Consider the following 57671-nt stretch of genomic DNA (forward strand, 5'->3'; position numbering starts at 1 on the left):
CTGATCCGCTTGATTGAGCCGCAGGCTAGACGCGAAAGAGTCATTGTCAAGCGGAATATCAATGGAGGTGGACCAGGAGAGGTGTGAAAATCACACTCACGAGCTTTCCAGTCCAACATGTTCGCCGCTCTTTCGCACCCTCTACTCTAGCGGTCTGCGTGGCTCGCGTCATCGTGGAACTTCCCTTGTAGAAATGTCTGTGGAGGCTGCACATTTTACGGTAGTAATTTCCGGGAGGGCAGAGAGCGCAATTGATGGTATACTATGGAATCTGAAGAGGTTCCATCAACAAGGAAGGAGATGTTGTCTCATGAAGAACAAATTTCTGATGAAGGAACCGTTGCGCTGGTTTCTCCTGCTCTGGGTAGCAACGGCAGTGATCGGATCGCTTCTGGGCAGTAATGTGCAGGATAGCCCGACTAACAGCCATTTTATTGGCGATGGTGTGCCGCAGACGATCCGTAGCGGCGTGTACTTTGTGGCGCTTTCTCCCCTTCCCGCAGATTCCCTGAACTCGTCTTCTCTTCCTAAATTGCAAAAATTGCAAAGCGGTGTTGTCGTCGCGTCCACACTGCCCCTCTCATCCGTCCTCCTCTTCCTGCTGCTTGTGGCGCTTTATAGCTTCTTGCTCTGGAGAGGACTTTCTGGTCGGGTGCAGCCCCGGTTCCTCTGGCTGTATTTCTTGTTCCAGGGTCTGTTCGTTGTAGCAATGCAGTGGGTGGTGGAGCAGCCAAATCTGGCGCTGAATTGCTACCTGGTGCTGACGCTGTGTGCAGTAGCTATGTTCAAACGCGCTGTCCCGGCGCTCCTGATTGGCACGAGCTACCTGCTGCTGTTTTTTGTCTCGCTCAGCATCCCCCCCTCTTACGACGTTCCCCTTGGGATGAACCTGGCAGCTCTCTGGCTCAGTTTCTGGAGCTTCTCCGATTTGACGACGATTGTCTTTTTCGTGCTTGGATACCTGATGTTATATCTACAGCAATCAAGCGCTCAAAGAGAACTCGAACAGGCTCATCTGGAATTACAAGGAGCGTATAGCAGGCTTGCTGTCTCGTCCAGACAAATCGAAACACTGACCTTGCTGACCGAACGCCAGCGTATAGCACGCGAACTGCATGATACCCTGGCCCAGGGAATAGCCGGGATGATTATGCAATTGGAGGTCACCTCTGCTCAGATGCATCGCAAGAACTATCAGCAGGCACAACAGGTACTCAGCCAAGCGCTCTTCTACGCGCGTACAACCCTGCAGGATGCGCGTCATGCCATTACGGATCTGCGTTCCAAAACCCCTCGTGTGGATCAGTTTGTCGAGTCCGTTCAGGGAGAGATCGCACATTTTTTCCAGATGACTGGCATCGTGTGTCATGCCCACCTGGATGATTTGATCCATACACCTACTCACGCTTGCGAACATATCCTGCGCGTCATCGGCGAAGGGTTAAGCAATGTGGCACGCCATGCTCAGGCCCGGCAGGTGAGCGTAGAAGTAAGGGTCGTGGAAAGATGGCTCTCGATCCTGGTGCACGACGATGGTCAGGGCTTTGATCCTGCCAACCAGGCTCTCTACACCGGTCATTATGGATTGCTGGGACTGCAAGAGCGAGCCAACCTGGTAGAGGGGACCTTGTCGGTGAGCAGTTCAGATGGAAAAGGAACGACACTTGAGTTCCGTAACCCTCTTGCCGCATCAGGTGATCCAGTCCCATCTCGCACAGAGGCGAGTCAAACCTCTCCGAGTACCCAGGAGCATACGTATGCCTGAGAAGATCCGCGTGGTCATCGCCGACGATCATCCGATTGTTCGCACTGGCCTGCGCTTGATGCTTGGCATGGAAGAAGGGATTGAGTTGGTAGGCGAAGCCGCTGATGGAAGCGCTGCGATTCAGTTGATCAGCTCGCTGCAACCCGATGTGGTCTTGATGGATTTGCGCATGCCTGTTATGGATGGGTTAGAAGCCATTGAGCGGATACGTGCTCAATGGCCACAGATCGCCATCATCGTGCTGACCACCTACGATGAAGACGATCTGATGTTGCGTAGCCTTCGGGCGGGCGCACGTGGCTACTTGCTTAAAGAAAGCAGTCTTGAGACGGTCTTGCAAGCGATTGAGAGCGCAGCTCATGGGAATATGCTGCTGCAGCCGGAACTGATGAAACGCCTCCTGGACCATGCAACGCAGAAGAGATCAGCTCCATCAGCTGCACACGAGAACAGCGACTTCCAACTGACGGCACGGGAGCGGGAGGTATTGGCCGGGATCGCTTCTGGCGAGCGGAGTAAAGAGGTTGGTGCTCGCCTGGGGATTACACGTCGCACGGTCGAGTCCTATTTGAATAGCATCTACACCAAACTGAATGTCGATTCGCGGGCAGCGGCGGTCGCCATTGCTATCGAGCACGGTCTGCTTCCCAGGCGAAGGGAAGAGACCTGATCTATGATTGGCGATGTATGCATCAGGCTACTGCACGGCTTTATCATTACAAACGCCACCTTGCTTCCCACCCTCACTTACAACTGTAGTACTAGCAGATGGTCGAATTATTTTATTCATGGTCACGCAGTCGCCTGTTGCCGCTCCTCAGAGCAAACAAGCGCTGACGAGTTTGACAGCGTTGTACATCGAGTGCTAGCATGACCGCGGTGTTTGAAGTTCCTTGTAAGTTTATAAGCACATCCTGGCAAGAAAGGATTTAATAGATGCAAACGCATCAATTTGGCAAGACAGGCATGCAGATCACGCGAATTGGCCTGGGAACCTGGGCTATTGGTGGCGGTCAATGGGAATTTGCTTGGGGACCACAGGATGACCGGGAGTCCATAGATACGATCCACCGTGCGCTGGATCTGGGCATCAACTGGATCGATACCGCCGCTGTGTATGGACTGGGCCACTCCGAACAGATCGTTGGTCAGGCTATTAAAGGTCGTGAGAGGCCATATATCTTTACTAAGTGCTCCATGATCTGGGATGAGAACAGAAAAATAAGCCATAGTCTCAAAGCTGACTCGATTCGCCGAGAAGCCGAAAACAGCTTGAAACGTCTCGACATCGACGTTATCGATCTCTATCAAATCCACTGGCCCGACCCTGAGACTGATATTGAGGAGGGCTGGAGCACACTCGCCGCGCTGAAGAAGGAGGGCAAAGTACGCCACATTGGCGTCTCGAACTTCAATGTTGAGCAGATGCGTCGTGCTGAGAAGATCGCGCCCGTTGAGACACTTCAGCCACCCTACTCGCTGATTGATCGAGGTATTGAGGAGGGAATCCTGCCCTATTGTCAGCAGAATAACATCGGCGTCATTGTCTACTCACCAATGGCCTCTGGCCTGCTAACTGGTCGTATGACGCCTGAACGCATTGCGCATCTGCCTGATGATGACTGGCGGAAAAGGAATCCGGAATATCAAGAACCGCGTCTGTCACGCAACCTGATGCTGGTAGAGCTGCTCGCAGACATTGGTAAGCAGCACAACATCACGACGGGCGTCGTCGCTATTGCCTGGACACTGCATAATCCAGCCGTCACGGCTGCTATTGTTGGTGCGCGCCGCCCCAGCCAGATTGAAGAACTGGCCCCAGCAGCGGATTTCCGCCTGAGTGATAGCGAGTTCGCACGGATCGAGAAGTTTCTGGCAGAGCATCCGTAATGTGTCAATTTTTAGATTCGATTCGGATGCTGGTTTCGAGGCAGTGGAAACCGAGGAGATGCGGCAGGAGCGTCTCTCTGCTTTCCCGGGAGCAGGTATCGTGTGTGCGAAGCTCAGCTCAAAGGAGAACAGGGCATGTCTCAATCGACATTGACATCGAAACCTGTGGAGCCTCTACCGGAGCGAACGCGGCGGCCCTTGTCTCCCGGACCATCGTGGCATAAGGCACTGCGGAATTCCGTCTGATCTGTTCCAGCAGATGAGTGGTCTGACCTTGAGCATTGTAGGCAAGGCGCTCTTTGGCGCTGACATGCTCGCGTACAAGAAGCGTACCTTCCGGGTTCTAAAGCAGCTTTTATCAATACACGAGAGAAAGAGAGCGCTTAAAAGCGAGCCTCTATGGGATGCTTTCATTGTTACTGCTGTTCACCGCTGCTATTGTCAGTAACATTGAAAGCGCCCAGCAGACGCTCAACCTTGTTTTAATGAGAAGGATTACGTGTGCGCATTACTTCACCAAAAACCTTCCTTTTTCCTCTCTGTCGTTGACTCTCCTCACGTGGATACGTCTGAGTGGAAAGCAAAGGAGACACAAATGGTGGCGCTGAGAGAAGCGCCACCGTCTTTGATAGTGCACTCGATACCGCCGACGACATGCTGAAAACTCACTTCTGTTATCGCCTGATCCCCTGTGACGCATCATCGTGCTGCTCAAGGCACTAGCGGGCCTGTTGACTCAGTTCCGACCAGGCTTTTGCCAGTTCGTCTCTCCTGGGTTTATATACCTCTTCATAAAAACGGCGCTGTGATGCTAACGTCGCTTTGTCCGTCTGCTCGATGATCTGTACAGCCTGTTGCCATGCCTCTGGAAACGCTTGGCCGAAGCGTTGTTCGACTTGCCAGCCAAAGTCATCTGGCTCCAGGATCTCTTCTCCCATCACATACCGTTTCTTTCCGTCAATCTCTACATAATAGGCGACTTCATTACCAAGGGTATCTTGCTGGATGGTTTTGTTGGTCTTCTTTACCGGGGTTTCCTTTAACCTCCGCGGTTCTCCCGGATGATTCTTGTCTTTTCCACCAGTAAACCCTCTTTTCGCGGCAGCGTAAAAGATCGCCCGGTTGAGGCCGAAGCTTTCCGCCTCGTCAAGTGGATACCCCAGGACTCTTGCCCGGGCCGCTTGTAAGAGTGCCATCACCTGAAATCTGCCGACCGTCATAACGCCTCCCAAGGAAATGTATCGCCGCTTCCCGCAATGGAACAGACAATCAAGCGTCACCGGGGCGAGGGGCAGCGCAGCCCGCTCCGTGCATACCTGGCAGTGATCCTCTCGCCAAGACGCATGCTGTACCTGGCTGGTTCTGTCAATTTCTCGATGGCAGCCCATATGCTTGGCATCAGCTAGTCTCCTCCCCTTTTTTCATGCTCATGTGCCTCGCCAGTTGACGCGCCTCTTGTAAGAACGAAAGGTGTTGCGATGTATCAGTCGACAAGCGTAAGGTGGCTTCAGCGCTTCCTCCGACGGGCTTTGCCGCGCCGTCAAGAATTTGGGCGACAAAACGCATTGGGCGCGATGCCTGAGGCACATTGAGCATTTTAAAAAAAGGTACATCGGCGATAAAAAGGGCAAGCGGCGGTTCAATGAGTTCAAAGGCCATGGCCAGACCGATTCCCCCATAATACCCAATGGTGTGAGGCCAATCGATCTCGACAGGGCCAATCCGGCTTGTCAATCCCCGATCTTCTTCGGACATAAACCATGCTCCTGAATGCAGGACCTTTCAACGGGTTTCGATCATCGCACTTCTTCTCTTTCCACTGCGTCCCGCTCTGGATTCCATGTGTACCCGCTGGCAGGCCATACCACTGGGTGGCACCCTCAATGTCGTGTGGCTTGATCGGGTATCTCGTTCTGACCAAGGCGCACCTCGTCGCTCCTTCTACCACACTACATCTGGCAAACAACGATAACGGAGTGCTTCGGCCCTGATCCAGCGCAAGAAGCGTTCGCTGAGCGGGTTTATTGGTGTGCGTGTTGGAACGTCGTGTTCGTCCATGAGTTCCTCCTATAGTGATTACGTAAGAGAACGCAGGGAAGTGTCTGCACTATACCCTCTTTTCCATCGCTCGACCGAGTATGTGGAAAGCGTGGGAGCATCAGATTGCCCACACTCGCCTTCAGTTGGAGTTGCTGAATATCATCAAAGATCAGATGGAGTCGGCACTGATCATCACTTCTTCCAGTACTGAGCCAAAGTTCTAACGACAACACATATTTATTGCTGGAGGTATCAATCCATCTCTCCTGTTGTCGGAGATCAAATCGATCAAGCCGATCAAAAGATGTTGGATTAAGAGAAATGAAGCTTCTTCTCGAAGAGAAGGACCGTAAGCCCATTGATGGTCTCTGTTTTCTCAAGTTGTGTGAAGCCATTTTTTCGGTAGAGACGTTGAGCAGCTATCTGGAGGGTCGTGGTATCTAGCTGAAGCGTTTGATAGCCTAACGCAACGGCGCGGGCCTCTAAATGCGATAGAATCATCTGCCCGAGTCCACGTTTTTGAAAGCCAGGATGTACCCTCATGCGCTTAATTTCGCTTCGTGTCTCCGATATTCTTCTGATTGCTCCCATGGCAACAATACGATCCTCGATCTCACCAACGAGAAATTCACCCTGGTTATCGAGATATACCTGCTCAATCTGAAAAAGATCAGCATCCCAATGGCCGTCTTCCAAATCGGCTCCAGTACCGTGTAGTGCTGCCTTGTGAAGGGCCCAGACTGCATCCTGGTCAATCTGCTGATATTGTCGAATGTTCACGAACGCTCCTCCCTACGCTATGAAAAAAGACGGCTAGTCCCTTTAGCTTATATGGATCTGTTTGTTTTGGCAAGTCTGTGCTCATCGATGATACCTGCGTTATTTTGTTGCTCATCGGGAGATTAGCCCTTGCGCTTGTTATGGTGCTTACTGTCATCAAAACGCAAGGCTGCTCATTTCGAGCAGCCTTGCACTGGTAAGCGATAGTTTGTTCTGTGTTGTTTTAGATTACGGTGTAACGGTCAGCGTTGTTGACCCGCTGATCATGTCCGACGTACAGGTGATAGTGACGGTTCCTGCCTGGTGAGCCGTTACTTTACCACTATTGCTGTCAATGCTGGCAATGTGTGGATCCGAGCTGGTCCAGTAGTGTGAGGCTGGATCGCTAATCGGCAACTGGAGCGGTGCCAGGTCGTCGCCATTTGGTTCGGTACCTAGCGCGGTCAGCTGCAGTGTTGTTCCCTTTGCGAGCGTTGACGATGGGGCCGTCACGTCGATCTTGTTGAGCAGAGGCATGACAGAAAACTGCACATGACCATCAGGCAAGACGTGGAAGAGTACATAGTTGTAGAAGCCACCCTGGTCCGCTGGCGCATAGGCTGGTACGCCAACGTCGGCAATAACGAAATTGGGTAGACCATGAACGTCATCGTTTCCATACTGGTCGAGCAAGTTCTCAGAGAAGCCACGAGCATGGCCGAGGAGCATGATGACGTGGACGTTCGGATGAGAATTCTGATAGCGTTCAGCTAACAATTCGTACATCTGAGCCTCGTAGCTGTCCGAAAACTGGCTGGTCTTGACCGGGTGTGGATCGTATGCCGGAACGTGTGTTGTGATGAAAACTACCGACGATGTATTGGCGTTCAACTGGTTGATCAGCCACTGATATTGTTCCTCATTTGGTACCTGGAAGTTATTTGAGGCCAGAATTCCAATGTGTGCACTATCCAGGACCATAAAGTTAGCTTGTCCGGCGGTATAAGCGTAGTGTGTTGGTCCAAATACCGACGTGTAGTTTTTCGTTTCGGGATCGGCTCCCTGCGTGATTTCGTGGTTTCCGACCGCCTCGTGGTACGGAACCCCAAAGCCGTCCAGCATGGATTTGAGGTATTGGAGATTCGGTGTCGTTCCTGCATCAACCATGTCACCCTGAGTTTGTATTGCCGAAGGCTGTGCTTGCGTTGGAAGGAGTTTGAACTGTTGTCCGACCTGTTTCAGTGCCACACTTCCCGTCGAATTAGGATCGTTGGCGTGGACGTGCGCATCGTCCAGGCTGGCAATAGTTGTCCCACCATTCTTAAAATCAGCCGGATTTTCGGTGTACTGTAGCCAGGATGGATTCGCAGGGATCGGCTGGTACACATATGGCTTGGGCGGACGTGGTGAGTAAAGCGCCTGGAAGTCGCTGACATAGATATCGCCAGTCATCGTTGTCGCCGGATTGATAATTACCAGTCCCAGGTAATTGAAGCGGAGTGGATATGATTGACCAGCCGGGAGCTGAGCGGTAACGAACTGCCAGCCATCGAAAGTCATCGCCGCCGGGTAGAATTTGATGGTCTGGTTATCGGATCCGAAGAGACCCAGCGTAAAGGTCAACGTTCCAGGATTCAGTGGTTTGCCGGAACCTTTGGCAAGGTCCGCATTTCCTTTGACCCACATACCAATCGAGGTTGGTGCTTGATTATTACTCAATGTGGGAACCTGAATTTCGTTGAGATCATTGGGATAGGCGTTAAAATCCAGAACGTGTTGTCCGCCAGCGAAGGTGTAATGGAGATCGAGCGAACCACTATCATCTGGCACATGTTTCTCTGTTGTGCTTAATGAGATGCTGCCCGTCGCGGTCGTTTGAGGTCCTGGGCTTGGTACGGTTCTGGGATAATTGCTCATGTACTTGTCGGTAACGCTCCAGTTGTTTACGTCGGTCAGAGGCGCAATATTTTTGGCTATCTGACCAACTGCGATGCTGGAAGAAGCGCTGACTCCACCAATAGTGGCTGTCACTTTACCCAGAGCAGTCGTTGTATCAGAAGCAGTGAAGAGGCCGGCCTGATCGATGCTGCCCATGGAAGATGGATCAACGCTCCACTGTACGGCATTGGTTGGAATGGGAACGTTTGCGCCGTTGGCGGCTGTGCCTGTGACCTGTAGCTGCTGGGTTTGCTTGTTGGCAAGATCGGCGCTATTCGGCGAAACGGTGAGCGACGCCAGGTGATCTACGATATCCAATGGTTCTGTAGAGTGGGCCTCGCCCGATTGGATCGTTAGAATGCCATGTCCTGTACCCTCTGCCGTGATGGTGCCATTGCTAACGCTGGCCAGTTTGGCGGGGGAAACGCTTACTTCGACGGGTGTGGAGGCCGGATTCCCCTGAGCATCGAGAGCGTAGCTTGATAATGGAATGGTCGTGTTGGTAAGCATCGTCAAGGGTTGGCCGTTATTCACGACCGCTTTTGTCGCAGGAGCAGGGGCACTTTCGGTGCTATAAACGAAAAGGCCATTAGCGACCGGGCGCTCGTGTCCATCGGATGGAGTATTCATGACCGAGACTTGCTGCTGGCCTGGAAGACGAGCGACCATGTCAGAAGAGCCACCGCTATCGAACATGATGGCCTGGTACGCGCCATGAGCGATCAGATAACCGGCCATTTCGGGCTGGGTGACGCCACGGCTTTTATAAGGTCCGGACTGATGACCATCGATAACAACCATGAAGGCATGATTACCATCTTTTGTAATACCAAGAGCAGTAACTGGGTTTTGAGCGTTCTTTTCGCCGGGCGCTATATTCTGAGGATCGTCGAAATATGCTCCATCTTTTACGAGGATTGTGCCTCCTCCGACAGCATTTACCAGATTATTATCGGGTGAGATCTGCTCAGAAAGGGTGATTTTATCACCAGTGTGAACGCTAGAAGAGAGCCAGCTGGCAGAGCTACCGCTAGCGACCAGGGCATCTTCGCCGCTAAGCGCAGGCAATGAATTGCTGTTCGTTTGTATTGATTGGACCGTATAGGTGTCATTGGTGCCATTAACTGCCTTAAGGAGAGCGACAGTATTTCCACTCAAGGTAAGCGAGCTCCCTAAGTCTGGTGTAAAGAAGGCCAGATGATCACCTTTGGTATCGCTATAGCGGTTGATTGAGCTCAGCGCATGACTGGAGCTACCGTCTGTGACTGCGCCGGAAAAGTTTTCATCAGCGATGTTAAGTTTACCAGAAGGTGTGATGCCCAGTACTGCGTATGAGGCGGGACTCTGGATGATACGATGATTGATCTCTACCATACCAACTGGATCACCTGTCCCATAGATCTCAAAGAAATCGGCATTGATGCCCGCTACTGCGTGGGTACGATTTGCCATCGAGCTTATCGGCTCGTCCTGGCTGAAAAGAGTATCGTGTGCCTGGACAACTCCAAGGCGCACATTGGGATTTGAGAGGTCGATATTGAGCTGGCTGGTCTGCTCCGGGCCACCGACCGTCTGCAACACATCGCCGGAAACGGTCACTCCGCTGGTTACCTGCTGTTGTTGGAGCGTGCTATGTTCATCTACAACAACAGGCCAGTTGGGAGGAGTTGAAGGCAGCCAGGATGTATCAGTGCTGTGTTGTGTTTGAGCCTGGTGCGAACTATGTACTGTGTGTGTTTGAGCATAAACAGAATTATTACTCAGAAGTGTGAAAAGAAGTAAAGTCAGAGCCACATTGATAATAATGTGTTTTTTCCAACCAGTTTGCCTTGATGCATTTTCAAGACGATGTCTTCCCTGAAACATACAAGATTTCCTTATTAGAAAAATACTACGAAATAAACGGTAAAAATAGATGCTCTTACCAGTGCATGCCTGATTGATAGGTGCGTGTCGATTGACCACTATTGTCTAGTATACATCTTTTTTATTAAGCAGAGGTTATCTATCCTTGAATCAAGTTAATAACAAATTATTGTTTTTGGCATAATCGACCATACCTGTTCAAGATCTGGAATATGTATTGTTGCATTCGGTCTTTGCGGAAAAATAAAGGATTTTGAACAGCTTCCAAAAATCTCGTCTGTAAACACCAAGGATTTCCGGGTTTGGGGTGTATAATAGATGCCTCGCCACCCATATTCCAACCCTCAAACGATATTTTCCGCTCATACGCTCAATGAAGCATCATTGTATACCTTTTACCTTTCTAATAGATGTTTTAGAAGCTTTTTGTGCCAAAATGGGTTTGGCTGGCGTGGCGCGCTCTTGTTTGTCTATTCGCTTCAAGGAGGAAAACCGTGCTGCCTACCATCCAACCAGTCACACTTGCTGCAACTGGAAACTTCAAGCGCCTTATCCAGACCTTTCGTCCCTACTGGGGGCGTGTGTTTCTGATCACTGTCATGATCCTGATAAACGCTATTCTTGGTACTGCAGTCGTTCCCGAAGTCACGAAGATGATCATTGATCAGGCGTTCCCACACAAAGATCTTGTTCTGCTGGCCTGGTTGGTGCTTGCGCTGATCGCTCTGCCGATAGTGACTGGCTTGGTCAGCATTGCTCTGGATTACGTGAGGGTCACCCTGGCTCAGTATGTCATGCACGACATGCGCACTGGCCTGTATACTCATCTTCAAGTCGTTGCTCTGCGTTTTTATACCATGGAGCGCACCGGTGAGATCATCTCGCGTCTGGCCAACGATGTTAATGGCGTGAGTGATGTGCTCAGCAATGCTCTGAGCGGGACGCTTTCCAACTCCATCGTTATGCTTACAACGCTAGTCGTGATGTTGAGCTTAAATGTGCCACTGACCCTTCTTTCCCTCGGTCTGACGCCGATCTTTGTCTTTCTTGCTCTGCGAGTTAGTAGGGTTGTGCGAGACGCGAGCAAAGAGACGCAGCAGATGTTGGCCGATGTCGTGTCTGTACTTGAGGAGACGCTCAATGTCAGTGGCGCACTCCTTGTGAAGAGCTTCGGCAGGCAACGAGCTGAAACGACCCGTTTTAGCGCGACAAGTGAACGGCTGGTGGCCGTACAGGTCCGCCAGACGATGATCGGGCGCTGGTTTCTCTTGAGCTTCCACATCTTTTTCAACATTGCCCCAGCCCTGGTCTACTATGTGGGAGGATTTCAGGTCATTGGTGGTCGCCTCAGCCTTGGTTCACTGGTTGCCTTTATCGCGCTGCAAAGCCAGTTCTTTCCAACGCTGCGCCATGTGCTCAGTATTCCTCTCGACATTCAATCAGCGCTCGCCCTCTTCGAGCGCCTTTTTGCATACCTTGATCTTCCCATCGAGATCGCCGACCGCGCTGATGCCAGGACGCTTGAGCATGTCAGCGGACATCTTCGCTTTCGTCATGTGCGCTTCCGTTATCAACCGGAGCGACCGACGCTGATGGATATAGATTTCGCGGTTCGACCAGGACAACTCGTTGCTCTGGTTGGTCCGAGTGGCGCAGGCAAAACCACGACGGCTTACCTGGTGCCCAGGTTCTACGATGTGGAGCAAGGAGCGGTAGAGATCGATGGTCATGATGTGCGCTCCGTGATGCAGGAGAGCCTGCTCCAGCATATCGGTATCGTGACACAGGAAACGTATTTGCTCAATGCTACGATGCGCGCGAATATTGCTTATGGACGGCCTGAGGCTTCTGACGAGGAGGTGATCGCTGCCGCGCAGGCCGCTCAGATCCATGAGCGCATTCTACAACTGCCCAATGGCTACGAGACAGTGGTTGGCCCACGCGGTTATCTGCTTTCAGGCGGCGAGAAGCAGCGCGTTGCCATCGCCCGTGTCTTGCTCAAAAATCCGCGCATCTTGATTTTGGACGAGGCGACCAGCGCCCTTGATACACGCTCCGAGCGTCTGATTCAAACAGCTCTGATGGAGCTTCAGAAAGGGCGCACGACGCTGGCGATTGCTCACCGCCTCTCGACGATCCTCGCCGCCGACCTGATTCTAGTAATGAACGCGGGACGCATCGTCGAGCGCGGAACACACGCTGAACTGCTCCAGCAAGGCGGTCTTTATTCCCAATTCTACGAGGAGCAGTTGAAATCGTGCTAAGATATACAGTCGGAGATTTTCCAGTAGTACGATCACTGCTCTTCTGGTCTCAATATGCTCATTTTGGTTTTACCCGTTTCTTACTCGGTGCTCAGGAGAGCTCTTACGATTTTTATACCAGTAATGGTTACGTTCCAGAACTCTATTTTACGGTAGAAATCAGCGTAGAGCCAGAGCGCTTTGAGGCATATTTGATCCAGGAATTACACCACTATCCACTGATCTGGAAGCAACATGATCAGTACGGTAGCCATGCCATTATCAAAACGCCGTTCCCTGATCTGGAACTTCTTCATCGCGTTGAGCGGACTCTGCCTACGTGTAAGGCACAATATCTCTTTTTCAAAGATGTATCGGTAAAAGGGGAGACGATGGAGGCGTCTCAGTCGTCGATCGCCTGGTAGGCTAACGTCCAGAAATAGACGTTCGGTGGGCTGGGGGACGTCCAGGCACACTGAGTCATGAGGATGATAACCATCTCCTCTCTAGGGTCGGAATACCAGGAGGTGCCCATGCCACCATCCCAACCGTACCGGCCAGGCACCGATGCGATGTCATCGCGTCTGGTGACCACAGAGACACCGAATCCCCAGCCGTGGCTATCAAAGAAGCCTGGAACCAGGCTGGATACCGCTTTCTGCTTGGGCGTTAACTGGTCGGTCGTCATGGTCTCGACCGAAAGCCTCGACAGGATGCGCTTGTTGCCGTATTTGCCCTGTGATAACATCATCTGACCGAAGGCCAGGTAGTCGTCGATGGTCGAAACCAGTCCTCCAGCCCCCGACGGGAAAGCAGGCGCGTGGCTCCATTGGCTATCGGCGGCCTCGTCATACACGACGAGCTTTCCACTTGCGGGATCAGGCCAGTAACTAGTCGCCAGCCGGTCGAGCGAGGCTGCCGACACGCTGAATCCGGTGTCCTTCATGCCCAACGGCTCGAAGATGCGTTCGCGCAAGAATGTTTCAAGCGGCTGACCCGAGGCACGCGCAATCAGCACGCCCAGCACGTCAGACCCTGTGTTGTACATCCACTGCTCACCTGGTTGATGCATAAGCGGGAGCCGCCCCAGGCGGCGCATCCACTCATCGGGAGCAGGCACCATCGATGGACTCGGCGGTCCCATGCCAATCTGCTGCTCGTTCGCAGCCTGCATAATCGGATAGGCGTCTGGCGATGCCATGATCTGTCCGAAGCCCATGCAGAAGGTGAGCAGGTCACGCACCGTGATCGATCGGTTCGCCGGGACCGTCTCGTCGAGCGGCCCATTGAGCCGCTTCAGCACCTTGCGCTCAGCCAGTTCGGGCAGCCACCGATCCACAGGCTCGTCCAGACGCACCTTGCATTCCTCCACCAGGATCATCGTTGCCGCAGCCGTGATGGGCTTGGTCATGGAGGAAACACGAAAGATGGTGTCGCGCCTCATCGGGGCGCTTGCGCCAAACGCCATCGTGCCGATCGCATCAACATGCACCTCTCCTCTCCGACTGACAAGCGTAATGAGACCAGATACTTCGCCGCGCTCGACATAGCCAGACATGAAATCGTGCATGCGAGCGAGCCGCGTCTTGGACAATCCTGCTGTGTTCATCACCTGTTCCCTCCGTGTGTCTGATTTGTATAGAAAATTCTGCCGAGGGCTCGATCTACCTCAAAAGAAAGTGTAGCACACCAATGGCTCATGGTCTTCTTCAATCTTGCTCTTTATAACTCTCCAATAACTTCCGTTTTTATGCACATGTTGTCATTCCCTTTCTCGTCCCCCTATTATTAGTAGGAGCCGCCCCTGTTTAACAAAAATGGCTATATAACCGCTTTCCTCTCTCGCCAGCAGAATGGTACTTTGTGGATGAAAGCTAGTCAGCAGATGCAAAGCACTATGTGCTGCTATCAATGCTACTGGATTTTCTCCCTATTGAGATGATATAGAGGAATACTTATGGATGAGGCAAATATGACTCTGCGCGTTGAAGCCAGGATGGTCGGGAAGCGCAAACCGCTGGGCGCTCCCTGGCAGGTGACGCTCCCTTCCAACTTGCTGCACCCCGACGAGGATGGCGGACAGGTTTTTCGGTTGCGCGACCTGATCGCTGAGTTGGTGCGTGTGGAAGTGCAGGCTTTTCGGCTTCGCCAGGAAGAACGCCGCGTGCTTAACATTTTAAGTGCTCAGGAGATTGACGACGCTGCCAGAACAGGCAAGGTTAGTATGGGAGGCGAAAAAGAGCTCGTGCCTGTTGAGGTTGATGAGTATGAGGCAGTTCAGGTTGCGCTACAAGGTTTTGTCGATGGCATCTACCTGGTCTTTCTTGATGGTCAGCCACAACGTGAGCTGGATGGCCCGGTCCAGTTGCATCAAGAAAGCTCCCTGCTCTTTATTCGTCTTGTGGCCCTGGTAGGAGGTTAAAAATAGGATGGTTTTTGCACGCGAAGATATTCAGGAGAAACTGAAATCAGAAGAGACAACGAATTGGCTGGAGCTCTCTTTAGCTGCCATTGAGAACGAGTTACCGGCTCCCTTGCGTCCCCCCGCCTATGCGTTGATCAACTGCGATGAACATGGGAAAGATCTGAACCAGATTGATGATTATACAGAGAGGCTGAGCCAGCTCAAAGAGTTGGAAAAGCAGATCGCTCGTCTGGCTGATCTGAGTTCCCGTGAGCGGCATGCGATTTTCACTGCGCTAGTGCCACGCCTGGCCACGCATCTGGAAGCGGCGTGGCAACTGATCGGACAACTACCATACCAGTTTGACTTCTACCGACGTGCCTTTCGCGCGCCTGCTCAGATCCAGGCGTACCGCGAGAAACGCCTGATCTGGCTCAAAAACATCATGCTGCACCTGGCGCGCTATCGTGAGAAAGATCTGGCCTGGTTTGCGGCCTGGGCGGCGTACCTTGTTCCGTATGATACACAGCCCTTTGGCATCCTCTTCGCAGCTGCCATTGACGCGGGCGGTCCTGAGGGTGAGGATGTTTTTCAGATACTGCTGACCTGTGCGCGCGGCGAACATGAGACCGGTAGGATGGGTCGGCATGTGACTACCGGCCTGCTCGTTGCTGGACGTCAGGAGGGCTGGGAGTGTATTGAACGCCTGCTGCTGGCGGCTCAACGTGAGGAAGGCCTGCGCCAGGTGATTCTGGAGACGGTGGACGAGGCTCATCCTCAGGCATTTCGACGCATGATTACACTGATCCTTGAGCATGACCTGCTGCGTTTTAGCGCGACGGTGCGCGCCGCTAACGTCTGGCTGGGTTTTGACAGGGATGTTTCGGATGTTGAGGACCTGCGCTGTGCTCTCAGCGCGCTTGTATCATTGCTTGATGAGCCAGACGTGCGCCAAAAAGCGCTCGATCAGGGCAATCCACAGGAGGTGTATCTGGCTCTGTGGGCGACCGCATTTATTGATACTGATAAGGCCATTGTGGCGGCCCTGCCTATTCTTACCGATGACATGCCCGAGCGTCGCCTGGCCGCCGTTCACCTGCTGGGCCTGCTGAAGTTGCCCGAGGCGTGGGAGAAGCTCTTCTACTGTCTCGCTGATCCCGATCTACGCGTCGCGCTCCATGCCTATGCCCATATGGACACATATACAATGGGGCAGCAGATCCGGAGCGAATGCTTTGAGCGCGTCCAGGCCTTACTGAAACGCATGGAGGGCAAAGACCAGTGCATCCAGAGCGGCATCTGGCCGTGGCTGATAATCCAGGTCAATGTTGCCAGCATGCTGAGCACCCTGCTTGACTGTCTGAGTGAGCGCGACCCCAGGTGCCTCATCCCCTACATGCCCGCAATGGACTCTCGTGATCGCATAAACCTGGCGAAGAGATTAGCGGCTTTACCCACCTGGGATGAGAAGGTGCGCGACGCGCTGTACCAGCTGCTCGGGGACCGCACACGTTGGGTGAGCTCTGAGATGCTAAAACTGATTGCAGGCCATCCACTAGATGAGGCTGATACACGGGTGATAGAGCAGTTGCTAACCCGCAAAAGCGTCGACCTGCGGCGTGGCCTGATTGAATTGCTGCTTAAAGGTGACGACGAAGCTGTAATAGCCAGTGCCAGCCGGCTGCTGGCGCAAACGCATGCCCTGCAGCGCCAGGCAGGGCTGGATCTGCTCAATGGTCTGGTGGCAGACAAACGCCAGATTGAGCGAGCAACAGCTATGGCCCGCGCTTACGCTGCGGAGCGCGCGAGCCTTACTCCTGTGGAGAGCGTACTTCTGGAAACCATCTTCGCGGCCAGTCGCACGGAAGAAACATACACGCGTGAGAATGTGCTGGGCCTGATCAAACCCGAGCAGCGTACGCCGATCATTCCACCACGCAAACTGAGCGTGACCATCGACACGCCAGCCGCGCGCGCCTGCCTGCGCGCCCTTGACGCGCTAATTGAGGAGCACAGCAAAACTCCTATCCAGGTGAAAACCTGGCGCGGCCACGAGGAAATGCTCTTAGGCAATATAAATCAATATTATTATCTGCCTCGACCTGATCTGAACCTGAATGCAGCTGATGACGAGAGTGAGCACCTCCCGCTGGCTGAGATCTGGCTCACATGGGAAAGAGAGCGGCCCGCCTCTATGCGCGATGAAGATGGCCTGGAGCTTGTTCGGGCCGCTCTTTTCCTACGTAGAACCCGGGCTGCTCCGACTCCGCGAATCATTGATGATAACGACAATCGCCGATCGCCGTATATGGGCCTTTTCTTGCGCCAGGAGTCCGCTTCTCTATTGGAGAAGAAGAGCGAGGCCGCTGAACTAGAACCTATCTTCCTGCGCTATCATCTGTTGATAAGCTGGCTATTCGGCTGGCTGCGCCGCCACTCGGGAATATCAAATCTGACCCTGAGCTTCTTGCTTGATACCGCAGAAACCGCGCTGGCCCACGTTGATGTTGCCAAATTGCAGAAGCAGGAAAAAGACCCCGAGTGGCAGAGACTTTATATCAGGCGTCAAGAATCTTTCGATGGAGGACTGACGCTTCTTCAGGAGTATTACACCTGGTATGGGCAAACATGGGAAGAGGAATATGTCAAGCGCTACTGGCAGCTCTTGCATTGGCTGGACGAGCCCGCGCCTGGTCTGGAGCGGAGCAGGCCTTCACTCGATACGTTGATGCATGCCTACGCCATCGGTGCGGCGAGCAAGGTCGATATTCTGGATCAGTTGGGGGGACCAAATAAGGATACGCATCATACCGATCTGCGCACCCTTTCGACGCGCACACCACCTGTACAGATAGAAAGATATCCGATTCTAAGCACCGCCGTCGCTGAGCTGCGTGCGCGGATTCTGGATGTCGAGTTGGGGCGCGGAGAGATGCCTACTCTGGCGACTGAACTGGCCCTCGCGCTGTGTTACAGTGGCGGGACGGCTCTCTTCGTGCGCCTGATAGCTCTGCTTGAGCCCACCGAGCTCGCGCGTGGCTATGGCAGTAGAAACGAGAGCAAAGGAGGTACATGGAGTCATCTGCTGCGGATTAGTGCGCCTGATCCCGAAGAAACCCTGGAGGAGTTTGCGCGCCAGGTGCGCGAGGCGAATCTAACAACCGAGCGCCTGATCGCGGTCTCACTCTATGCACCTCAATGGGCGTCACACGTTGAATATGTGTTCGGTTGGCCGAACTTTGCCGATGCTATCTGGTGGATCTATGCGCATACCAAAGGGAGCAACTGGAGTGTCGGTGACGACATTCGCAAGATGTGGCAAACCCAGGTTGCCGAACGCACAATGGTCAGTGCCGACGAACTGATCAACGGAGCGGTCGATGTCACCTGGTTCCAGACCAGCTATCATGGTCTCGGCGCGCAGCGCTGGGAACAAATCTACGCCGCCGCGAAATATGCTTCCGATGGCACTGGCCATGGGCGGGCGCGCCTCTACGCGGACACGATGGCTGGTAAAATAGATGCATCAACCCTGCGCCAGCGTGTGTTTGAGAAACGCTCGCAAGACGTGGTACGCGCGCTGGGGCTGGTGCCTCTGCCAGAGGACCGCGCGGAACGCGAGGCGGAAATCGCCGAGCGCTACCAGACTTTCCAGGAATTCAAACGCACGGGTCGGAAATTTGGCGCGCAGCGCAGGGCCAGTGAGGGAACCGCCATCCGTATCGGCATGGAAAATCTAGCGCGCACAGCTGGTTTTGCTGATCCCTTGCGCCTGCAATGGGCGATGGAGGCGCAGAGTATGACCGACCTGCGCAACGGAGCATTGAGCGTCACGGTTGAGGATGTCACGGTGACGTTGGAGCTTGATCCCATCTCGGCAGAACCAGCTTTAAGCGTGTTCGGGAAGAAAGGCAAGACGCTCAAGAGCCTGCCCGCGCGCTTGAAGAAGCACGAGGAGGTCGCGCATTTGCTTGATCGCAAACGCGAAATCGAACGGCAGATCTCACGTATGCGCGCCACGCTGGAAGCTTCGATGTGTCGCGGCGAGCACTTCAACGCATACGAAATCCTCGATCTGCTGGCTCATCCCGTGCTCTCACGCCTGCTGCAACAGCTCATCATTGTGCGCGACACGGACAGCACAGTCATGGGTTATCCGCTTCGTTCCGAAGGCGATCGCGGGCCGCAACTCAGCCTGCGCGATTATGCTGGCAGCGTCAGCGTGATCGAATCCGCCGCCACGGATCTGCGCCTGGCACATCCACACGACCTGTGGCTGGTAAAAACATGGCATGCATGGCAGCACGAGTGCTTCACTGTAGGGCGCACCCAGCCATTCAAGCAGGTTTTCCGCGAACTCTATGTCTGTACCAGCAACGAAACGCGACACGGCGATGATGCGCTTTCCCAGCGCTACCACGGCCACCAGGTTCAGCCGCGCCAGGCGCACGCTTTATTGGGACAGCGCGGCTGGATTGTTGACTATGAAGAGGGGGTCAGGCGCACCTTCCACGCTGAGAAGCTGACCGCCATTGTCTCTTTCATCCATGGTGTTTACACGCCCAGTGAAGTTGAAGGACTGACCGTCGGGGATGTCTTCTTTCACCAGCGCGACAGCTACAAACCCATCGCGCTGGCCAGTGTCCCGCCGCACGTTTTCAGTGAAACCATGCGCGACCTGGATCTGATGGTCAGCGTTGCCCACAGTGGGGGAGTGGATCCAGAGGCCAGCGCCTCAACCGTTGAAATGCGCAGTGCCCTGGCCAGCGAAACCTGCACGCTGCTTGGTATCGAGAACGTCACGTTCAAGGGTTCCCACGCCCTGATCGCTGGCGCGCTTGGCCATTACAGCGTCCACCTCGGCAGCGCTGTCGTCCATCGTCAGCCAGGCGGAGCGCTCTGCATCATCCCCGTGCATGCCCAACATCGCGGGCGCATCTTTCTCCCATTTGCCGACAACGATCCCAAAACAGCGGAAGTGATCACCAAAATCATCACCCTGGCCCGCGACCACGAAATCAAAGACCCCAGCATCCTGGAACAGATTTTGTGAGCGTAACATTCCTTATGGATGTAGCAACGGAGTCGAGCTCCGTTGCTACATGGCGAGTGAAGCGCTACTGGTTTAGCCACTTTTTTCATTTGTGAATGTCTTGCATTGATAGTGCAAGAATATTTATACTACTTTATTAGTGGATGTCTTGCCAGGCAAGACACTAAAGCGGCCCAGTCGATATAAAAGTGGATTACAAAGGCGTCAATCCACCGGTTGTGATTTCCGGTTGTGGGCCGCTTCTGTTATAAATGTTCCATGGGCAGTGTTACGGAGCCACTATACATCTATGCATCTTGTACGATATTCGCTCCACATGGAAGGAAGACCACATTACTTATGACTATTATTTCCGATTTTCACAACCATATCTCTTATACCTCTGCCCAGGCAATGGTGGAGTCCGCTCGACAAAGAGGGCTAAGAATATTTGGAATCTCTGAGCATATTTCTCAAACGCTGGAAGGTCGTCCTGTGCTGGCGCATATGCCTCAGGAAGGAGTCATCCTGCCGATGGAGGAGTATCGTCAGCAGGTACTGTATGCGGGCCAGGCCGAACATTTTGACGTTCGATTGGGACTTGAAGTTGACTTCTACCCGGGCAAGAATGAGGAGATACAGGCGGCATTGCGTGACTATGCATGGGATTTTCTCATTGGTTCCATCCATGATGTTGATGCATTGCATTTTGATCGGATGGAAGGGGATATCGGCCGTGAGCAGGGTGAAGCGCTCTGGCTGCGCTACTTCGAATTATTACGCGAAGCGGTGAACAGCGGATTCTTCCAGGTAGTGAGCCATCCAGTGCGGATGCGGACGACCAATCCTTATCTGCCACCTACTTTTGATGAAGAACTTGAGCGTCTGGCTGCTGAGGCAGCACATTGTAATGTTGCATTAGAACTCAACGGCTTTGATGTACTGACCTATCCCGATGCTGTCCAGCGTTTGATCCGGGCCTGTGCCCTTCAAGGCACTGCCATCAGCTGTGGCTCCGACGCTCATTATCCAGCAGAAGTAGCCCAGGCACACGCGAAGTTTGAGAGTATCCTACGTGAGGCGAATATACGGGGGATTCGTATCTGGAAGCGACAGCAACCAGAAGAATATGCTATCTAAAGCCTGCGCGCATAGTCCTTACTCTATCGTGATGGGATGCTGGTCCGTGAAGGTGCGGCAGTCTCTTCATGATCCTTTATCAATCAGTGAAAGAAGAGTTATGCCCATGAGAGACGTTGTATCGTATTTACAGGAACATTATGATATCAAGGTTTTGGGAGATATTACCTGGAGTCATGCAGTGAATAGCCAGCAGCGACTGCAAGATGTATTGAATGACCCGCAAGTAATGATGCTCGAAGTTGATGTAATTCTTTCTTCCAGCGGTGAGGTTGTTCTGGCTCATCCACCAGCTCAGGATAGTGATCTTCGTTTTGACACATTTATCAACATTATGATTGGCTCCAGGCAAGGTATTAAACTGGATATGAAAGATCCGGAAGTTCTCATTCCTTGCCTGACATTGCTGAGGGACAGCGGCTTACAGCAGCCGGTTTTGCTCAATGCAGGTGTTGTGCCAGGAAATGACGGATATCCTCCTAAATTTAGCACCAGGGGCTTTTTCGCAGCCTGTAAAAAGTTCTATCCTCGGGGTATTCTGTCCCCTGATTGGACCAATGAGTATACCCCACTGAGTGGAGAGAACATCGACGCGATGCTCGGTGCCTGTGAAGATTTTGAACAGGTGACGTTTCCTGTCAATGCAAGAATGCTGCCATTTTCCTGGCCCCATCTGACAAGGCTTTTGCAGCATGATGGATACTCATTAACTATTTGGGATGGCAAACCGGTGGATAAGTATTTACGTCTCTGGCTTCAGGAGAATACAGATCCGGCAAAGGTCTGTTACGATTGTGTGGATGAAAACGGTAAACCCCTAAGCTGGTGGAATAATGCGATCTAGCGACTAAATCCCTTTGTGGGTAGTTTGCATTAAAAGCGCAAGAACATTTATACTACTCTATTAGTGGATGTCTTGCCGGGCAAGACACTAGAGCGGCCCGGTCGAGTTGAAAGTGGATTACAAAGGCGTCTTCCGCCGGTAGAAAATTCCAGTCCAGGGCCGCTTCCTTATTCATACGCCATTTCAATCATAGAAGTGTTGGAGATTTCTCAAGAAGAGAAACCTCATCCCAGATCTGGGCTTCAATATAACGTTCTGGCCCTTTTTTTCCGTCTGCGTTCCAGTTCTGAGGAAAGTCGTACTGTTTGATTATCTCAAGGATTTCACTTAGTGTATATACCTGTCCACGATATGGCCTTCCATCCTGGTAGCGCATAGCAGGAAAAGAATCGCCATATGTGAAGCTGATAGAAAGAGGATGAAATGCATCAATTGCTATTTTGACTGCTCTGCCATCCCTGTACCATCCTTGTAGCCATGGGCATTCTCCAACAATCATGTATTGGGGCACTAAACGCTGCGGCATTCCTCCTTTTTCAAGAAAGAGCCTTCGTAGCTGCTGCTCAAGCTCACGGCGCGTCGTTAGATAATCAGCCTTTCGTTGGGCCGCAAATGTTTTGTTCTCCTGGCGAAGACGCGCCGATATTTTCTCAGCATCCTCTTGACTGAGATCTGAAAGGGTGCGAAACGGGCCTACAGAGGCTTCATAATAGTGGTAGAGGAAGAGCGATGATAGAGTTGTCTGCGCCAAATTCTTCTGCAAGATAAAGCTTCCTTCTGTTATGCGTCGCGTATTACTTAATATACGTAAAGAGCTATTGCTCCAGGTGTTCAGAGAGAAAGGCAAGCGTAGCCTTGATAATTTCTCGCGTGCGCGCATCATCATTGAAAATATCGAAGCCATGCTCGCCCTGGGGATGATTTATGAAGGTGATGGGAATATTTCGCTATTCTTTGACATGCTCGACAGACTTTGCTTGTGAACCCCCATGCACAAGGAGAACCGCTGGGCGAGAAGTATGAGATGGCATATCGAGCGGATAGTACACATCCATTTTCAAGCTTTCTTCGTTGACCGTCTTGTAGAGAATATCTTTGCGAACTGAAACCTGCTCCATGTGAGGATGCTGATAGACGACTCGCATCCGATTGATTTCGTTGAGGTCTCGCATATGTTTGCTGGCCCTTCCTTAATAAATAAATACTCTGGATGAAGAACAATGTCTTTCCTAACGCCGAGTATACTGGATTATACATTGAAAAACATCAGTCTTTGGGGCGATGCGTATTGCTTGACAGAAGGTGTATAATAGGCGCAATCTTCATAACCTCCCTTTGCAAACCAATATCAGCGAACTTTTCAACCCACTGTCTGTCATACCTTTCCCCATCACCATACGTGTTGATGGCAGGGGGTATGTCTCTTACACAACAGACCGTATAAAGGTTTTATGCAGCACAGAAGTGGGGTGCTTTATGATTACAGGACGTGACATAACAAAAGGAATCACTATTGAGGTTGAGGGAGAGCCTTATACAGTTGTCGATTGGCGGAACGTCACCAGGGCACAAGTTGATCCAACCGTCAGGGCAAAGTTGCGCCACATACGTACCCATGATCTGGTTGAACGAACCCTGGAAGCCCATTTCAAATATAAAGTCATTCCGATCGAGCGCCTTGCGGTCGTCTTCACCTATTGGGATGGTGAATTGTATCACTTCGTGGATATCGGCTCCGATAATCCCGACGATCCCGATGAATTTATGCTCCCCCTGGAAATGCTGGGTAAAGCTGGCAAATTTATTGTCGATGACTTGAATCTCGACATGCTTGTGCTTAACAGCGAACCGGTTGGTGTTGATTTACCGCCATCAATCATCATGCGCGTAAAGAGCATTGAGATGGTTGGGCACTACTGGCGCGCCATAATGGAGGGACCCGCGAGACTTGAAACTGGCCTGGTCGTAATGGTCCCCACCATTGTCTCCCCGAGTGACCTCATCCGCGTCAACACTGATGGCGGAGAATATATAGAACGCGTCTAAGCAGGCTTACTTTTACTTCACTCCAGGGTTCAGGCGACCTGACCAGGTTGCTCGAACCCTTTTTTGCAGACATGAATCCCTGTATAACGCAATGTGCAAATTCTTTAGAGAGTTGTTTAGGTTTTTTTCTGAGAACACCTCATGAACTTTTTCTTTGGCAAGGAAACTTGCACATGACGTTAGCTGGCCAGTATCTCCCCTGTCAAAATGATTGTTCTTCTGTTACAGAATATGGTATGATCTTAGGGATTTTCTGAAAAGAAGCTTCTAAAAGTGCAGCAGGAAGTGCTCTCTCTGGCTTGTTTATATTCGTAGGAGAGAAGGAACAGTGCAGCCTGATTTCTGGAAATTTTGGATCGGCCAGACTATTTCTAACTTTGGGAGTTCCTTTACTGCTTTTGCCTGGCCGTTACTGGTCTATAAGCTTACTGGTTCAGCGCTCAATCTTGCGTTTTCTAGCGTCTCAACGACTCTTCCCTGGCTCCTCTTTGGCTTTTTCCTTGGTGCTTATGTCGATCGTAGCAACCGCAAGCAACTTATGACCCTGACAGATTTTGCTAATGCCCTGGTTATTGCTTCTATTCCACTATTGGCATGGCTCCATCAGTTGGTAATCTGGCAGATCTATCTTGTTGGCTTCCTTGGTTCAACCCTGTCTATCTGTTTTCTGCTGGCACAATCTGCTGCCCTTCCCAGTTTGGTGACGCGTGAGCAGCTTGCAACCGCAAATGGACGCATACAGGCTGCGACCTCCGCGGCTCGGGTGTTAGGGCCACTTATTGCAGGAGCCATTGTGGCAATCATGCCTCTTTCTGCGCTTCTGTTCTTCGATGCTCTTTCCTTTCTCCTTTCCGCTGGATTGTTGCTGCTGATTAGAACAAGTTTCAATAGCACCACGCAACGAAAAGCCACGAGTTTTCGTTCAGATATGCGTGAAGGTCTTAGCTACGTGCTTCAACAACCAGTCATTCGCTCGATTGCAATCATTGCTGCACTATTTAATCTAGTCGGGATCACTCTCGGAGCTCAGTTAGTTGTCTTTGCCAGGCAACATCTTCTAGCGAGCGATACACAGATTGGATTCCTTTTCTCGGCAGGAAGCCTCGGCGTGATTGTCTGCTCGTTGCTCGCGGGTACTATGCGCAAATATTGGTCATTCGGAGCTATCGCGTTGGGGACAACCATGATCAATGGCTTGCTCATTCTGGTACTAGCCATGATTCCCTGGTATTGGCTAGCTTTACCACTCTGGGCACTCAGTTCGGGAATGATCATCCTTTTCAATATTACCGTTGTAAGCTTGAGACAAGCACTTGTCCCCAACCATCTTCTTGGTCGAGTTGCTGGCGTCATCAATGTGATAGGGCAGGCAATCAGCCCACTGGGAACGGTACTGGGTGGATGGCTTATTGTGCTCACTAATCAAGTAGCCTGGGTTTATGGCGCTATCGGTGTTATTATCTGTGGTATTGCTGTGGGCTTTTCATTTACCGCACTTGCTCATGCTGAGCGGTATCTTCCTTCCGAAGAATGAGCGAGTATATGTTGAATCTTGAGGTTGACCCAAAGGTGCCAGCATTAGATGAATTGCGCATACGCGTTTGATTCACCATCCAGAAAATTGCCTGCCACTATATCCAATTATGACATAAGGATGTCGCCATTCTCTTGCTATACTCTTCTGGTGTATAGCCCTCATGTGAGAGCAGCAAGGGTGGCAACTTTGCTACCTCAATCAAAAGGAAAGAATATAAAGAGGTTTGTATGCATAAGAGTGGGTTTTCACAGGAACGTTTGGGTCGTCTGAGCAGGGTCTTGCATGGTTATGTTGAGCGCGGAGAGATGGCGGGGATCGTCGCCATTATTCACCGGCACGGGGAGGAGGCCCACGTCGAGACCATTGGCTGGCAGGATAAAGAGGCGCAGATTCCCATCAAGCGTGATACGATCTTTCGTATCGCTTCGATGACCAAACCGATTGTCGCTGCTGCCGTCTTAACGCTGGTTGAAGAGGGCAAGATTCGTCTCTACGATCCTGTGGATGCCTGGCTTCCGGAACTGGCGAATCGGATGGTGATGCGCGATCCACAAGGCTCACCCGACGACGTCTATCCCTCGCCGCGTGCAATTACCCTGCACGATCTGCTGACGTATCGTCTCGGCATCGGGTGGGGAGCATCCAGCCTGAGACCGCGCATCTTTGCCCTGACTGCTGCACCCATAGCGGATGTGCTTCAGATACCGAATAGAGAGCGCCTGGCCCCTGATGCATGGATGGCTCGTCTTGGCGAATTTCCTTTGCTCTATGAGCCAGGAACGCGCTGGCTGTACCAGGTGGCCTCTGATATCCTGGGGGTGCTGATTACCAGGATCACGGGCAAGCCGTTGGAAACATTTTTGCGCGAGTATCTCTTCGAGCCGCTGGGGATGGTGGATACGAGCTTTGTGGTGCCAGCAGAAAAGCGCAGCAGGCTGGCGACGTTCTATGTATCAGCACCTGGAAGAGAACTCGAGATGCGAGATCATCCGCGCAACACTGGCTGGGCTGAGCCTCCGCTTTTCCAGGCGGGAGCAGGCGGTCTCGTTTCCACCGTTGACGATTTTCAACGTTTCGGGCGCATGTTGCTGAACAAAGGGGAACTGGATGGCGTCCGTATTCTCTCGCGTAAGACGGTAGAGGCGATGACGACCGACTATCTCACACCTGAGCAGCACACCCATCCCTTTTCGAATTTTGATCGCTATGATATGGATCCATCGGCTGGGATGTGGGACAACTGGGGTTTTGGCTATGGCGTCGCAGTCAGGACCAGGCGTATCGGACTAGGGCCGGGTGTTGGCTCCTTTTTCTGGCCGGGAGCGTTTGGAACGACATGGATCGCAGATCCGCAAGAGCAGTTGATGGCAACCCTCATGCCTCAAGTCCTGGGTACAAACCCGTTCTACACCCAGCTCAGCGAAGATTTTCTGGCAATGACCTATCAAGCGATCTCTGATTGATGCACGTTCATTATTATAAATTACCTGAAAGAAAAGAATGCTGTAGCAGAGAAGCAAGCGATCACAGCGTTGGTTGCTGGCCGTTTTGCTTCCCTATTTCGCCTTTCCTTCAAGATCTTGTCACAACGTTGCGACGAGATCTTGAAGGGACATGAATGAGCGTTTAAACCCCTGGCAATTTAGGGGCGTTGGGCAAGCGGTGATCTTCATAATGGTCAATGACGTCGATACGCAGCCAGAGCTGAATGCGCTCGTTCTCAAACGCTGTGTCTGGTAGCTCTTTGAGGAAGCGTTCAAAGGTAGTTAGAGTGTCCGCAAATTTCGCCTCAATGGCTTCACCGGTCCATTGTTGGTATTGTTCTACCACCTCTGCATTAAATGCATCCATGTCATCGGTACGCGGAACAGCATGACCGCTGATGATCTGGAACGACCTCTGCATAGACCGCTCCCACCATGCCACGACATGCGCTAACACATCTTGAACACGAGTAAATCCTTGTTTCTGTGCATAGAGAACCTGTTCATCTTCTGATAGCTCATGTAAGTGTGTAAGGTAATGCTTCCATCCCTGCTCAAGTGCTGCCAGGAGATCTTGACGACTGAATTGCTGATTTTCTGATGTCATTGTGTTATTCCTTTCATACATAAAATGCGGTACTTGTTATGAATACCCGTTTGGAGGAAAGTCTATGTCACTTTTTCATGAAGAGTTCAAACAGACGTTCCCTGTCAGCGCGGTTGTTGATGAAGATGACTTTCTCTTTATATCTTTCAAGGTATTCAGCGACAAACTGAGCGCTTGGCGGTATAATGAGCTCCCCGTATGTGGAGACATATGTGCTTACAAACTCTTTCGAAGGTGGATCTGCGATCTCCGTGTGAAGCTCAATGTATTCATGAAGGCTCTTTGCTGAAGGTATCTCCTTATCACATTGATTAAGGCAGTAGCTGCGCGTATCCTTTATAAGTTTGATGAGCGCCTTGATGCCATTGAGGCCTGGATAGTCCTGGGTGCCGCGAAGACTATTCAAGACATGGCGGCGTATCATGCGTTGCGCAAGCACGGGCCAGGGGGCTGTAAGAACAACAATGTAATCGGCATGATAAAGCATGGCTTCCGTAAATATGAGATAGATACCTTCTGTAACCCAGGCTGGTTGCTCCGCAATGTCCACCTCATTCACCTGCTTAAAGTTCACTTTATCCAGATTATAATGAGGGACATGAAATCTGGAAGATATGCACTGTGCGAGCGTTGTCTTTCCACTGCCTGGTCCCCCTAAAATGTGGACTTTTACCACGTTTTTTCTTTCCTCTTCAAATCGTCTATGTTGGTGTCTCGATTGTGATTGTCTGATCATCGCTTTCCGGACCCTTCTTGGTGCGTTTCCTCTGGTGGAGAGGGCACGCAAAGAAGCCCATATAACTTGTAATGGCATTTAAAAGGAACAAATGGTGCAAAAAGAGATCATGAAGAGGTCTTGCTATCACCTTCATAGTAATTGAATGCGCATGTGAGGCGACGCCAAATGGCAGTATAAGCCTGCCAAAGGATGTGGCTAACGAGGGAATATCAGCGACGGGTTCGCTGGAGATTCCATATCAAACACCTCTGTTGCCACGCTTCTCCATACCTCTGGGCACCATTTGCTGCTTGCTTGACAACACAATACGCTGTATCTCTTTTGTGTAGCATTGTGCAAGATAAATCTGGACAACACAACAACGAAGAGGGGAATAATTGAATGATCCCTTCATTGAAGATACATTGTATGTGATCAGGAAGAATAGTGCCTGTTTCATCTACATAAAGTGAAACAGAATGGAGTTAGCGCTGTGCTGGCATAGATGTTAGATCCTCCATAGAAGAAAATAGTTGTTACGCTTTGTAGTATAGCAGGCGAGAAAGAAACCTGTCAATCGAATTTGCTTTTCAAAAGCGCAAATTGCAGTTAAAAGGCTGCCCAAGTAAAATAATCCAAAACGTAATTGCTTGATGAAAATGCACCAAAATGCTATATTAGATTCAATGATTTCTCAGCAGTTTTGCCTCTTAAAAGCGTCCTCTTACTGTTAATGCTCCTGCTTCTGATGAAAGAAAAAAGAAGATGTTTACCATTGATAGAAAGCCAGCACTGCTGAAATGTTTGCAACATGCAATCCTCTATTGGACGATCTTAAGCCTTGCTTTGCTCTTTCTGGTGAGTTGTGGAAACGCAATCAATACATCGGGTTCGCCAGCACCACAGCGCACCCAGGTGAGTGCAACACAAACGGCTCCATCGTTGGCGACCTTTGGTGCTCAACAGTATCAAAAAACAATGCAGGAGAGCGGAAAAACCCTCACCGTAGCAGTCACTTCGCGTTTGTGGTTGGCGTTCAATCAGCAGGAGTATCCCAGACAACAGATACAGATTTCCTGCCAGCCCTCGCAGGCTATTAATAATCACAGCCTCCAGAATGCCGGGCTGCAGCCACCATTCTATCTTGTTGGATACCAGGCGGTTGAACCGGGTACGTGTACCATCAAGAATGGAAAATTTCACCTCACAGTAAAGGTTGTTGCGTCCCAATAAGGGAGTTCAGCAATGGAGAGAGAATACATTGATCTCCGATCTGAGTTGAAAAAATATGCTCTTACAGCACTGGCCGGGCTTGTGCTGTAAGAGCGCCAGGGAGAAAGCACGGCCACTTCCCCCGATCAGTGATTGTTGAACTCGGCCAGGGTTTTCCTGCTAATTTTCGATCTGCACATCCTGATCTTTCAGGTTTATTACCACTGCTGGCCCGCCGGTTGCCTGGTGGTGGCGTTGAGGCGGTTGAACAGGTTGGTGGTGGCGATCATGAGGACGATGGCAGCCAGGCCCTTCTCGTCGAAGTGGCGGGTGGCCTCTTCCCAGATTTCGTCTGGGACCGGGTCCGGACGATCGGCCAGGCGGGTGGCAGCCTCGGTGAGCGCGAGGGCGGCACGTTCGGCGTCGGTGAAGTAGGGGGCCTCGCGCCAGGCCGCCACAGCGAAGAGGCGCTCATCCGTTTCGCCAGCCTTTTTGGCGTTGCGCGCCCCTGAGTCAACGCAGGCGCTGCAGCCATTGATCTGGCTCGCACGCAGGTGGACAAGTTCAAGCGTCTTCGACGGCACGCCACCCTTTCGCGTGGCCTTGAGCAGGGTGAGTATAGAATCCATAGCGTCAGGGAGGATCATTGCCGGGTTGCTCATTCGTGCTTGCATGATAAATCTCCTTCAGGTATCGAGGCTCCGCCAGGATGTTGGGCATCCAGGAAAAGACATCACAAATTTCTTAATGATCGGTTTGATCTTGACGGGATTGCCCATCTGGTGCTTCAACTGGATTCGGGCTTCCTGTCCTATCGGTTGAGTATCGCCCGTCACAACAATGACGGAACCCAGCAAGAGAATGTGACGGATAGATAAAGTTTTTTTCGCGCCTCAACAAAAGAGATTACCTGATAATCTGCTCACCCTTAAGTGCATTTGCCAATAGCTATCTACTTCGAATACAGAGAGGATACTCTCCGAGAGGCGCAATGGCCTTTGGGAGAGTATGCTGTGGTACTGATCACGAGAGCGGTGGGCACCATCGTGCGGTGCGCAGCCGGTGGGCAATCGTGTCCGCCCGGGGTTGCCCAGAGTGGGCCACAGCGGCAATCACGCTTTCGTAGTCATAGGAAACACGGCGATGGATGACTTCCCAGCGGCTACCATTCCATGTTACGAGAGCATAGGCTGCCTGGGGATTCGCATCGAAAGGAAATCCGACAGCACCAATAGAGACCACTTGCTGGTTACCTACGTATCCAGATGAGGCGTAATGCACATGACCATGGAGAATCAGACGAGGATGTGTCTCACCTAGCAAGTCGCTCGCCTCTGCCTCCGAGGTGGGCGTCGCACACCGGGTGTCCAGCGAATTGGGCTCGAGAACTAGAAAAGCAGCGACGTTGGTTGGCGTTGCATGAACAATGAGCAATTCATTTTCGGGTGAAGCATCCTGGGGCGGCATGATCGATTGAGAAAAAGAGAGAGTTTCCAGATAAGCAATTCCTGTTGTCCCAATCTGTTCAGCGGTCCAGTAAGCCAAAGCATTTTCTCTATTTGCCTCCACAACTGCACGATCCGTTTCGCCAAAGAGTGTCGGAACCTGCAAGGTGCGTATGCAGTCCAACGTTTCCTTCGGATGAGGACCATTCATCACGAGATCTCCCGCGATGACAAGCTGATCATAAGATTGGGTTGCCAGATCAGCGAGGACGGCGCGTAGAGCAGCGAGATTACCGTGGATATCGGCGAGGACAGCAACTGTAAATTTTTGGCTCTGTGCATGTTGCAGCATTAAAGATGCTCCTCCTTGAGAACAAAAGCATGTTCGTGTTATTATGTAGGCAATTGTTCTAATATATTGGATTTTTAGGATAACATATGAGAGATGAAAAATCAAGAAAAAATTCTCACATAGTGGAAATGGCGTCAGCCGACCACCTTGGGCTACGCATTCGTCAGCTGCGTAGCACGCGCGGATGGACACTTGAGGAGCTGGCAGAACATTCTGAGGTGAGCCGGGCAATGCTCTCCAAAATTGAGCGAGGAGAAACAAACCCCACATTGGTCGTTGCCGTCAAAATCGCCCTGGCGTTTGACATGACCGCTTCCCAGCTCATTGGTATCGAAGAACGAAGGGAAGCGGTCAAAATGCCAAAGGATCGCCGTCTCTCGTTCCGTGATCCCGAAACGGGATTTGAGCGGCAGGTCTTTCCAGCCCTCGAGGGAAGAGCACTTGAATTTGTGAGGCATGTGATTCCAGAAGGCAGCAACTCAGGGGAATTACCAGCTTTGAAACAAGGGACAGAAAAATATCTACTCATGGAGCAGGGAAAAGTACGAGTGAGAATTGACTCCCAGGAATATCTGCTTGAGGAAGGGGATCTGTTTTATTTTGTCGCCGATGTGCCTCATTATTTTGAGAACGTTGGTGAGGGAGTATGCAGCTATTTTGTGATTAAAATATTGAGTTAATACCAATACTTTGCTGCCCATTTATATCTATTAACAGGCGAATTATGCTCCAAATGGTTATGGAATATTATATAGACGCTTATAAATAGCGCTCAACTGCCTCAAGCTTGTAGAGGCCGGAGTCGTGAATGTACTGGCTGAGGAGTGGTAAATGGCCGGAGCCATAAATTACCAGGACACGGTCCTGGGGAGAAGTGACGATGCGCGTGAGATTGACGAAGATCCTCAGGTTGCGCGCATACCAGCCCTGTACCCAGCCGATCCCTACATACTGTTTTCCCGCGCCGATACGCGCCATCATCAAATAGGCCTGGTGATCACGAGATAAATTGGTTGGGGCGTTGATTTCTAGCAACTGCTCGCGCACAGTCGTTTGGCTCAGACATTCCTGTGCCTGCTCCAGGTGCCGCTGTCCACTTCCCATTAGCTGCTCATAAATCTCTGGTTGATGCTTTTGTGCAAATTCGAAGATGACGTCCATGCCATAGTCATAGCCGATCGCCTCATTCCAGTTAATCGCATAGATCTCTTCATGCTGGCAGGCGGTGGCGATGCGGAAACCGAGCTGATGGTATTCCTCGGCTGAAAGCTGAAAGGTTCCAGCGCGATAGCGGCGATACTGCTCATTGATATCATGAGATTGTTCGGTCGGAATCTCGATGGCTACTTTTGTGGGTTGAAAGCGTTTGAGATTGTCTATGCATATCTGGATCTCACTCTGCCTTTTAGGGGCGAGCATATCATCATGCTGCACATTAAAAACGTCGCGATTGTGATTGGCCCAATGGCTACATCCCAGTAGCAGGATGGTCGGCCGCCCATTATTCAATTCAAGCGGATTCTGGTGAGCCATGTGTACTCTTTCTAGCTCTCGACTAGCGAGGCAGGTAGGTCGCGATCACGACACCGTTGTCCGTCGTCTTTGTGCCGACGAGCCGGAGAGCAGCGAATGCGCCGCCATCGGGGAAGAGGCGGCGTCCTGATCCTAGAACCAGTGGGTGAATCAGGAGCACGTACTCATCGATGAGGTTGCGCCGCATCAGCGATTGGATCAACACACCACTGCCCATGATCAAGAAGTTTTTGTCGGATTCCTGTTTGAGGGTGGACATGGCCTCTGCCGCGTCGCCCTTCAGCAGCGTGGAATTGATCCATGGAAGCGGCTCCTTTAACGTCGTTGAGGCGACGTACTTCTGGGTGTTGTTTAGCATCTCCGTGTAGGGATTATTGGTCTGGTGGGGCCAGAAGGAGTAGAATTGCTCATATGTCCGTCGGCCCAGTAGCAGGGTGTTGGTATAGGACTTACTGTCTCCGGCCTGCGCCATCGCGGCATAGGCCGCCGCCCAGCCACCGTGCTCGAAGCCGCCACGGCGGTCCTCGTCCGGCTTTCCCGGCGCCTGCATAACCCCATCGAGTGTCAGATTTGTGAAGACAACGACTTTACCCATGAATAGTTTCCTGCTTTCTAAAATGTGTTAAAACATACTTAGTTGCTGCATTTGGGCCGGACAGGAAGCCTGCTTGACTTCTACGCTGTTTTGGTCCTCTTGCAGTACACCGCACTCTGGTTGAGTGTGTGGCCCTAGCCGGGCAAGGAACCTTGTCAAGATGTTTACCGCGCTGTTATCGTCGCGGTCCATGACAAGTCCACATTCCAGGCAACGATACGTCCGTTTCCATAACGGCATGGCTTGAAGGTGTCGACACCCGCTGCACATTTTCGACGTATCGCGTTCGTCTACGATTTGAAGATCTTTCCCGTACAACTGACATTTATAGGTGAGCATCGCAATAAACGTGTAGAGTCCCCAATCGTTGAACACCCTACGGTTGAGGCGCTTATTCTTTTCCCGATGCTCTTTCATCACCATTTGTCGTTGAGAAAGATCTCCAACCACCACGGTTCTTTCAACCAGACGGTGGGCGATAAGGCGGGATGCTTTATGCAGGCTATCCCGTTGTTTTCGGCGTTTTTTCTCACTCACCCGCTTATAGACCTTGCTCAGATGCTTATAGCGACGTGACTTCTTCTTACACGTATCTCGCTTGGAGCGTATCTTGTCGAGTTGGCGGTTGTACCACTGCCCTCCCTTGAATCCGCCAACGTGATAGAACGTTCCCTGCTCATTGACCCCTGTTGCCAATGTCTTTATGCCCATATCGAAGGCCACAACCCCAGCAGGTTTGCACGGCTCTTCTTCCCGCTCAGCCACAAAGGAGGCATAGTAGTGACCCCGAGCATCGCGGCTAATGGCCACCTCTTTGAAGTGTTCGGGAGGGGGTTCAGTGAGCTTCGCCTGAATGTTTGGGTGCACCTTTGGACCGTGCTTACCACCACCGCCCGTTGGCAAAATGAGATGGCCGTCCTTCATCTTGATATACATGGCAGGATAGTTCAGCGTAAAGAAGTTGTGTCGGGGGCGCACCCGTGGGAACCCAGGGGTTTCCCCTGCTTGCACACGCCGAAAGAATGCTTTCATGGCTCCATCCAGACGGAAGTACACCTCATGGAGAAGCTTGCTATAAACCTGAATAAGCTCAGGATCGTGTTGCTTGCTCTGCTGAAGGCTTTTCTTTGCTTCGTAGAGGTTCCACTTTTCGCCATTGCGTAACTTCATCACCCACCAGTTGTACAGCCCTCGACACTTGCCTTGCATGAATTCAAGGGTAGTAGCGTCCTGCTCCGAGATGTCAAGCTTAATCTTTGTGCTCAGCAGCATCTTTCAACCCCCGCTTATATGACCGCAACCCGTGGAGCCTTGCCGAGAAAACTGTGGTGATAGCAATCAGATCCTGCACAATTCTTGCTCTGGAGAAAGGGTTTCTCCATTCACAATGACAATTTCGCAGTTGTGCTGCTGGCAAAAAGCTTCAAAGTAGCTGAACCCAAACCGGACCAACCTATCACGATGGGCGATAATCAGACGTTTTACCTGTCCGAGTTCCACCATCTCCATGATCCGGTTGAAGTTTTTTCGCTTGTAATTGAGTCCACTGCCAATATCTTGCATCCACTCATCAACAGCAATTTGGTGGTCTTGACAGTACGTTTCAAGAGCCTTCAGCTGATTGGCAAGATCTGGCTTTTGCGTCACTCCAGACACCCTTGCATACACGATGGTTTGTCCTTTGGCAGCCGCTTTCAGTCCTCGGTATTCAAGGTATTGATCGTGTGTGTAGTAGCGTCGGTTTGATTGAGGGGACCGATAGGCAACAAGCTTCCCCTCTCGATCCCACTTTTGCAACGTCTTTGTTGACTTGCCAATCAATTGCCCAAACTCCTGAATGTTGTATGTGTTCTTCATGCACAATTAAACACAATCGTCAACACTGTTTAATGTCTCCTTGTTTCTATCTCTATCTTGTTCGAGGCGTTATGATGAGTAATTTGATGAATGGCAACCTGCGCCAGGGGGACGTCCTGGCCGTTAACTCCTAGCTACTTAATCATCATAGCATGAAGAACGCGAAAAAACTTCTCGCATCTTGCTCTTCCAAAATCATGAAGATAGGACCTGTTAACAACGTTGTTCGTGGCTCGAGACAGGAACTTGACACCCCGCGCGGTAAACTTGTATACTGAGCCTCTTTCGGCTGGGCCAGTTTGGGGCTTCAGGTCGGCGCCTGGATGCTGACGAAATGGCCGCTTGATAGAAAATCATGATGCAGGACAGGAAGTCTTTGCTAGTTATGGAGACAGGTTATGGATGTAACTCGCAGGTTCGTTGAGAAGGATCAGCTGACGAGCATTGTTGGAGCTGTCTTTGGGTCGGCGCGCCGCCTCAACACAGTGGAGCGGCTGTCGGGTGGTAGTAAAAAGGGGGTGTACCGCCTCACCTTTGACGACGAGTTTACCGCGATTCTCTATGTCTGGAATGAGGAGGAGAACTACTGGCCAACCACGCAAGGTCATGCAGGCTCGGGTCAGGCTGATCCGCTCTCGGATGCCTCCGGCAGCGATCTCTTCGAGGCTAGCCACGCATGCCTCAACGCTATCGGCGTCCGTACGCCACAGGTGTATTTCTTTGACCGGAGCAGAAGTCACTTCCCTGCCGATGTGGCGGTGGTTGAGGACGTGCGTGGGGGCACGTTGGAGGCCCGGCTCGATCACGATCCGCGGAGCGCGGAACCTACCCTGGTTCGTCTCAGTGCTGCCCTGCAGGCTATGCGGCAGCAGCGAGGGCGGCGTCCGGGCAAGGTTGCCCTGGTAGAGGGTCTCGCTGATGTCCAACAGGAGCGGTCGTGTGAGCAGATCGTACTGGATCGTGCGGTTCGGGATCTCGCTGAGGCCGCCACACGGGTTGAGCGCCTGGCACAGGTGCGCGAGCAGCTGGAAGAGAAGATCCATGAGCTGGCTAGCGCTGTGTGCCCGCGTCACGAATACAGCCTCATCCACGGTGAGCTTGGACCGGACCACGTGCTCGTGGACGAGCAAGGCAATCCGGTCATCATTGATATCGAAGGAACTATGTTCTTCGACGTCGAGTGGGAGCATGTCTTCCTACAGCTGCGTTTCGGTGAGCATTACCGATGGTTGCAGGCGAACGACCTTGATGAGCAGCGGCTACAGTTCTACGCACTCGCCATGTACCTGTCGCTGGTAGCCGGTCCCCTGCGGCTGCTGGACGGCGATTTCCCCAATCGCGAAGGCATGATGGGGATTGCGCAGGCCAACATCCAGCATACCCTCACCTTTCTGCAGAGAAACGCTTAGTTGTCATCTGGTTTGGGAGGCTCAGGCGGTGTAGGAGGCTGCGACGGTTGTCGATAATCTCTGCTGTTACGAGAGCGCCGCTGCTGATTATAATATATTTCCTTGGACATTTCCGAAGGCATGGGCGCCCGAAACATCTGCCCGGCAAGGTCTTCTAACGATGATTGTTCCGCCGCAACCTCCGAACTGCTGCTGGCATACATGCTCATGGAATGAATAGCCACGTTCAGAGCGTTCTGAGCTCCGAGGTAATCTCCGCGATGGCTGCTGGCCACGGCTTCGCGGCGGGCTCGATCGGCTTCGTGTTGGGCAACCAGCTTCATGACCTGCGGGTCGCGTGCCTCACCTGCACAGGCGTCCTGGCTGGCATAAGAGAAACGGATTTCCTGCCAATCGCTTGCGTGTTCGGCGTTGTCTGCGCGCCAGAGCACGCGCGCACGGATGATCTGCGGCTCTGCATCTTCGTGCTGGGCGGGAAATGTACAGCGCACTACGATGGGGCGCTCCTCGCTACTTTGCAGATCGCCGATGGAAATGATACGGCGCAACGGATTGTCCCTGGCAGATTTGAGCCAGTAGGGGCTGATCAGGTCAAGCTCCGTTCCCTGCGACGTTTCGACCTCCATGCGCACCTGCAGAGCTGCAACCGAGAGCAGTTCACCGAGTTCTCCCACAAAGGTATTGATGATCTCCTCCGGCGAGCGCAGATGATGGAACTGTCCACCACCAGCGACCGCCATGGGTCCGAGGAGGAGTTCGTTGTAATCGGTGCCGATACCAAAGGTGCTGGTAGAGATAGCGCTCTGCTCGCGCATCGAGGCGGAAGCGCTGGCGATCTGTTCGGGATCGGTCATGCCAACGTTGGCCAGGCCATCAGTGAGTAGGAAGCAGCGCTTCAAAGCCTGTGTTCCAGCCTCAGAGGCTGTGTTGGCCAGACTATTGCAGCCGGTCAGCCAGCCTTGATGCAGGGCGGTAGAGGCGCGCGCTTCCAGCGTAAAGAGCTTCTCTCGGAGTTGGCTTTTAAGCTGCGGGGTTACCTGTGCCGGGGATTGGATAGTCTCGATCTGATTATCAAAGGCGACCAGGGATACCGTATCGCGTGGCGTTAAACGATCCAATACCGAAAACACTGCCTGCTTGGCCGTTTGTAGCTTTGTGCCATGCATTGAACCACTACGATCTAATACCAGGGCCAGTTCCAGCGGAAGACGCTCTGGTTGTACTGCGGCGGCGGCAGTGTGTTGGACGCGTGTGAAGAAGACAATGTAACGACTACTATCGGTAGCATGGATAAGTGATCGTTCCGGGCTCGACGTAAGCTCAACATTCACCGTGGAACGATCCTGTTGATCCTTCCTCTTTTCATAACCCATGAGAAGCTCTCCTTGCTTAAATAATTATTCATTCGTCTCTTTTTTATAGACGTAGGCGGGAAAGGTTTTTCCCTTTTAGATTTCTTCTGAAATTTTCTCAAAGGGCATGAGGCCGCCTGCGCTCTACCTCTGGCATGGTGAACTCGATAAAGATGTACCAGTGGCCGCGGGGCGAGCAATCGCACGTCAGCTTGAGCAATGCAACGCTACTTATTATCCGCATGATGGTCACCTCTCGCTGCTGGTAAATCACGGGGAAGAGATAGTAACAGCGCTCATGCCATATTAAATGCAGCAGGAAAAAGGGAAGTTCTTTGTGCTTCTGGAAGCAGCACAATAATAAAGGCATACTACAATCCAGCTCATTTTTCCGGCTCTATTGATGTGCGCGTTGTAGAAACCGGTTTCTCATGTTATACTATGGAATGTTGTATGCGAAATAGCCTGGAATATCTATTCTAGATTGAAAAGTATCTATTGTGCTGAGAGAGGAAAAGAGCATGTCCAGGCGAAATAGTCTAGAAAGCCTGTTCTGAACTGAAATCCATGGCTGACTTGCTGGTTGACTATCGTGGACTCTCAAGGTGAATATCCAGGTGTTGCTGCAACGAGATAGAGTTGAGTGTCCGGTATGGCGAAGTAGTCGAATGAACAGGCGCGAGAGCCGCATGGTCGCGGCAAATCACAGACGAGGAGATAAGGAGATGAGCAGTTTACGCACTTTCCTGTCCCAATGGCATTGGCAGCCAGAAACATGGAAGACTCGGCGCGTCCACCCTGGCGATGGACGGCTGTGTCGTTCGATCTTTAGCGCCGGGGCCCTGCTGGCCTTCATGTGCGTGATGGCCACCAGCGGCATCGCTGGTGCGCTGGCGACCACCAGTGGTGTCGCATTGGCCGCATCGGAAGTTCCACCCAGCCAATCTAACTTCGGCCCAAATGTCTATATTTTCAATCCAGGCATGCCGCAAAGCGAGATCCAGGCGACGGTCGATGCGGTGGCGAACCAACAGATCTCTAACCAATTTGGAACCCAGCGCTATGCGCTACTGTTCGAGCCCGGCACATATGGGTCCAGTACCAATCCCCTTAACTTTCAGGTCGGCTACTACACGACCGTGGCGGGCCTCGGCCTCTCCCCGAACGACGTCGTTATCAACGGGTCCATTGATGTGCGCAACCAGTGTTTCGGCGCCAACAACTGCATCGCACTCGATAACTTCTGGCGCTCGTTATCGAATTTGAGCATCAACGTGACCACCCCGCACGCCGGTTGCTACAGCGGCGAATTCTGGGCCGTATCGCAGGCCGCGCCGATGCGGCGTGTCCACGTCAACGGGCCCACCACCCTGATGGACTATTGCAGCGGTCCCTCGTACGCGAGTGGCGGCTTCATCGCCGATTCACAGTTCGATGGCAACGTGGTTAACGGCTCGCAGCAGCAGTGGCTGGTCAGAAACAGCAAGCTGAGCGGTTGGAGCAACGGCGTCTGGAACCAGGTGTTTTCTGGCGCCGTGGGAGCGCCCGCCCAGTGTTTCCCCGCGCAGTCGTCATGTGGTGGTGGCCCGTATACCACGCTCGCGACCAGTCCAGTGACGCGAGAGGCGCCATACCTGTACATGGACTCTAATAAGAGCTACAACGTCTTCGTGCCCTCGGTACAGTACAACTCCGTGGGTACAACGTGGGCCAGCGGCGCGACTCCCGGCTTGTCCATCCCAATCGACAAATTCTTTATTGCCCAGCCGACAGACTCCGCCGCGACGATCAACGACGCATTAGATTCCGGCAGAAATCTCATCCTGACTCCGGGCGTCTATCACCTGGAACAGAGCATCAATGTCACGCGTCCCGATACCGTGGTGCTTGGCCTTGGCTTCCCGACTCTGATCCCTGAAAATGGTATCGTACCAATGACAGTTGCCAGCGCGAAAGGGATCTCTCTCTCAGGAATGATCTTCGACGCCGGCACAACGAACTCGCCGGAGTTGCTGCAGGTTGGCAGTGGTCATGCTCGCAGCGACCATGAGGCCTCCGATCCGACCACTCTGCAGGATGTGTTCTTCCGTATCGGCGGCGCGGAACCGGGCAAAGCAACGAGCAGCCTGGTTGTCAATAGCGACAACGTTATCCTCGATGACATCTGGGCCTGGCGTGCCGATCACGGCAACGGCGTTGGTTGGAACGACAACACCGCCGACACTGGCGTCATCGTCAACGGTAACAATGTGACCGCGTACGGCCTTTTTGTCGAGCATTACCAGAAGTACGAGGTGATCTGGAACGGGAATGGTGGCACTGATATCTTCTTCCAGAACGAGATGCCCTACGATCCACCCAGCCAGGCTGTGTGGATGGAAGCCCCCGGGGTTGATGGCTGGGCTGCCTTCAAGGTTGCCAATAGCGTGACCAGCTTCAGCGGATACGGCATGGGCAGCTATAGCTTCTTCAATCAGGGGGTGGACATCTACGCCGCACGCGCATTTGAGGTTCCCACCACCCTTCCAGCGTCAAGCCTCCACGACCTGCTCACGATCTTCCTCTCCACGAGTGGGTCCGGTGGCATCCTGCACGTAATCAACGACGCCGGCGGGTCATCGACCAGAGCCAATCCGGATGTCCCGGTCACTGTCGTGAGCTATCCGTAATGGCCTGACACCTCTTTTGAGTGTTTCTCATCACGTCTTATCAAGCTCCATCTCCATGGATGGAGCTTGATAAGCTACCAACACAGCTTGTTTTACCCTGGTGTCTCAACATTAATAGCGACGACTATGATACTGAATGTGGCCAGGGCACATCCTTCCTTTCCCTCTTCTTTGCACTGCTGGTCTACATGCCTATAACGCTTACCTATTCCTGGTTAGATTTTTTAACATATATTTTTTCCCAAAATGCCAAATAGGTATATTTGAGTTAAAACCAGTTACTATTAATCTAGCAATACGTATTCAACAATAGCAACGTATGTGAGGTCGCATATATTGCGGATTTAGAGAGACACATGCACAATTTATTTAACCATATTCCCAATTTTAACCAGAAGATGTATTTTTTGCATGTATATGTCTCATAAGCATTGGAATAATATTACTATTACAACGTAATGGGAGAATCTTTTCGCTTCTGCAACGTCTAATAAGAGAACATAAACAAAATATGTTTTTTTATAGTCACTCAGTATTTTTGAAGAGAAAAAGGCGCCTTTATATGCAAATTTTTTCTAACAGCGATCACCAATCGCAGTTTAAATTTACACGTAAATCTCAACTATTAAAGCGAGCACAGGAGCAAATTGAACAGCTTGAGTTCCCTGCAAATATTGAAGAACATCTATCAAGGGAATCCCCTAATCCTCCAACAGTTGAGATGCTGGAAACTCCGAACCTTGCCACCCCTCTGATTTATGACGCGGAGACCGCACATTCTCCTGCTCTTCAAGTTCATGACGCGGAGACCGCACATTCTCCTGCTCTTCAAGTTCATGACGTGGAGATCGCATATTCTCCTGATCCTATAAGTGATTCCACGGAGACCACGCGTATGCCAGCCCATCCGATTGAAATCATCAATACGCGGCGCATGCCGAGGGTTGAGGCCCTCTCGCAAAGAAAATTGCATAAGCAACTATCTATAGATGATGAAAAAGTTACCCAGCGTCACCGCAAAGGTACCCACCTCCCTTATCTGAAGAGTGTGATGAGCCGACGACAGAAGGTCGTGTTTTTGATGTTATTAGCCCTTTGGATCGCCTCCCTCGTTTTTTTCTGGACCTGGTGGCTCCAGCCAGCACACGTGGTGACGCAAACGGGGATGCTTATCAACAGCCTGGTCTTACTCTGGTCAACCGTTCTGCCTGGATACTACTTCTTTTTTGTCGCCCGCATGCATGAGCCTGATCCCTCGCTGCCGTTGCCGGATGGACGTGTCGCCATGGTCGTCACCAAAGCGCCATCTGAGCCGTGGGCCATTGTCGAAAAGACGCTCCTGGCCATGAAGGCACAGAACTTTCCCCGTCCATTCGATGTCTGGCTTGCCGATGAAGATCCGTCCGAAGAAGTTCTGCAGTGGTGCATTAAGAACGGTATCTGGGTCTCCTGTCGCAAGAACATGCCGGATTATCAAAATGTGTCATGGCCGCGCAGACAGAAAAGCAAGGAAGGCAATCTGGCGTATTTTTATGATACCTGTGCTTATCGCCACTATGATTTCGTGGCCCAATTGGATGCCGATCATGTGCCAGAGCCAGACTACCTTACCCACATGATGGCGCCGTTCTATGATCCCGCGGTGGGCTATGTGGCTGCACCCAGTATTTGCGACGCCAACGCCTCCTCCTCCTGGGTCTCACGTGCCCGCCTGTATACGGAAGCCGGACTCCACGGGGCCATGCAAGCAGGGCATAGCTATGGCTTTGCTCCTCTGTGCATCGGCAGCCATTATGCCGTACGTACCAGTGCCTTACAAGAGATCGGTGGGCTGGGACCAGAGTTGGCTGAGGATCACTCGACCACGCTGCTCTTTAACGCCTATGGCTGGCGTGGGGCCTTTGCTTTCAAGGCTCTCGCCCATGGAGACGGCGCGGAATGTCTCGCCGATAGCGTCACGCAAGAATTTCAATGGAGCCGCAGTCTCACCAAGCTGCTGTTGACCCTGACCCCGATCTATTGGAAACATTTACGCTTGCGGCTCAAGCTCCAATTCTTTTTCGCGCAGTTATGGTATCCATTATCTTCGGGCAACATGATTGCCATCAGTCTCCTGCCTCTGATCGCGCTGATCACACAAACTGCCTTCGCGAATGTAACGTACCTAGATTTTCTGCTGCATTACGCCGCGACAACCTTCACCTGTCTCTTGATCGTAGGGTGGATTCAGCGTCAGGGATGGTTACGACCGAGCAACGCAAAAATCTTGAGCTGGGAAACCGTTGTTTTCCCCATGGTGACCTGGCCCTGGATGTTCATGGGGGTCGTCATGGCAACGATTAGCGCCATTTTCAAGAAAGAGCTCCCATTTCGCGTCACGCCAAAGGGGCAGGCAAGCATCAAACCCATGCCCAACCGTGTCCTGTTACCATACACGCTCATCACGATGTTCACCTTCGCCTACTCACTCCTGTTTGTGGGTGGGGGAGCGGCCATCTATCACTGGTTTGCCACAGCCAACATCGTATTCTATACGTTTATACTCTGGGTCTGCATCCTGGGTCATCTGTATGACAATCGTGCGTATGGTCTGTGGAAGGTGCTGCTCTGTATCAAAGGATCTTTATGGCAAGTCGCTTGCGCTACTATATTGACAATCATCGATCTGCAGCTCCATTCGATATACATATTTAATCTATTCTTTATCCCTGGCAGATAAAGCGGGTCAACCCTTTCGAGACAATGAACAGCATATAGACAAGGCAAAAAAAACGCTATGAAAGTACTTCGCTTCTCTCGTCTCTGGTATTTCAGTTTGCTGGCACTCCTACTGAGCGCCTGTTCTCCAACAACATCCTGGATGCCATCCAGTTCTCATCCGACCAGTACTGTTCCGGCGGTAACAGAGAAAGGAACAGTGATTAGCGTAAAGGGGACCCAATGGGGCGTCAGCACGTGCTACATCGGCGCGACCGAGGGTAGCAGTGACTTTAATAGTGCCGACTTCACAGATCTTGGCATCAATTCTTATCATGTCTATGGGGGCATGTCGCGCTGGGAGTATCAAGATGACAGTTCGACGTATGGTTGGCCAACCATAGATCAGATCAAGGCCAATCCCGATGTGATCAATTGGTCCTGGTGGGACAATGCCATGACGAATCCGCCCAATGGCAGCGATTACTGGTGGTCATATCAAAACCCTGGTTGGCACGGAAATGCTCGTACATTCTTCAGCACTCTGAAGGCTGATCATATTCGCACGCTGTTAACACTGCGCAACGTCGATAATCTCAACAACCCATCCTGGATCGCCAACCCACCAACCACACAGGCTGATTGGAATGAGTGGTGGGAACATGTCTTTGCCACTGTCTACTGGCTTAATGTGCGCAATGATTATAATGTCAACGACTTTGAAGTACTGAATGAGCCCAACCTGGCCGAACAGGGATGGAAGGGCAACGAGGCCCAATATATCACCTTATTCCACTATACGGCTGATGCCATCAAATATGTCTATCACACGTATTTGCCGGGACGCTCGTATCATATCTATGGAGCAGCGGGCACAACTGGCAATGCCTGGGCTAGAGATCTTCTCCAACAGATTCCTGACGACATCGATACGGTTGACCTTCACGACTATGATTCAAATATTCTCCCTCCCGTGCAAATAGCACACTTGTGGCTCAATGAGACAGGCCACGCAACCGATCCAGTCTGGCTGAGCGAGTGGGGAAGCTACTTGCGAAACAATAAGTACGATACCGCACCGGTGGGTGTCTCAATTATCAACAATCTCATAAGAGGCTCTGAACCTGGCAATAACCATGTCTATGGCAGTAATATTTTCTCTCTCTATGATTATGGCGCTGTTCCCTTTGGGTTGATTAGCAGTGCTGGAACGCGCCGTCTTGATTATTATGCACTCCGCATGGCGATTCGTGCGTTACAGGGATGCCGTCCCACCTATCAGAGTATCGTCAATCACCCTGGTTCTCCCATCCAGGCCATCACAACCAGGAGCACCAATGGGCATCTCTCCTTACTGATTACCAACTCGAATAGCAAGGCCAACCAGCAACTTACGGCGGACCTGTCAGCACTCCTGCGCCAGGGTAGCGGCACAATTCGGCAATTTGATGCACAACACCAGGACCAGGTTGTGGGGCACACACTCGTCCAAAATGGGCGCATGAAGCTGACTGTGCCTGCGCAAGGTGCCCTTCTCGTGGACATCATACCTTCCCGCTAAATCATTGTTAGAAAGACTTTGTATCATCCCAAATTTTAAAGAGAGTCAGGGAAGAGATTGCCAAAACTCGGACGTCCCAGTCACCGTAGTGAGCTATCCGTAACACCTGACACCTCTTTTGAGAATCCCTCATCACGTTTTATCAAGCTTCGTCTCCACGGCCGAAGCTTGATAAGCCCAACAACAGCTGGCTTTGCTTCAGTGTCTCAACATTAATGGCGACGACTATGATGTTGAATGCAGACAGGATATGTCTTTTCTTTTCTTCTTTGTACTGCTGGTCTACAGATCTATAACGCTCTTATATCTCTGGTTAGACTTCTTAGTATATATTTCCCCCAAAATGATGTAGTGACTCCCAATAGGCATATTCAAGCTAAACTTGTTACTATCAATCCCGTAATACGTATTGAATGATAGCAAAATATGTATAACAGCATATATTGCTTAATCCAAGGAGACACATACAAAATTTATCCTTAACTATATAATGCACAAAAACAGGAAGATTTATTTTCTGTAATCTATGACTCTCTGATTTTTGATTAGAGGATGTGATTTTTGTGTCATTTTTTGTCTGTATATGTCTCATATACATTGGATTAATATCAATATTACAAATTAATTGAAGAATCTTTCGCTTCTGCACTCCTGGTAAGAGAAAAACGGAGGTGTTTTTTACAGTCGCGCAAGATTTTTTGAAGAGGAAAAGGTATCTCCATATGCAGATTTTTTCTAGCAGCGCTCGCCAATTGTGGCTCCAATTTATACGAAAACAACAATTATTAAAACAAGTACAGGCACAAACTGAACAGCCTGAGCTTCCTGTAAGTGTTGAAGAGAATCTGACAAAGTCAACCCCTGTTCTTCCAGCTGTTGAACTGGTAGAAACTCTGCATCTCACTGGCCCTCTGATTTATGAAACGGATACCACCCACTCCCTGGTTTCTGTGGTTGATTCCTCCCCAACCACACTCATGCCAGTCTATCCGATTGAAATCATCAATACGCGGCGCATGCCGAGGGTTGAGGCCCTCTCACAAAGAAAATTTCACAAGCGACCGTCTATAGATAGTGGTGAGCAAGTCAACCACAAAGGTACCCACCTCCCTTATCTGAAGAGCGTGATGAGCCGACGACAGAAGGTCGTGTTTTTGATGTTATTAGCCCTTTGGATCGCCTCCCTCGTTTTTTTCTGGACCTGGTGGCTCCAGCCAGCACACGTGGTGACGCAAACGGGTATGCTTATCAACAGCCTGGTCTTACTCTGGTCAACCGTTCTGCCTGGATACTACTTCTTTTTTGTCGCCCGCATGCATGAGCCTGATCCCTCGCTGCCGTTGCCGGACGGACGTGTCGCCATGGTCGTCACCAAAGCGCCATCCGAGCCGTGGGCCATTGTCGAAAAGACGCTCCTGGCCATGAAGGCACAGAACTTTCCCCGTCCATTCGATGTCTGGCTCGCCGATGAAGATCCGTCCGAAGAAGTTCTGCAGTGGTGCATTAAGAATCGCATCTGGGTCTCCTGTCGCAAGAACATGCCGGATTATCAAAATGTGTCATGGCCGCGCAGACAGAAAAGCAAGGAAGGCAATCTGGCGTATTTTTATGATACCTGTGCTTATCGCCACTATGATTTCGTGGCCCAATTGGATGCCGATCATGTGCCAGAGCCAGACTACCTTACCCACATGATGGCGCCGTTCTATGATCCTGCGGTGGGCTACGTGGCTGCACCCAGTATTTGCGACGCCAACGCCGCCTCCTCCTGGGTCTCACGTGCCCGCCTGTATACGGAAGCCGGACTCCACGGGGCCATGCAAGCAGGGCATAGCTATGGCTTTGCTCCTCTGTGCATCGGCAGCCATTATGCCGTACGTACCAGTGCCTTACAAGAGATCGGTGGGCTGGGACCAGAGTTGGCTGAGGATCACTCGACCACGCTGCTCTTTAACGCCTATGGCTGGCGTGGGGCCTTTGCTTTCAAGGCTCTCGCTCATGGAGACGGCGCGGAATGTCTCGCCGATAGCGTCACGCAAGAATTTCAATGGAGCCGCAGTCTCACCAAGCTGCTGTTGACCCTCACACCGATCTATTGGAAACATTTACGCTTGCGGCTCAAGCTCCAATTCTTTTTCGCGCAGTTATGGTATCCATTATCTTCGGGCAACATGATTGCCATCAGTCTCCTGCCTCTGATCGCGCTGATCACACAAACCGCCTTCGCGAATGTAACGTACCCAGATTTTCTGCTGCACTACGCCGCGACAACCTTCACTTGTCTCTTGATCGTAGGGTGGATTCAGCGTCAGGGATGGTTACGACCGAGCAATGCAAAAATCTTGAGCTGGGAAACCGTTGTTTTCCCCATGGTGACCTGGCCCTGGATGTTCATGGGGGTCGTCATGGCAACGATTAGCGCCATTTTCAAGAAAGAGCTCCCATTTCGTGTCACGCCAAAGGGGCAGGCAAGCATCAAACCCATGCCCAACCGTGTCCTGTTACCATACACGCTCATCACGATGTTCACCTTCGCCTACTCACTCCTGTTTGTGGGTGGAGGAGCGGCCATCTATCACTGGTTTGCCACAGCCAACATCGTATTCTATACGTTTATACTCTGGGTCTGCATCCTGGGTCATCTGTATGACAATCGCGCGTATGGTCTGTGGAAGGTGCTGCTCTGTATCAAAGGATCTTTATGGCAAGTCGCTTGCGCTACCCTATTAGCAATACTTGATTTACATCTCCATTCTGTGTACCTCTTTAAGCTATTCTTTATTTCTGGTAGATAAAGCGGGTCAACCCTTACGAGACAATGAACAGCATATAGACAAAGGCAAAAAACGCTATGAAAGTACTTCGCTTCTCTCGTCTCTGGTATTTCAGTTTGCTGGCACTCCTCCTGAGCGCCTGTTCTCCAACAACATCCTGGATGCCATCCAGTTCTCATCCGACCAGTACTGTTCCGGCGGTAACAGAGAAAGGAACAGTGATTAGCGTAAAGGGGACCCAATGGGGCGTCAGCACGTGCTACATCGGCGCGACCGAGGGTAGCAGTGACTTTAATAGTGCCGACTTCATAGATCTTGGCATCAATTCTTATCATGTCTATGGGGGCATGTCGCGCTGGGAGTATCAGGATGACAGTTCGATCTATGGTTGGCCAACTATAGATCAGATCAAGGCCAATCCCGATGTGATCAATTGGTCCTGGTGGGACAATGCCATGACGAATCCGCCCAATGGCAGCGATTACTGGTGGTCATATCAAAACTCTGGTTGGCACGGAAATGCTCGTACATTCTTCAGCACTCTGAAGGCTGATCATATTCGCACGCTGTTAACGCTGCGCAACGTCGATAATAACCACAACCCATCCTGGATCGCCAACCCACCAACCACACAGGCTGATTGGAATGAGTGGTGGGAACATGTCTTTGCCACTGTCTACTGGCTTAATGTGCGCAATGATTATAATGTCAACGACTTTGAAGTACTGAATGAGCCCAACGCAGCCGAACAGGGATGGAAGGGCAACGAGGCCCAATATATCACCTTATTCCACTATACGGCTGATGCCATCAAATATGTCTATCACACGTATTTGCTGGGACGCTCGTATCATATCTATGGAGCAGCAGGCTCAACCGGCAATGCCTGGACTAAAGATCTTCTCCAACAGATCCCTGACGACATCGATACGGTGGATATTCACGACTATGATCCAAATATTCTCCCGGCCGTGCAAAGGGCACACTTGTGGCTCAATGAGACACACCACACAAACTCTTCAGTCTGGCTGAGCGAGTGGGGCAGCTACGCACAAAACAATAAGTACGATACCGCACCGGTGGGTGTCTCAATTATCAACAATCTCATAAGAGGTTCTGAACCTGGCAATAACTATGTCTATGGCAGTAATATTTTCTCACTCTACGATTACGATGCTATTCCGTTTGGGTTGATTAGCAGTGCTGGAACGCGCCGTCTTGATTATTATGCGCTCCGTATGGCGATTCGTGCGTTGCAAGGATGTTGTCCAACTTATCAAAGCACCGTCAATACACCTGGTTCCTCCATCCAGGCTATCACAACCAGGAGCACCGATGGGCATCTCTCTTTGCTGATTACCAACTCGAATAGCAAGGCCAATCAGCAGCTTACGGCGGACCTGTCAGCGCTCCTGCACCAGGGCAGTGGCACAATTCGGCAATTTGATGCACAACACCAGGACCAGGTTGTGGGGTACACACTCGTCCAAAATGGGCGCATGAAGCTGACTGTGCCTGCGCAAGGCGCTCTCCTCGTGGACATCATACCTTCCTACTAAATCTTTTTCCTGAAGAACCTTACTCATTCCGAATTTTGAGGAAGAGCCGGGCAGGTATGGCTTGCGCGGTAAATATATTATAGGTGATGAAAAATATTGTAAGGAAAGAGGCATGTTTATTTCCGGACAATTCCTTCTCGCCAGGCAAAGATTGCAGCCTGTGTGCGGTCGGCTAAATGTAGCTTGCTTAAAATGTTATTGACATGGCTTTTGACGGTTCCTTCACTGATCACCAGGTGTTCCGCGATCATGGCATTGTTGAGCCCGTTGGCAATTAAGCGCAGCACCTCCATCTCGCGTTCACTGAGTTCGTGAAATGGATTGATTTCCGCCCGGCGTTTTCCCTGCAATTCCTGGACCACGCGCGATGCGATACGTGGATGAAGTATCGCCTCCCCTCGGGCGGCTCTATGGATTGCGTTGACGATCTCTTCTCCTGGAGATTCTTTAAGTAAATAGGAAAGCGCGCCGGCGCGGATGGCAGGGAAAATGTATTCATCCTGCACATAAGAGGTCAGGACTACAATGTGTATCTGGGGGCTTATCTGTTTAACGCGTTGCGTCGTCTCAACCCCGTCTAAGCCCGGCATCGCGAGATCAAGGAGGAGCACATCCGGCATCAAATTTTTGACCAATTGAATGGCCTCTTCACCTGAACTGGCCTCACCAACTACGCGTATATCAGATTGTGTGGCTAGAAAAGCCTGTATACCCTGCCGGACTACCACATGATCATCGACAATACCTACCCGAATTATCTCGGTCATTGTTCCTCCTTCTGAACTGCTACTGGAATGTGTACTTTGATTGACGTTCCACACGCTGTACTTTCAATGGCGAACAGACCATAAATAGCCTCAATGCGCTCACGCATACTTTGTAGTCCTATACTATGCTTCTTCGCATGGACAGTAGAAGAGTTAAAACCATGTCCATCATCTGTTATGTTGAGTGTAATTGCGCCAGGAGTGGCTAACAGTTCGAGGGATACATTATGAGCCTCACTATGTCGGGCGATATTTGAGAGAGCTTCCTGGGTGACGCGAAAGATAGCCTGTTCAATTGCGGAAGTGAGGGGAGGAATCTGCTCTGTATGCACTGATAGCATAATAGCTGTACGCTGTGACCAGGCATGACAGAACTCTTCCAGCGCCACGATCAGGTTTTTATCAGTTAGCGCAACCGGACGAAGAGCTTCGATGAGTGTAGCCAATTCTTGCTGCGCAAGCACCGCTAACTTTTCCGCCTCAATAAGATGGTGATACGAGGAGGTCGCATCTTTCTGAAAAAGGACGCGTCCCGCTGACAATTGCATCTGTACGGCAAACAAATGTTGCTTTACTGCATCGTGCAAATCCCGTTTCAAGCGCGTGCGTTCCTCAATGATAGCGAGTTTCCCCCGCGTTAGTAGCAACATTTGTAGCTGCTCTGCCATGTTATTGAGATCTTTACTTAATTGTCCCAATTCGTCATGAGCATCGTCATGAATCGCACTCTGGAATTCTCCCTGACTCCATTTCTGGGTTGCCTGAGCAATACGATGCAAGCGGCGCGTAAGATTATGAGAGATAAGCATGCCAGCACCTGTGCCTAACGCGCTGGCTAAGAAAATAAAGTAAAATCCTGCAGGTTGCCAGTAGCTCCACAGTGTAGCGATCAGTTGTTCTGGTGACATGGTATATGTGTTTTGCGGAGCCAGAGAACCATTTACAGCCACAAGAAGACTGACCCTTGTTTGTTTATTACTGCCTTGTACAGGTATGCTAACAAGGGACTCACCTGTTGGAAGGTGATGAATAACCGGGGTGGAAGAACGATTGGGGTTGTTTATCTGACGTAAAGTTTGTTGTGTTGCTCGATAGGTCTGAAGCTTGCTCAGCTTTTGTTGTGTTTGTTGTGTGCATCTTCTGCTACCCAGAGAAATTAATTGTGAGCGCGTACAGGAGATTGATGTCAACAGTCGGCCGTTATGATCAAAGAGAGCCACAAATGTAAGTCGGGGTTCATCCCGGTATATATCATCAAAGAGCGGTAGCGCAAGCGCGTAACGCAGGGATTCTTCATCCGAGTTTACCGATATGTTGTCTATAGAGGTAGATATGCGCGCAGCCCCCTGTTTCTCTAATGCTTGCAGAGGCGATACATTGTCCTGTTGAAAATTCCTCAATAATGGCATCAACGTGATCGCGCACTCAATGGCCAGCGCCGCCACGAGCGTTGCTATCAGATATGTTAGTGTGAGGCGCCAGAAGAGACTGCCAAAGCGCCAATGTATCGCGCGCATGTACATCAAGCTCCTTGCATAATTGTAGCTAAACTGATATGTTGTACTATCATTTTATTATATGGCTCCTTCACTCATGCTACGAGCGAAAGCCGGAGCCATTTATTGCCAGGTATTAGACATGCTATTGATCATTATTCGTAACGCAAAAGTTCTGCAATGCGTAAGCGAGCTGCATGTTGCGCTGGCGTGATACTGGCAAAGGTCGCGATAGCTAGCAGCGCCAACAGCATCAACAGAAAGGCGAAAGGATCGCAGACAAAGTCAATGGGCATAACAAACTGACTAAAGACGCGCAAGAAAGCGTAAGCCAATGGTAATCCTACCATAGCACCAGTTATCCAGGCGATGAGGCTAAGCGAGAGGCCTTGCATCCAGAAGACCTGAGCCACCTGCCAGGAACTAGCACCCATTGCGCGTAACATGCCGATTTCGCGGCGACGCTCCAGAACCGAGGCGGTTAATTCATTAGCCAGTCCGATAATAGCAGTACTACCAACAATAACTGCGACGCCGTAGAGCAAAATGTACGAGACAAACCAGCTGCGCTGGTGACGAGTAATTTCATCCTGTACGAGATAGACATTTACAATACCACCGCCACGTTCTACCGAGCCGCTGGTGGCCATGGTAACGGCGATATTTCCTATCTGCTGCGTGATTTTTTGTGTAGCCACTGCCGAAGGATCGTTTGCTTGTATCAAGACACGTGACGCGGCATCTTTGGCAGCATTTGCAGGGATACCTTGAAACTGATAGAGTGTATTCACTGGAACGATTGCGGCTCCCATTTGTCCTAAACCATTAACGTTCTCATCAATGATACCAATGATGCGCCAGGTTGCAGGCTGGTTATTTGCATTACTTACTACGATATCGTTGCCGACTGCCAGACCCGTCAGCGCCGAAAAATGGCTACTAATGAGAACGACATTGCTATCATCTGGCCGTAACCAGCGCCCTCTAACCACGTGGTAGTGATAGATTTTCGTCTGTGGCTCGATCCCCCATAGAGCCAGGTGTCCCCATGGGGTATTTGCACCTCCCTGTCCATAACGTTCAATGGTATTAATATTCTGAACTTTACTTAGATCTTTGGTAATTTGGCCAAGCGTCATTTGTGGCCCAAGATCGACTTCAACCTCAGCATGAAAGTTTGTAAAGACCGAGCTTACAGTGTGATCAACAGAAGTGGTCAGAGTCTGAACCACTAAGAAACTTGTGCCAGCAATACTGAGCATGAAGATAGTGAACACGACCCGCCAGCGCCTCCGGAAGAAGCCGCGCAGCCCGAGCCACATTGTTTGTGAGATCCAACTGAGCCGCCAGGCAAAACGGGCCAGCACTACACTTCCTCTGCCTGTACTGACGCCATAAGCGGAAAGAGCCTCGCGAATAGTGATGCGAGTTCCATTCCACAGCGGGAGCAGGGCTGCGAGCAATGGTACTCCAAAGCCGACAAGTAAACCGAGAAGTATCAGATTGACCGGCAGCATAAATGGTCCTAAAGCCAGTGGAATAGACGGCGCTAGCATAGAGGCCAGCGTATATCCACCCGCGATACCAAGGATCAAACCCGCAATAGTTGCAAGCGAGCTACAAATAGCCACAAAGCTCAGATAGCTGTGCATGATCTGCCACTGCGTACCCCCCAGCGTTTTCATCGCACCAATGATCGCGGTCTGCTCAGTAATCAAGGTCGTGACTGTATTGAAAATGAGGATAGCACTGATAAATACAGCCAGAATAATCAGAATTGTAAGCAGGGTAAAGATGCCATTAATTTGCTGCAGCGGTACAATAGCTGGCCCTGGAAAAGCAGTAGCGAGAACGCGCACATGTTTGCTAAGTAGTACATCCTGCAGAACTTTAGCGGTCGTGTTAACCTGACTGATATGGTCGACTTTATAGTGAAACATATATTGGCGTGAAGGACGATCTGGCTCATTGCTATTTGTAAGCACATCTAATTGACGCACGCCTGCATCACTCATATAGGCCTGCGCTTTTCCAGAGGTAGCGGGATTGACACCCGCGGTGCGCGCCAGTCCCACCACGCGTAGCCGGGCTTGTCCATGGATAGTATCGATGCTGATTGTATCGCCAATATTGACGGTCGCCAGAGCGATATCGCCATATTCCATCACAATTTCGCCTGCCTGTGGATAACGGCCGCTCACAAGCTCAAATGGAGTTAGAGAGGGGGACTGCCGTGTATTTAAATTGGGATAACTCACAATTTTGATGGGTGTATAACCAGGTGCTTTATTGATGCGCCATAGGGTTGAGATACGCGTCTCGAATTGTACCGCTTTTACGTTGGGCACAGCCTTTAGAATAGGCGTGAGGCTTGTATCTGGCTTATCGACAAGCATCGTAATATCTGGCTGCGTTGCCTGGCTCTCAATGGTATAAGAGTAGGCAGACAAGAGCACATCTTTCGTAAGATTAATGCTGGTCAAGCCAAAGACGCCGACGAGAATGCCGATAATCACCAGCAGTGTGCGACCTTTTCTCATTTTCAGATCAGCCAGAATTTTGTTCATGCTTGCACTCATGAATGCACCTCTCGTCGGGAAGTAATAATAGCATTAGCACCATGTTCGTTGACAATCTGTCCATCTAGTAGATCAATACGCGCAGAAGCCAGCGAGGCAAGTTGAGGATCGTGCGTAACGTAGATGACCGTTTTTCCCTGGTGAGTAAGGTTTGCCAGAGTCGTGAAGACAGAGTTTGCAGTTGCAGAGTCAAGATTGCCGGTGGGTTCATCTGCAATCAATGCTGGCGGATCATTGGCTAAAGCGCGTGCGATGGCTACACGCTGTTGCTGGCCGCCAGATAGTTCAGCAGGTAAGCGATGAGCGAAAGAGCTTAAAGCCACCATATCCAGACACGTCAGGGCGCGCTCACGCCAGTCCTTGCGCCGAAGGCCACCACCCCCACCCAATTCTAGAGCCAGCAAGACATTTTCAAAGGCAGTAAGAGTAGGGATCAATTGAAAAAACTGGAAGATAATGCCCACGTTGCGTCCACGCCAGCGAGCCAGCACATTTTCGCCTTGCGCTTTCAATTCCTGATCAGCAAAAATGACTCGCCCTTCTGTTGGCCGATCAATGCCAGTAAGCATATTTAATAGCGTAGACTTACCACTCCCAGATGGCCCATTAATAGCAAAGAGACTCTGAGTGGGCACAGTAAAAGTGATGTCATTAAGCAACATTGTTTTTTGCATACGCGTTGTGATGATGCGCGTGAGGTGCTCAACCTGTATTAATGGAGAAGCCGGTACCTGATAATGATCATATGTATGTGCATGAAACATGTAAATCAAATCCTCTCTTAATATATCTAAGCCTGAATAATGGATGGCATAGCATGCGTTTGGCTGGACCGCTATTTTGTATTGCTCAAGTGAGTATAGTTCAATGCAGCAGTAAACTGATCCATCGCAAGTTAGACTCTGCCTCTATCTATGGTTAGATTCTGTTGATAAGGGTGCACATCAAAACCTGGAGGAGGGAAAAATGCTAGAGTTTTTTGGCAAGCGAGGCAACCAGACATGAGTTGCCTCGCTTGTTGCGAAATCAGTGGAAGTAATTGAATTATTTTAGGCCTGATGGACCTCAATGCCTAATTCACGCAGGTGCTGGATCGTCAACGGTGGGGTTTGCTCGTCAGTTACAATAGTGTGTACAGATGTAATGGGGGCGACCACGCCGGTGGCGACCTTATCGAATTTGTTGTGGTCGGCGACCAGAATGACCTGGCGCGCGCATTGAATGATGACGCGATCGGTATTGGTTTCCAGGGGATCGACATTGGTCAGGCCATCTTGAAGGCTGACCGCACGCATGGAGATGATGGCTTTATCGGCGCGCAATTCTTTGAGGGTCTGTTCGACGATATGACCGATCATAGAGAGTTCGGAATGGCGGATGACTCCTCCGGTTATGATTAAGGTAATGTTTTCATTGCCAGCGAGTTGGTGGGCGACGTTGAGCGCATTCGTGATCACCGTCAGGTTCTTTTTATCGTGAAGATGGCGTGCCACCTCAAGGGTTGTGGTGCCCGATCCAAGAAAGATGGTCTCGCCATCCTGGACCAATGAGGCGGCCATCTGCCCGATGCGGCGTTTTTCCTCGATGTTTTCCGTCACACGCTGCAAGATCGGTGGCTCCGTAGTCGTAGAGGTGGCCACGCTCACTCCGCCATGCTCGCGGCGCACCCGGCCGATCGACTCCAGTTTTTTAAGGTCGCGGCGAATCGTAGGCTCGCTTACCCCCAACTGTTCGCTTAATTCTGTCACCCGAATATGCTGACGCTGCTTGAGAATATGCTCAATTTGTTGGAGTCGTTCAGTTGTTAGTGGCATCTCTGTACCCATTTCAATACGCTTCTTTCCACCTGTTATAGTTCTGCTCTCGGAGACTCCACCACTGATTTGAAAACAATTATTATCATGTCTCTATGTGAAGAGCATACAAAGAAATGTTATGTGTCGCCACTTCAATAGCGATCATTGTGTTGATCGTATTTGATTGTGATTATAGGGTAAAGGCCGCGTTATGTCAAGGATGTAATCATGATTTGATCGAATTTGCGCAAAAAGACTTGACAACCAGGAATTTAAATGGTATTTTCGAAAATAAGTGATCAAATGATCGTCCGTATTTGATCGAATTTGATCGATATCTATTTTTGGTTATTGCAATGGAGCAATACTATCCAATTGAGCTACAGGCATACCCAACGGAAAAATTTTTGATGCTGGTATTTGATAGGCCTGCGCTCCATGGTTAAACAGAGACTGTTTGCACTTCACCTTGCGATGACCCCTGATTGATGTGGACCGACTTAACGACAACGATTTAAGCGGCTCCGTTACGACCGAACCTGTGGAAGGTTTGAAGGAGAGAGTATATCATGAAGAAGCTCTTTTCTCTGTGCTGCATTTTTATGCTGTTTGCCGTCGTCCTGACCGCCTGTGATGGAGGTGGCAGTTCGTCATCCTCAACTGCTGACCAGAACGTTACCCTCAAGTATAGTATCTGGGATAAGAACCAGGTACCGGCTCTGCAAACCATCGTCAACAACTTCGAGAAGACCCATCCGAAGATTAAAGTGAGCATTCAAGTTACCCCATTCGCTCAATACTGGACGAAGCTAGAAACAGCCGCCACTGGTGAAAGCCTCGCCGACGTTTTCTGGATGAATGGTCCTAATTTCCAGAAGTATGCCTCGAATAACATCATTGCCCCGATTGATAATCAGATTAATACCGACAAGGTGAACCTGAACAACTACCCACCCGCTCTGGTCAATCTGTATACTTACCAGGACAAGCACTATGCGCTGCCAAAGGACTTTGACACGATTGGTCTGTGGTACAACAAGACCCTTTTTGACGCGGCTGGCGTCAAATATCCCGATAACACGTGGACCTGGCAAACATTGCAGGACGCGGCAAAGAAACTCACGAATCCTACCAAGGGAGTCTGGGGTATTGCTGCCCCCGTGAGCGACCAGGAGGGTTTCTACAATACCATTCCACAGAACGGTGGTTTTGTAATCTCTCCCGACAAGAAAACATCAGGCTTTGACGACCCTGCCACCATGGGTGGTTTAAAGTTCTGGACCGATTTCATTCAGTCGAAGTCATCACCGACGCAGGCACAGATGACCGATACTACTCCCCTCACCATGTTTGAATCGGGCAAAATCGCGATGATGTATGGTGGCTCCTGGGATGCGATCGAGTTTCATTCAAATAGCTACACCAAAGATAAAGTTGCCGTGAGTGTACTACCACAGGGCAAGAAACGCGCAACAGTTATTCACGGACTTGGTAATGTAATCTCTGCAAATACGCAATATCCTCAGCAGGCCTGGGAGTTTGTGAACTATCTGGGCTCTAAAGATGCGGCAGACGTTCAGGCTAAAACAGGAACGGTTATTCCTGCCTATAACGGTACACAGACACAGTGGGTGAACGCATATCCTGAATTCCATCTGCAGTCGTTCATCGATGAATTACCTTACGCGGTGCCCTATCCTATCTC

General features: G+C 51.1%; 42 protein-coding genes and 1 pseudogene (1 of these 43 running past the window's edge). 22 read left to right on the plus strand and 21 right to left on the minus strand.

The window, feature by feature from the left end:
- The first annotated feature begins 310 nt into the window (after positions 1-310).
- The 3 genes from JMI88_RS14855 to JMI88_RS14865 all read left to right on the plus strand — a co-directional run bounded on the left by JMI88_RS14855 (position 311) and on the right by JMI88_RS14865 (position 3655).
- Positions 311-1765, plus strand: coding sequence for a sensor histidine kinase (locus tag JMI88_RS14855; RefSeq protein WP_236022926.1), 1455 nt, complete (start codon positions 311-313; stop codon positions 1763-1765).
- Complete coding sequence (locus JMI88_RS14860) at positions 1758-2435, plus strand: response regulator transcription factor (protein ID WP_201362653.1); 678 nt, start codon at positions 1758-1760, stop codon at positions 2433-2435. Before JMI88_RS14855 ends, JMI88_RS14860 begins: the two co-directional genes overlap by 8 nt.
- 266 nt (positions 2436-2701) lie before the next feature.
- Positions 2702-3655, plus strand: a complete 954-nt coding sequence (locus tag JMI88_RS14865; protein WP_201362654.1) for an aldo/keto reductase — start codon at positions 2702-2704, stop codon at positions 3653-3655.
- A gap of 719 nt (positions 3656-4374) precedes the next feature.
- Here JMI88_RS14865 and JMI88_RS14870 read toward each other — a convergent pair.
- From JMI88_RS14870 to JMI88_RS14885, 4 genes are all read right to left on the minus strand, one after another.
- On the minus strand, positions 4375-4875 hold the full coding sequence (locus JMI88_RS14870) for a hypothetical protein (protein WP_201362655.1): 501 nt from the start codon (positions 4873-4875) through the stop codon (positions 4375-4377).
- Between the two features lie 178 nt (positions 4876-5053).
- Positions 5054-5410, minus strand: coding sequence for a hypothetical protein (locus JMI88_RS14875; protein ID WP_201362656.1), 357 nt, complete (start codon positions 5408-5410; stop codon positions 5054-5056).
- A gap of 597 nt (positions 5411-6007) precedes the next feature.
- Positions 6008-6475 carry a GNAT family N-acetyltransferase gene (locus JMI88_RS14880; RefSeq protein WP_201362657.1) on the minus strand — a complete coding sequence of 156 codons (468 nt, stop codon included), beginning with the start codon at positions 6473-6475 and terminating at the stop codon, positions 6008-6010.
- Positions 6476-6703: 228 nt separating this feature from the next.
- Positions 6704-10258 (minus strand): phosphodiester glycosidase family protein, encoded by a 3555-nt coding sequence (locus JMI88_RS14885; protein WP_201362658.1) that lies wholly within the window; start codon positions 10256-10258, stop codon positions 6704-6706.
- Between the two features lie 494 nt (positions 10259-10752).
- Between JMI88_RS14885 and JMI88_RS14890 the strand changes: the two genes are divergently transcribed.
- Both JMI88_RS14890 and JMI88_RS14895 read left to right on the plus strand, forming a co-directional pair.
- Positions 10753-12522: an ABC transporter ATP-binding protein gene (locus JMI88_RS14890; protein ID WP_201362659.1), complete on the plus strand. Its 1770-nt coding sequence runs from the start codon at positions 10753-10755 to the stop codon at positions 12520-12522.
- On the plus strand, positions 12516-12926 hold the full coding sequence (locus JMI88_RS14895) for a hypothetical protein (protein ID WP_201362660.1): 411 nt from the start codon (positions 12516-12518) through the stop codon (positions 12924-12926). Before JMI88_RS14890 ends, JMI88_RS14895 begins: the two co-directional genes overlap by 7 nt.
- Here the strand turns inward: JMI88_RS14895 and JMI88_RS14900 are convergent.
- A complete protein-coding gene (locus JMI88_RS14900; RefSeq protein WP_201362661.1) occupies positions 12905-14110 on the minus strand; it encodes a serine hydrolase domain-containing protein in 1206 nt (401 codons plus the stop codon). The two genes, JMI88_RS14895 and JMI88_RS14900, sit on opposite strands and share 22 nt — an antisense overlap.
- A gap of 348 nt (positions 14111-14458) precedes the next feature.
- Between JMI88_RS14900 and JMI88_RS14905 the strand changes: the two genes are divergently transcribed.
- The 4 genes from JMI88_RS14905 to JMI88_RS14920 all read left to right on the plus strand — a co-directional run bounded on the left by JMI88_RS14905 (position 14459) and on the right by JMI88_RS14920 (position 21921).
- Complete coding sequence (locus tag JMI88_RS14905; RefSeq protein ID WP_201362662.1) at positions 14459-14923, plus strand: hypothetical protein; 465 nt, start codon at positions 14459-14461, stop codon at positions 14921-14923.
- Positions 14924-14930: 7 nt separating this feature from the next.
- Positions 14931-19958 carry a DUF4132 domain-containing protein gene (locus JMI88_RS14910; protein ID WP_201362663.1) on the plus strand — a complete coding sequence of 1676 codons (5028 nt, stop codon included), beginning with the start codon at positions 14931-14933 and terminating at the stop codon, positions 19956-19958.
- Positions 19959-20297: 339 nt separating this feature from the next.
- Positions 20298-21077 carry a PHP domain-containing protein gene (locus tag JMI88_RS14915; protein ID WP_201362664.1) on the plus strand — a complete coding sequence of 260 codons (780 nt, stop codon included), beginning with the start codon at positions 20298-20300 and terminating at the stop codon, positions 21075-21077.
- 106 nt (positions 21078-21183) lie between these two features.
- Positions 21184-21921, plus strand: a complete 738-nt coding sequence (locus tag JMI88_RS14920; RefSeq protein ID WP_201362665.1) for an FAM151A/B family protein — start codon at positions 21184-21186, stop codon at positions 21919-21921.
- 187 nt (positions 21922-22108) lie between these two features.
- Here the strand turns inward: JMI88_RS14920 and JMI88_RS14925 are convergent, their stop codons facing one another.
- Together JMI88_RS14925 and JMI88_RS14930 are read right to left on the minus strand one after the other, a co-directional pair.
- The gene (locus JMI88_RS14925; protein ID WP_201362666.1) at positions 22109-22684 is read right to left on the minus strand and encodes a hypothetical protein; all 576 of its coding nucleotides are present in this window, start codon (positions 22682-22684) and stop codon (positions 22109-22111) included.
- Between the two features lie 184 nt (positions 22685-22868).
- Positions 22869-23093 carry a hypothetical protein gene (locus JMI88_RS14930; RefSeq protein WP_201362667.1) on the minus strand — a complete coding sequence of 75 codons (225 nt, stop codon included), beginning with the start codon at positions 23091-23093 and terminating at the stop codon, positions 22869-22871.
- 304 nt (positions 23094-23397) lie between these two features.
- Between JMI88_RS14930 and JMI88_RS14935 the strand changes: the two genes are divergently transcribed.
- The 3 genes from JMI88_RS14935 to JMI88_RS14945 all read left to right on the plus strand — a co-directional run bounded on the left by JMI88_RS14935 (position 23398) and on the right by JMI88_RS14945 (position 26967).
- Positions 23398-23967, plus strand: coding sequence for an elongation factor P (locus JMI88_RS14935; protein ID WP_201362668.1), 570 nt, complete (start codon positions 23398-23400; stop codon positions 23965-23967).
- A 328-nt stretch (positions 23968-24295) separates the two neighbouring features.
- Positions 24296-25501, plus strand: a complete 1206-nt coding sequence (locus JMI88_RS14940) for an MFS transporter (protein ID WP_201362669.1) — start codon at positions 24296-24298, stop codon at positions 25499-25501.
- Between the two features lie 230 nt (positions 25502-25731).
- Entirely contained in the window at positions 25732-26967 is a 1236-nt protein-coding gene (locus JMI88_RS14945) for a serine hydrolase domain-containing protein (RefSeq protein ID WP_201362670.1), read from the plus strand.
- Positions 26968-27130: 163 nt separating this feature from the next.
- Here JMI88_RS14945 and JMI88_RS14950 read toward each other — a convergent pair whose 3' ends face one another.
- The gene (locus JMI88_RS14950) at positions 27131-27595 is read right to left on the minus strand and encodes a ClbS/DfsB family four-helix bundle protein (RefSeq protein ID WP_201362671.1); all 465 of its coding nucleotides are present in this window, start codon (positions 27593-27595) and stop codon (positions 27131-27133) included.
- A 67-nt stretch (positions 27596-27662) separates the two neighbouring features.
- Complete coding sequence (locus tag JMI88_RS14955; protein ID WP_201362672.1) at positions 27663-28331, minus strand: P-loop NTPase family protein; 669 nt, start codon at positions 28329-28331, stop codon at positions 27663-27665.
- A 747-nt stretch (positions 28332-29078) separates the two neighbouring features.
- On the opposite strand from JMI88_RS14955, the gene JMI88_RS14960 reads away from it, so the two are divergent.
- The gene (locus JMI88_RS14960; RefSeq protein ID WP_201362673.1) at positions 29079-29546 is read left to right on the plus strand and encodes a hypothetical protein; all 468 of its coding nucleotides are present in this window, start codon (positions 29079-29081) and stop codon (positions 29544-29546) included.
- Positions 29547-29743: 197 nt separating this feature from the next.
- Here the strand turns inward: JMI88_RS14960 and JMI88_RS14965 are convergent, their stop codons facing one another.
- Together JMI88_RS14965 and JMI88_RS14970 are read right to left on the minus strand one after the other, a co-directional pair.
- Positions 29744-30199, minus strand: coding sequence for a carboxymuconolactone decarboxylase family protein (locus JMI88_RS14965; protein ID WP_201362674.1), 456 nt, complete (start codon positions 30197-30199; stop codon positions 29744-29746).
- A gap of 349 nt (positions 30200-30548) precedes the next feature.
- A complete protein-coding gene (locus tag JMI88_RS14970; protein ID WP_201362675.1) occupies positions 30549-31322 on the minus strand; it encodes a metallophosphoesterase family protein in 774 nt (257 codons plus the stop codon).
- A gap of 128 nt (positions 31323-31450) precedes the next feature.
- Between JMI88_RS14970 and JMI88_RS14975 the strand changes: the two genes are divergently transcribed.
- Positions 31451-32002, plus strand: a complete 552-nt coding sequence (locus JMI88_RS14975) for a helix-turn-helix domain-containing protein (RefSeq protein WP_236022936.1) — start codon at positions 31451-31453, stop codon at positions 32000-32002.
- 79 nt (positions 32003-32081) lie between these two features.
- On the opposite strand, the gene JMI88_RS14980 is transcribed toward JMI88_RS14975, so the two are convergent.
- The 4 genes and pseudogenes from JMI88_RS14980 to JMI88_RS14995 form a co-directional block, all read right to left on the minus strand.
- Positions 32082-32855, minus strand: coding sequence for a DUF5694 domain-containing protein (locus JMI88_RS14980; RefSeq protein ID WP_201362677.1), 774 nt, complete (start codon positions 32853-32855; stop codon positions 32082-32084).
- A 22-nt stretch (positions 32856-32877) separates the two neighbouring features.
- On the minus strand, positions 32878-33450 hold the full coding sequence (locus JMI88_RS14985) for a dihydrofolate reductase family protein (protein ID WP_201362678.1): 573 nt from the start codon (positions 33448-33450) through the stop codon (positions 32878-32880).
- A 27-nt stretch (positions 33451-33477) separates the two neighbouring features.
- Positions 33478-34722 (minus strand): RNA-guided endonuclease InsQ/TnpB family protein, encoded by a 1245-nt coding sequence (locus JMI88_RS14990; RefSeq protein WP_201362679.1) that lies wholly within the window; start codon positions 34720-34722, stop codon positions 33478-33480.
- A pseudogene (locus JMI88_RS14995) lies at positions 34700-35307 on the minus strand (IS607 family transposase). The gene JMI88_RS14990 and the pseudogene JMI88_RS14995 overlap by 23 nt, the downstream one beginning before the upstream one ends.
- A 398-nt stretch (positions 35308-35705) precedes the next feature.
- Between JMI88_RS14995 and JMI88_RS15000 the strand changes: the two are divergent.
- Positions 35706-36716, plus strand: coding sequence for a phosphotransferase family protein (locus JMI88_RS15000; protein WP_201362680.1), 1011 nt, complete (start codon positions 35706-35708; stop codon positions 36714-36716).
- Here the strand turns inward: JMI88_RS15000 and JMI88_RS15005 are convergent.
- Entirely contained in the window at positions 36713-38089 is a 1377-nt protein-coding gene (locus JMI88_RS15005) for a vWA domain-containing protein (protein WP_201362681.1), read from the minus strand. The two genes, JMI88_RS15000 and JMI88_RS15005, sit on opposite strands and share 4 nt — an antisense overlap.
- A 106-nt stretch (positions 38090-38195) precedes the next feature.
- Between JMI88_RS15005 and JMI88_RS15010 the strand changes: the two genes are divergently transcribed.
- The 6 genes from JMI88_RS15010 (at position 38196) to JMI88_RS15035 (ending at position 49328) form a co-directional block, all read left to right on the plus strand.
- Positions 38196-38378 carry a hypothetical protein gene (locus tag JMI88_RS15010; protein ID WP_201362682.1) on the plus strand — a complete coding sequence of 61 codons (183 nt, stop codon included), beginning with the start codon at positions 38196-38198 and terminating at the stop codon, positions 38376-38378.
- A gap of 415 nt (positions 38379-38793) precedes the next feature.
- Complete coding sequence (locus JMI88_RS15015) at positions 38794-40737, plus strand: pectate lyase-like domain-containing protein (RefSeq protein WP_201362683.1); 1944 nt, start codon at positions 38794-38796, stop codon at positions 40735-40737.
- 562 nt (positions 40738-41299) lie between these two features.
- Positions 41300-43456, plus strand: a complete 2157-nt coding sequence (locus JMI88_RS15020; RefSeq protein WP_201362684.1) for a glycosyltransferase — start codon at positions 41300-41302, stop codon at positions 43454-43456.
- A gap of 57 nt (positions 43457-43513) precedes the next feature.
- Positions 43514-44995 carry a glycoside hydrolase family protein gene (locus JMI88_RS15025; RefSeq protein ID WP_201362685.1) on the plus strand — a complete coding sequence of 494 codons (1482 nt, stop codon included), beginning with the start codon at positions 43514-43516 and terminating at the stop codon, positions 44993-44995.
- 722 nt (positions 44996-45717) lie between these two features.
- On the plus strand, positions 45718-47790 hold the full coding sequence (locus JMI88_RS15030; RefSeq protein WP_201362686.1) for a glycosyltransferase: 2073 nt from the start codon (positions 45718-45720) through the stop codon (positions 47788-47790).
- Positions 47791-47846: 56 nt separating this feature from the next.
- Positions 47847-49328: a hypothetical protein gene (locus JMI88_RS15035; protein ID WP_201362687.1), complete on the plus strand. Its 1482-nt coding sequence runs from the start codon at positions 47847-47849 to the stop codon at positions 49326-49328.
- 116 nt (positions 49329-49444) lie between these two features.
- Here JMI88_RS15035 and JMI88_RS15040 read toward each other — a convergent pair whose 3' ends face one another.
- The 5 genes from JMI88_RS15040 to JMI88_RS15060 all read right to left on the minus strand — a co-directional run bounded on the left by JMI88_RS15040 (position 49445) and on the right by JMI88_RS15060 (position 55996).
- Positions 49445-50095, minus strand: a complete 651-nt coding sequence (locus tag JMI88_RS15040; RefSeq protein WP_201362688.1) for a response regulator — start codon at positions 50093-50095, stop codon at positions 49445-49447.
- Positions 50092-51612 carry a HAMP domain-containing sensor histidine kinase gene (locus JMI88_RS15045; protein ID WP_201362690.1) on the minus strand — a complete coding sequence of 507 codons (1521 nt, stop codon included), beginning with the start codon at positions 51610-51612 and terminating at the stop codon, positions 50092-50094. Before JMI88_RS15045 ends, JMI88_RS15040 begins: the two co-directional genes overlap by 4 nt.
- Before the next feature lie 134 nt (positions 51613-51746).
- The gene (locus JMI88_RS15050; RefSeq protein WP_201362691.1) at positions 51747-54170 is read right to left on the minus strand and encodes an FtsX-like permease family protein; all 2424 of its coding nucleotides are present in this window, start codon (positions 54168-54170) and stop codon (positions 51747-51749) included.
- Positions 54167-54934 carry an ABC transporter ATP-binding protein gene (locus tag JMI88_RS15055; RefSeq protein WP_201362693.1) on the minus strand — a complete coding sequence of 256 codons (768 nt, stop codon included), beginning with the start codon at positions 54932-54934 and terminating at the stop codon, positions 54167-54169. Before JMI88_RS15055 ends, JMI88_RS15050 begins: the two co-directional genes overlap by 4 nt.
- Before the next feature lie 285 nt (positions 54935-55219).
- Positions 55220-55996 (minus strand): DeoR/GlpR family DNA-binding transcription regulator, encoded by a 777-nt coding sequence (locus JMI88_RS15060; RefSeq protein WP_201362695.1) that lies wholly within the window; start codon positions 55994-55996, stop codon positions 55220-55222.
- 539 nt (positions 55997-56535) lie between these two features.
- Between JMI88_RS15060 and JMI88_RS15065 the strand changes: the two genes are divergently transcribed.
- A protein-coding gene (locus JMI88_RS15065; RefSeq protein WP_201362697.1) for an ABC transporter substrate-binding protein crosses the window boundary here: on the plus strand, positions 56536-57671 show its 5' portion. 130 nt of this gene lie beyond the right edge of the window; only the first 1136 of its 1266 coding nucleotides appear in the window; the start codon lies at positions 56536-56538; the stop codon falls past the right edge of the window.

The sequence above is a fragment of the Dictyobacter formicarum genome (genome assembly GCF_016587435.1).

Excerpts from the sequence above, each read along its gene's own strand:
- JMI88_RS14855 (WP_236022926.1), top strand. The coding sequence starts at position 311 with ATGAAGAACAAATTTCTGATGAAGGAACCGTTGCGCTGGTTTCTCCTG.
- JMI88_RS14860 (WP_201362653.1), top strand. The coding sequence starts at position 1,758 with ATGCCTGAGAAGATCCGCGTGGTCATCGCCGACGATCATCCGATTGTT.
- JMI88_RS14865 (WP_201362654.1), top strand. The coding sequence starts at position 2,702 with ATGCAAACGCATCAATTTGGCAAGACAGGCATGCAGATCACGCGAATT.
- JMI88_RS14870 (WP_201362655.1), bottom strand. The coding sequence starts at position 4,875 with ATGACGGTCGGCAGATTTCAGGTGATGGCACTCTTACAAGCGGCCCGG.
- JMI88_RS14875 (WP_201362656.1), bottom strand. The coding sequence starts at position 5,410 with ATGTCCGAAGAAGATCGGGGATTGACAAGCCGGATTGGCCCTGTCGAG.
- JMI88_RS14885 (WP_201362658.1), bottom strand. The coding sequence starts at position 10,258 with ATGTTTCAGGGAAGACATCGTCTTGAAAATGCATCAAGGCAAACTGGT.
- JMI88_RS14900 (WP_201362661.1), bottom strand. The coding sequence starts at position 14,110 with ATGAACACAGCAGGATTGTCCAAGACGCGGCTCGCTCGCATGCACGAT.
- JMI88_RS14905 (WP_201362662.1), top strand. The coding sequence starts at position 14,459 with ATGGATGAGGCAAATATGACTCTGCGCGTTGAAGCCAGGATGGTCGGG.
- JMI88_RS14910 (WP_201362663.1), top strand. The coding sequence starts at position 14,931 with ATGGTTTTTGCACGCGAAGATATTCAGGAGAAACTGAAATCAGAAGAG.
- JMI88_RS14915 (WP_201362664.1), top strand. The coding sequence starts at position 20,298 with ATGACTATTATTTCCGATTTTCACAACCATATCTCTTATACCTCTGCC.
- JMI88_RS14920 (WP_201362665.1), top strand. The coding sequence starts at position 21,184 with ATGAGAGACGTTGTATCGTATTTACAGGAACATTATGATATCAAGGTT.
- JMI88_RS14930 (WP_201362667.1), bottom strand. The coding sequence starts at position 23,093 with ATGCGAGACCTCAACGAAATCAATCGGATGCGAGTCGTCTATCAGCAT.
- JMI88_RS14935 (WP_201362668.1), top strand. The coding sequence starts at position 23,398 with ATGATTACAGGACGTGACATAACAAAAGGAATCACTATTGAGGTTGAG.
- JMI88_RS14945 (WP_201362670.1), top strand. The coding sequence starts at position 25,732 with ATGCATAAGAGTGGGTTTTCACAGGAACGTTTGGGTCGTCTGAGCAGG.
- JMI88_RS14950 (WP_201362671.1), bottom strand. The coding sequence starts at position 27,595 with ATGACATCAGAAAATCAGCAATTCAGTCGTCAAGATCTCCTGGCAGCA.
- JMI88_RS14955 (WP_201362672.1), bottom strand. The coding sequence starts at position 28,331 with ATGATCAGACAATCACAATCGAGACACCAACATAGACGATTTGAAGAG.
- JMI88_RS14960 (WP_201362673.1), top strand. The coding sequence starts at position 29,079 with ATGTTTACCATTGATAGAAAGCCAGCACTGCTGAAATGTTTGCAACAT.
- JMI88_RS14965 (WP_201362674.1), bottom strand. The coding sequence starts at position 30,199 with ATGCAAGCACGAATGAGCAACCCGGCAATGATCCTCCCTGACGCTATG.
- JMI88_RS14970 (WP_201362675.1), bottom strand. The coding sequence starts at position 31,322 with ATGCTGCAACATGCACAGAGCCAAAAATTTACAGTTGCTGTCCTCGCC.
- JMI88_RS14975 (WP_236022936.1), top strand. The coding sequence starts at position 31,451 with ATGGCGTCAGCCGACCACCTTGGGCTACGCATTCGTCAGCTGCGTAGC.
- JMI88_RS14980 (WP_201362677.1), bottom strand. The coding sequence starts at position 32,855 with ATGGCTCACCAGAATCCGCTTGAATTGAATAATGGGCGGCCGACCATC.
- JMI88_RS14985 (WP_201362678.1), bottom strand. The coding sequence starts at position 33,450 with ATGGGTAAAGTCGTTGTCTTCACAAATCTGACACTCGATGGGGTTATG.
- JMI88_RS14990 (WP_201362679.1), bottom strand. The coding sequence starts at position 34,722 with ATGCTGCTGAGCACAAAGATTAAGCTTGACATCTCGGAGCAGGACGCT.
- JMI88_RS15000 (WP_201362680.1), top strand. The coding sequence starts at position 35,706 with ATGGATGTAACTCGCAGGTTCGTTGAGAAGGATCAGCTGACGAGCATT.
- JMI88_RS15005 (WP_201362681.1), bottom strand. The coding sequence starts at position 38,089 with ATGGGTTATGAAAAGAGGAAGGATCAACAGGATCGTTCCACGGTGAAT.
- JMI88_RS15010 (WP_201362682.1), top strand. The coding sequence starts at position 38,196 with ATGAGGCCGCCTGCGCTCTACCTCTGGCATGGTGAACTCGATAAAGAT.
- JMI88_RS15015 (WP_201362683.1), top strand. The coding sequence starts at position 38,794 with ATGAGCAGTTTACGCACTTTCCTGTCCCAATGGCATTGGCAGCCAGAA.
- JMI88_RS15020 (WP_201362684.1), top strand. The coding sequence starts at position 41,300 with ATGCAAATTTTTTCTAACAGCGATCACCAATCGCAGTTTAAATTTACA.
- JMI88_RS15025 (WP_201362685.1), top strand. The coding sequence starts at position 43,514 with ATGAAAGTACTTCGCTTCTCTCGTCTCTGGTATTTCAGTTTGCTGGCA.
- JMI88_RS15030 (WP_201362686.1), top strand. The coding sequence starts at position 45,718 with ATGCAGATTTTTTCTAGCAGCGCTCGCCAATTGTGGCTCCAATTTATA.
- JMI88_RS15035 (WP_201362687.1), top strand. The coding sequence starts at position 47,847 with ATGAAAGTACTTCGCTTCTCTCGTCTCTGGTATTTCAGTTTGCTGGCA.
- JMI88_RS15040 (WP_201362688.1), bottom strand. The coding sequence starts at position 50,095 with ATGACCGAGATAATTCGGGTAGGTATTGTCGATGATCATGTGGTAGTC.
- JMI88_RS15045 (WP_201362690.1), bottom strand. The coding sequence starts at position 51,612 with ATGCGCGCGATACATTGGCGCTTTGGCAGTCTCTTCTGGCGCCTCACA.
- JMI88_RS15050 (WP_201362691.1), bottom strand. The coding sequence starts at position 54,170 with ATGAGTGCAAGCATGAACAAAATTCTGGCTGATCTGAAAATGAGAAAA.
- JMI88_RS15055 (WP_201362693.1), bottom strand. The coding sequence starts at position 54,934 with ATGTTTCATGCACATACATATGATCATTATCAGGTACCGGCTTCTCCA.
- JMI88_RS15060 (WP_201362695.1), bottom strand. The coding sequence starts at position 55,996 with ATGGGTACAGAGATGCCACTAACAACTGAACGACTCCAACAAATTGAG.